We start from the raw sequence: 57671 nt of genomic DNA on the forward strand, positions 1-57671 counted from the left end.
TGAAAACGCCATTGTTGCCAATTCGGCCATCGGGGGCAGCACCAATGCGCCAATCCATCTGAATGCCATCGCGGCGCATCTGGATATCGAGCTGACCAATGACGACTGGCAAAATGTCGGGCATCAAATTCCGCTGTTGTGCAATGTGCAGCCCGCTGGCGACTATCTGGGTGAGGATTTCCATCAGGCTGGCGGCGTACCCGGTGTGATGTCGGAACTGCTGGCCAATGACGCGCTGCCGCATCCCGGTGCAATCACCGTGAGCGGCCAGAGCATGGGCGAGATATATGCCAACGCGTCGGTCAGCAATGCGGACGTGATCAAACCGTTTGGCGCCCCGATGAAAGACGCCGCCGGGTTCATCAACCTGCGTGGCAACCTGTTTGACAGCGCGATCATGAAAACCTCGGTGATTTCGCCGGAATTTCGGGCGCGCTATTTGTCCAATCCCGATGACCCCGAGGCGTTTGAAGGGCGTGCCATCGTATTTGACGGGCCAGAGGATTATCATGATCGCATCGAAGACGATGCGCTGGGGATCGACGAGTCTTGTATTCTGGTGATCCGGGGCGCGGGGCCAATCGGTTATCCTGGCGGTGCCGAAGTGGTCAATATGCAGCCCCCGGCCAGCCTGTTGAAACGCGGGATCAACGAATTGCCTTGCATCGGGGACGGTCGCCAGTCCGGTACGTCCGGCAGCCCGTCGATCCTGAACGCGGCGCCTGAGGCCGCGGCGATGGGGGGACTGGCGCTGTTGGAAACCGGGGACATGGTGCGCATTGATCTGAATTCGGGTCGGGCGGACATACAGGTGGATGACGCGGTGTTGGACGCGCGGCGTGCGGCGCTGGTCGAAGCGGGTGGGTTTGCCTATCCCGAACACCAGACACCGTGGCAGGAAATTCAGCGTGGTATCGTGGATCAGTTCGACAAGGGCATGGTGCTGAAACCGGCGGTCAAATATCAGCGTATCGCCAAGACCAAAGGCATCGCGCGCGACAATCACTAAGCGCGATTGCAGGCTTGCATGAGGGTGGCTATCCGATCAGTTTAGACCGGATAGCCATCGTGGCACGCTCCCGAACGTGCGGCGTGGGCCATGAGTTCAACGATGCTTGTGGATGGCGGCAGGACAGCCGGGTGACACAAATCAAGGGAGCCAGGCATGACCAAACCCCCACAGCCGGAACTGGCCGCGCGCACGCATGACATTTACGAGGAACAGGCAGAGCAATTTGACCGCGAGCGCAGTCGTAAGTTGTTTGAGGCGCGCTGGCTGACCCGGTTCTCGGACGGGTTACCGCGCGGCGCGCGGGTGCTTGATCTGGGCTGTGGCGCGGGTGAACCGATTGCCAGCTGGCTGATTGGCGAAGGGTTTCACTATACCGGCGTTGATATTGCCGAGGCGATGCTGACCATCGCACGCGGGCGTTGGCCGGAGCGGGATTGGCGACAGGGTGATATGCGCGCGTTGGATTTGGGTGAACAGTTTGACGGGATCGTCGCGTGGAACAGCTTTTTCCACCTGACCCGAGATGAGCAGCGGGCCTGTTTGCCGGTGCTGGGGCAACACCTGGCGCCGGGCGGGCATTTGCTGGTCACGGTGGGGCACAGCGACGGCGAAGTCACGGGCCGTGTCGGCAATGCAGTTGTTTATCATTCCAGCCTGTCCCCGGCGGAATATGCCCGGTTGTTAGAAGACCACGGCATGCTGATGACCGGGTTTCTGGCGCAGGACCCGGATTGCAACAAACACAGCGTGTTGCTGGCCCAAAAAATCTAGAACTCATGCGGGCAGATATGTTTGTTGGGCTGGAATTCCGGTGTACAAGCCGCTTTGTTTATCAGTACAATTTTTAGAGCAGGTCAGCGTTTCCTGCCTGACACCTGGTAAAGGGAAGCCACATGACGGATGATGCGAAACGGCGGCGCGTATGGCTGTATGAGCATCTGAACAGAGTGGTTTGGGCCGGGCGTGATTGCGGGGTAAACGCGTGACGGGTGACGTGATCCGCCGACTGCCCCGGCAAACCGGACCGGCGGCGTGGAACGTGATCCTGGGGCCGCAACCCGAACCAGAGCGGCTGGAAACCGACAAAATGGCAGAGTTTGTTGTGATCGGGGCCGGGTTTTCCGGTCTATCCGCAGCAAGGCGTTTGCGACAGCTGCATCCGCATGCGCGCATCGTTGTGCTGGAGGCGGGGCGCGTTGCTGCGGGGGCGTCGGGGCGCAATTCGGGGTTCATGATGGATCTGCCCCACACGCTGACCGCGCGGGACCATATCGGGACCGGCGATGATCCAACACTGATTGCGTTGAACCGACAGGCGCAGGCGTTTGGGCACGCGGCGGTTCAGGCCTATGACATCGCGCCGGATTTCTTTGATCCGGCGGGCAAGGTCATTGGCGCGGCCGGGCCGAAATCGCAGGCGCATAACGAAAGCTATGCGGCCCATTTAGACGGGTTGGGCGAGCCGTATGAGATGTTGGACGCGGCGCATATGCGCGAGCTGACGGGCAGCGATCATTACCTTTCGGGGCTGTATACGCCGGGCACCGTGATGCTGCAGCCCGCTGGATATATCCGTGGGCTGGCGGCCGGATTGCAGCGCGAAGATGTTGAGATTTATGAAAACTCTCCGGTTCTGAGTTTCAGGAAGCAAGGGTTGTCCTGGCGTATTAATACACCGAAAGGGTCGGTTGAGATCGGGCGTGTGATCCTGAGTGTGAATGGCCATCTGGAGAGCTTTGGCTTTGCCCGCAACCGATTGAAGCAGATGGTCCTGTTTGCTGCCATGACACCAGAGCTGAGCCCTGATGAGCTGACCCGGCTGGGGGGGCGGCCGCGCTGGGGGATCACACCGGCAGAGCCGATGGGCACCACGATCCGGCGCATTGATGCGGGGCAGGGTGGGCAGCGGATCGTGACCCAGACCTGCGCGGTTTTGCGGCCGGGGTTGGAAGCTAAGCCGTCGGACCTGAACCGTGCCACAAAGGTAATACAGCGCAAATTTGATCAGCGTTTCCCTCAGCTTGCCGGGATCGATATGGAACATGTCTGGGCCGGGCAAGTGTGTTTGAGCCAGAACAACGTGTCGGTGATGCAAGAGGTCGAGACCGGGATTTATTCGGGCTGTGTGCAGAATGGGCTTGGCACCGCGCGTGGAACGCTGACCGGAATTGGCGCGGCGGAAATGGCTTGTGGTCATGTTTCGGATATCACGGATTATTTCGGGAATCAGGCAGCACCGACGCCGCTTGCGCCGCGCCCGTTTCGTGAAATCGGCGCAAATGCAGCGCTGCGGTTGCGCGAATGGGGCGCGCGCGCCGAGTGAATCGCAAAACATGTGCCGGTTTGGCGTCGTACAGGCATTTGTAATGCGCCGAGCTCGTTTTTTAGGTTGCAGTCCCCCTCTCAATTGATCTTTGATCAGCGCATGTCTGCGCCTACCCTCAAAATGGAAGGTTCCGGTAACGGAGCCGTCCTGCATCTGGCTGGACGGTTTCTCACGCAATCGTTGGGGACCGTGGAAAAGGCGTTTGCGGATGTCAAAGCGGCGCAAGGCGTTTTGCAGATCGATATGGCACAGGTCGAAATCGTGGACACAGGCGGTGCCTGGATGATTTCCGACCTGATAAAGCGCCTTGAGACCGAAGGCGTCAAAGCCGAGCTGGTCAATGCCGCGCCGCAAATTCTGACCCTGATCGACGCGGTCAATCAGGCGATCCCGCACGAACATGGACAGGAAGAACCCGAACGCGGGTTTCGGGCGTGGCTGGAAAACTTTGGTAAGGGCGTTGAACGCTGTTGGATCAGTGGCGTGTCAATCATGAGCTTTTTCGGGCTGACGCTGGCGGCGCTGACGCGCGCGGTGTTTCGTCCGTGGACTTTGCGCTGGGCATCTGTGGTCAGCCACATGGACGATGCCGGGTTCAAGGCGGTGCCGATTGTGGCGCTGATGGGGTTCCTGATCGGGGTGGTTCTGGCCTTTCAGGGGGCAACCCAGCTGCAGCAATTTGGCGCCGAGGTTTTTGTGGTCGAACTGATCGCGATCTCGATCCTGCGCGAGCTGGGTATTCTGCTGACCGCGATCATTGTCGCGGGCCGGTCCGGGTCGGCGTTCACGGCTTCGGTTGGCTCGATGAAAGTGCAGGAAGAAATCGACGCCATGCGCACTCTGGGGCTGGACCCGATTGACGTGCTGGTGTTGCCGCGTGTTCTGGCGCTTTTGATCATGCTGCCGCTTTTGGGGTTTGTCGCGAATATGGCAGGGCTGTTTGGCGGCGCGTTGATGAGCTGGATCGAGCTGGGTGTCAGCCCGGGCATGTTTGTGACCCGGCTGCAGGACACGATTGGCATCTGGCATTTGCTGGTCGGTATGATCAAAGCGCCGTTTTTCGCGCTGGTGATTGGTGTGATCGCCTGTTGGCAGGCGTTTCAGGTTCAGGGATCAGCCGCCAGCGTCGGGCAGCGCACAACATCGTCTGTGGTGCAGGCGATTTTCTGTGTCATTGCCATCGACGCGCTGTTTTCCGTGTTTTTTGCGCAGATGGGGGTCTGATGGACGGTGTCATGCAACCACAATCTGCCCCGGTAGATGATCAGCGCGAGGCGGTGATCAAGGTACGCGGGCTGCGCAATCAGTTTGGCACACAGGTTGTGCACGACAATCTGGACATGGATGTGTGGCGCGGCGAAGTGCTGGGTGTGGTTGGCGGATCAGGCACCGGCAAGTCGGTGATGCTGCGTACAATTGTCGGGCTGAACAAACCCGCCGCAGGCAGCATCGAGGTGCTGGGCGTGGATGTGTTGAACGGGTCCGAGCAAGACCGCAAAAGCGTTGAACAACGCTGGGGCGTGGCGTTTCAGGACGGGGCGCTGTTTTCATCGCTGACGGTTCTGCAAAACGTGATGGCACCGATGCGCGAACATCTCAAGATGAGCCACGGGCTGATGAAGGCACTCGGTGAATTGAAGATCAGCCTTGCCGGATTGCCACCGTTGGCCTGTGGCAAGTTCCCTTCGGAATTGTCGGGCGGCATGCGCAAACGCGCAGCACTTGCGCGGGCTTTGGCGATGGACCCCGAGATTGTATTTCTGGACGAACCCACAGCCGGGCTCGACCCGGTTGGTGCGGCGGCCTATGACGATCTGATTGGGGAATTGCAGCGGTCACTGGGATTGACGGTGTTCATGGTCACGCATGATCTGGACAGCCTGTATGCGATTTGCGACAGGATTGCCGTGCTGGCTGAAAAGCGCGTTTTGGTCGACGGACCCATTGAGATGATGACCGATGTCGATCATCCGTGGGTTCAGGAATACTTCACCGGACCACGTGCCCGCGCGGCGCAGGTCAAGGGATTGGGTAAAGGGTAGGCGGATGGAAACACGTGCAAACTATGCGCTGATCGGCGCCTTTACTCTGGCCGGGATTATCGGGGCTTTCGGGTTCTTGCTGTGGCTGGCCAAGATCGATGTGGAACGCCAGTACACCTATTACGATGTGCTGTTTGAAAACGTTTCGGGGCTGAGCGCGGCAGGTGGTGTGCGCTATAATGGCTTGCCGGTGGGCACGGTTGTGGACCTGAAACTGGATCAGGACGATCCTTCCAAGGTACGGGTGCGTATGGAGCTGGACGCGCGCACGCCGGTCACGGATGACACCATTGCGCAGCTGAACTCAAGCGGCATCACCGGGGTCAGTTTTGTGGCCCTGTCCGGTGGTTCGCCGGATGCCTTACCACTGCCAAAGAACAGCGTAATCCCCAGTAAACCCAGCGCGTTGGAGTCGATATTTGAAGGCGCGCCAGAGCTGTTGGAAAAGGCGATTGTGCTGTTGGAAGACGTGCAAAAGGTGGTCAACGAAGACAACCGTCAGGCTGTTTCTGATTTGCTGGGCAACCTGTCTTCGGCTTCGGGCCGGTTGGACCGTGCGCTGGAGGATTTCGAAACCCTGTCCACAGAGCTTGGCGATGCGGCGACAACCATTGCCGGGTTTACCGGGCGTTTGGGGCAGTTGTCGGATACGGCCGAAGTAACGTTGAGCGAAGCCACTGAAACGCTGGTGACGGTGCGCGGAACGGTTGAAAACGCGTCATCTGCCTTTGTGACGGCGGACGGGTTGATGCAGGGCGAATTGAAAGAGTTCATCGCGCGCGGCGCGGATGCGGCAAGCACATTGGATTCGATGATCACGACGCTGGAGCCTTCGGTGATCTCGGCCTTTCAGACTGCGCAGGAATTGATTGAGCAGCGCATGCCTGCGTTGCTGTCACAAGTGCAGGAAACGGCGCAAGTGTTGGAACAGCAGGTGGCCTCGGTTGGCACAGATGCGTCGTCGTTTATGGCGCGTTACGAAGAGGTCGGCGCAGAGGTGCAGGCCCGCGTGCAACAGGCGGAAACCGCGATCACCGCGTTTGAAGAGGCCACGGTTGCGGCCACGGCCACGCTTGAATCCGTGCGCAAAACGTCTGACACCGCAGGGGTTGTGATCGAAGGCGATATCAAACCGCTGGCCAATGAGGCCACCGAGACGTTGGCATCGGCGCGGGTTTTGACGCAGGATCAATTGCCGGGGTTGATCGATCAGACCAAAGCCACGCTGGCGACGGTCAATCGTGAGGCGCAGGCGCTCTCTGCCGGGGGCAAGGATATGCTGGCCGAGGCCACGGCGCGGCTGGTCGAGGCCAAGGCCACGCTGGCATCGTTTGAGACCGCGCTGACCGAAACCGACCAGATGATGAATTCGCTGGAAGCAACTTCCGACAGCGTTGGAGAGCTGGTGCGCGGCGATGGTGCTGAGCTGATCAAAGACGCTCGTGTTGTCGCCCAGGAGGCGCGCGCGGCGGTTGAGACCATAAATCTGAGCGTTCAGCAGGACTTGCCGGGGCTGTTGGAAGACGTACGCACGGCCACGACGACAGCCAACCGGGTGGTCGATCAGGTGGGCGCAGACCTGCGCACTGCGTCGCAAAACTTTGAGAGCCTGTCCGATGAAAGCGGTGTTGCGCTGGTGGCGGCGACCGAGGCATTCAACAACGCGAATGAAACGCTGGCGGCCATCACTTCGGCGATGGATTCCGCCGAAAGCACACTGGGCACCGCCGAACAAACGTTTGACAGCGTCAACACCGTGATCGACGAAGATCTGGACGTGATCGTGGCTGACATCCGGGTGGCCGTGGACGCATTTACCACAACTGTCACCGGCGTTTCGTCAGACTTTAATCAGGTGTCGGACGAGGTGCTGGCGGCCTCGAAATCCGCCTCCAACCTTGTCGGCACAATCGACAGCATTGTTCAGGACAACCGCTTGCAGGTTTCGGAATTCATGCGGGCCGGGTTGCCGCAATTCATGAGATTTATTGAGGAATCAAGGTTGCTGGTGTCAAATCTGGATCGGCTTACCAGCCGGGTTCAGCGTGATCCGGCGCGCTTCCTTTTGGGAACACAAAATTCGGAGTTCCGTCGATGAGATGGCTTTCACTATTCCTGTCCCTGCTGGCGATCTCGCTGCTGAGTGCCTGCGCCGGGATTGGCTCGCTTAATCGGGCGGCTCAATCAAGCGAGCTTTACTCGCTGACCCCCAAAAGCACGTTTGATTCATCCTTGCCGCGCTTGCGCCAGCAGATTGTGGTTGAGGAGCCCACGGCGACGGCAGCGGTGGACACAGATCAGGTGGCCGTGATGCCCAACGCGCTGCAGGTGCAGTACCTGCCGGGTGTGCGCTGGGTCGATCGGGCGCCTTTGATTGTGCAGTCTTTGCTGATCGAGAGCTTTGAGAACAGCGGCAGAGTGGCAGCTGTGGGGCGGTCGACCGTTGGGCTGCGGCCGGATTATATGATTGTCACGGACATTCGCGAATTTCAGGCAACCTTGGTCAATCGCGAGGATGAAGAGAGCGCGCTTCAGGCTGAGGTTCGGCTGAACATTAAAATCGTGGACGCCTATTCCGATCACATAGTGGGTTCTAGTTCATTTGAGAAAATTCGCGTCTCTGCCAGCGATGAAATGATCGATATTGCCACGGCGTTTGACGGCGCACTTGGGTCTGCCATGCGCGGCGCGGTAGAGTGGAGCATTCGCAAAATCCACACCCATGCCAGCCAGAACCCCAGACCGTTTTAACCCGTGTAATACGTCAGCCCGTAAACCGTACCGCACATAAGCGGCGGGCAGGGCGCGGCGGCTAAGAGGGGGATTTCACTTTGGCCGTCGAATGGTCGCGCTGAAAGACGCAGGCATGGGACTCGGAAAACCGGGCCAAAATGGTCTTGGTTTGAGAGGGACATAACAAATCACATGTTCGTCGGATTAGTGGGGGATGTATTTGGCGAGCCGTGGAGGACTCGAACCCCCGACCTGAGAATTAGAAGTTCCCTGCTCTAATCCAGCTGAGCTAACGGCCCGCTCTACTTTCGGCTGTATCAGCCAAATATCCTGCCCTGTCAACCATGTAGAGCAGTTGGAAAGCTCTCATCAATGGCGTCTGGATCAACCGGTGGTGATCGTCATGAAGAGTTAGCAAATGAGTGGCTCTTTTTGCAGGCGTCCGACCGCTTTGAATATCAACAATCAGTGGTTTTGGAGGATTTTGCGCAGCGTGGCGAACGAGGGTGCAAGCAGATTTTCGGGTATGGCGGCATAGCCCAAAAGAAATCCAGACGCGGCAGGCGCATGCACGCCGTATTTTGACAATGGAACGAGGCTCAGCCCCGATCCAATTGCGTCTTGCGAGGCGCTTGTGTCATCTATTGGCGCTTGGGCTAGACAAGCGATCTGAATACCTGTTCTGCCATCAATGGCCGTCAGTTTGGTTCCCAGAGTTTGTTCCAACATGTGCAAAAAGGTTGTTCTGCGTTCGAAATAAAGTTTGCGCATTCGTTTGAGGTGGCGCGAGAAATGCCCTTCGCGCATGAATTTATTGAGCGCAGATTGCAGCACAAGTGACGGATGTTGGCCGGTCACACCAAGCGCGGTTTCTATTTTTGTTGCCAAATCCGGCGGCGCAACAATGTAGCCTATGCGCAGCGACGGAAACATCACTTTTGAAAAGGTTCCAACGTAAATCACAGGTGCATGATCGGCCAAACCCTGCATAGCGGGAATAGGATCGCCAAAGAAGCTGTATTCTCCGTCATAGTCATCCTCGATGATCCACGCGTTTTTGTCCTTGGCAGCGGTCAGCATTTGCAACCGCTGATCCAATGGCATCGGGATGCCCAGCGGATGCTGACAGGCGGGGGTGAGGTAGATCAACTTTGGATTTGGGCTGGCAACTGCAGGAAGGCTCCAGCCGTTTTCATCAACGGGCATGCTGACAAGTGATGCGCCTGCGCATGCGAAGGCGTTTTTTGCGCCGATAAAGCCCGGGTCCTCCATCCAGACGGTATCTCGCTTGTCGATCAACAGCCGGGCAAGCAGGTCAAGCGCTGCTTGTCCCCCTGTGGTCAGTACAATGTTTTGAGGTGTGCATTTCAGCCCGCGTGAAACTGTCAAATAAGAGGCAAGGGTAGATTTCAGTTCGGCATGACCAGAGATTGAATGATACCCGAGCAGGCTTTCCTGAGACGGCGCCGACAAACGTTTCAAAATGGCGCCCCAGGTTTTATGCGGGAAAGTCGCGGTTTCAGGCAGCCCAGGATGAAAGACGGATGCGTCTGTTGTATTTTGCAACAGCAGCTGCTGGCTCAGCGTTGTACCGTGTCTGGAAAGCGTCGGGCCCGCGGTCGAAGTTGTGCCGCTTTGGGGCGTTTTTGCAAAACCCCTGGTATTTGCGACCCGACAGCCCGATCCTCTCCGGCTGACCAAATAGCCCTCGGCGATGAGCTGGTCATACGCGCTGACAACAGTATTGCGTGAAATCGCCAGTTGCGTCGCAAGGGCACGAATGGCGGGCACTTTTGCTCCGGGGTCTAACCGCTGTTCGTGAATGAGCAATCGAAGCTGGTCACGCAGCTGAAGATGCAGAGCTTGGCCCCGATCCCGTTCAAGCTGAATCGAATCCAGCGGAAATTCTGATTCCATTTTTGAACTCATCAAAATTGTACCCAGCGAAAAGTAAATAAGTGTCTCTATTTTGGGTCCAATTATCGTGAGATGACTCGCTAAATCAAGGTTGTTGGAGAAAACCAAAATGGAAATAAAAATCGGGCTGATTGGCGCAGGCTTTATTGGCCGCAGCCATGCATTGGCCATCAACGCGGTGAACAGGGTGTTTGGGGACGAGCATTTTGTTGCTACACCCCACATGTTGGTCGAAGCGGACGAAAAGACCGCGACCACAATGGCGCAACGTTTTGGGTTTCGGATCGCGACGACCGATTGGCAGCGGGCCGTGGTCGAATGCGACGCGGTTGTTATCGCCGTACCAAGCTATCTGCACAAAGACATCGCCATCGCCGCCGCCAAGCACGGAACGCATGTCCTTTGCGAAAAGCCGGTCGGTCTGTCCAGCGATGAGGCCGCTGAGATTGCCAATGCGGCGCGGGCTGGCAACGTGTCCCATCTTGTTGGTTTCACATATTTGCGGTCGCCCTTGATCCGATACGCGCTTCAAGTGCTGGAAACTGGGGAGCTTGGGAAGCCCCTGCACTTTAAAGGATGGCATTGCGAGGACTACGGTGCCGACGCAACACAGCCGTTCACCTGGCGTCACGATGCAAGCCTTGCGGGCAAATGCGGCGCGTTGGGCGATATGGGGTGGCACGTGTTTGCAATCGCACGCGCGTTATGCGGCCCGGTCACCGACCTCAGAGGGGAGGTCGCAACGTTCCATCAATCACGCTGCCTCGCCTCGGACCCCACCACAAACCGCGCCGTTGAAAATGAAGACTGGTCCAACAGCACGCTCAAGTTTGAAAGTGGGGCTGTGGGTTCTGTCGAAGTCAGCCGGGTCGCCCATGGTCATAAAATGGATATCGGATTTGAGCTGATTTGTGAGCAAGGCACAATTGTCTTTCGCGGCGAGCAGTCCAATCAGATCGAAATCTATCGGGCCGGTGAAGACAATGCCGGCGCAGGATTTCGCACGGTTCACATCAATGCAGAGCACCCGGATTATGGCGCTTTTATCCCTGCGCCGGGCCATGGATTGGGCTTCAACGACCTTAAGACAATCGAGATTCGCGATTTTCTGATGTCCATCTCTAAACAGGAACAACACGGCGCCGATCTGGACGATGCGGTCTGTATTTCGCGCATCTGCAAGGGAATTCTGCGCTCGTCACAAAAGGGCGGCGGCTGGATTGTCGCGCCCGAAACCACCTGAACAACGATCACAACACTGGAAAATAAAATGGCACTAAAATTCGCAACAAATCCAATTGGCTGGACCAATGATGACCTGCCCGATCTGGGCAAGGAAACGACCCTTGAACAATGTCTGAGCGAAGCCCGCGCGGCCGGTTACGAGGGCATCGAAATGGGCGGAAAATTTCCTCAGGACGCCGCCGCCCTGAACACACTTTTGGGCGCACACGATCTGAATTTGGCATCCGGTTGGTGGGAAGGAAAAATCCTTGACCGTGGAGTCGACGCTGAGTTTGAGGCGATGCAGGATTATCTGCAGATGCTCATTACATTGGGGGTCAAACATTTCGTTTACGGCGAAGGGTCCTGCGGTCGGCTTGAAGGCATTTGGAAACCAATTTCTCAGCGCCCTGTATTGGCGGAGACTGAATGGGAATCCTACGCCGCCGCGCTTTCAACATTGGCGGACAGAACAGAGGCGCTTGGAATAAACTTGGCGTTGCACCCCCACATGGGCACAATTGTCGAGACAGATGCCGAGATTGACCGCGTGATGCAATTGGTTGGACCATCAGTAAAGTTGGCCTTTGACACGGGGCATTGCACCTTTGCGGGTGGCGATCCGGTGGCCGTTTGCGCCAAACACGCGGACCGCATTGTGCATCTTCATTGCAAAGACATACGGACAGACAAGCTTAACAAAGCCGTCTCGACGGACATGTCGTTCATGGATGCGATTCTGGATGGCATATTTACTGTACCCGGCGATGGTGGTGTCGATTTCGGGGCCATTCTGAGTTCGTTGCAACAGGCGAATTTTGACGGTTGGCTTGTTGTCGAAGCCGAGCAAAACCCGGAAAAAGCCCCTCCGTTTTTCTATGCAAAACTCGGTTTTGAAAACCTGTCAACTCTCGCGGCAGAGGCAGGGTTTGCCGCCTGACACGCACAGGATCGCCCGCCTTTGCAGCGGGCGGTCTTTCTTGAACCGATTCAGAGGAGACGGACATGTATTTGGTAGGGAATGAAGAAATCGATGCACTCGCAAAGGTCATCCGTGAAGGGACCCTGTTTCGCTATGGCATCGGTCAGGAATGTGATCGCTTTGAAAGCCGATATGCTGACTACCTGAACACACAACATGTTGCCCTGACAGTCAGCGGCACATACGCGCTGACGGCCGCGATGAGAGCGCTTAGTGTGGGGCCGGGTGACGAAGTCCTTGTTCCGGCGCATACATATATGGCCACCGCGACCAGTGTTCTGGCCGTTGGGGCAATCCCTGTGGTGGTCGATATCGACGAGAGCCTGACCATTTCCCCGACCGCCATTGAGGCCGCGGTTGGACCCAGGACAAGGGCTGTGATTGCGGTGCACATGTGGGGCGCGGCCTGCAATATGGATGCGATTACGGAACTGGGCAAACGCCATCAGCTCTGGGTCATCGAGGATGCCTGTCAGGGCGTTGGCGGCGGGTATAAGGGTCAAAAACTTGGCGCGATTGGGGATATCGGCGCGTTCAGTTTCAATTTCTACAAGAACATGACCTGCGGCGAAGGCGGTGCCATTGCAACGTCGGACGCGTCGCTGGCAGGACGCGCGCGCTGTGCGATTGATCCGTGTCACTATTACTGGAACGGACAAGACGAAGGGCTGGACCTTTTTGCTGGAAATGGCGGGCGGGCGTCAGAGCTTCAGGGGGCCATGTTGAATGTGCAGCTTGATCGCATTGACGGCATCGTTAGCGCCATGCGCAAAGAGCGCGAGTATATCCTGCAGGCAACAGAGGGGCTGCGTGACATGGGTCTTACACCCGCTTTGATGCATTCGCCGGACTTCGATTGCGCGGCGCATCTGATGTTTCAACTGCCAACAGCTGAATCCGCAAAGCGGTTTGCAGAAATCATGCCCGTCGTCATCGCAAGTGAAACCGGTCGGCACACCTATACCAAATGGGAACAGGTGCTGCAGCAGAAAGGGGCAGCGCATCCGGCAATGAACCCGTACAACCATCCCGCCAATGCCGACTGCCGGTTGGAAACAAAACCCGATCAATGCGCGCGCTCGCTTAAGATACTGGATCGCATGATCATGGTTCCGATGTCTCCTTTGCGCGATGAGGCCGAAACAGCCGCGATCGCGCGGGACATCACACACACCGCGCGCGCGGTGCTGGGGAACACGTCCAAAAAGACCGTTAAACTTGAGGCAAGCTCTGCCATCGATACGCAGAAGTTCGATATTCAAGGATCATAACTCGCTCGAAACCGGGGTAGAGGCGCTGACTTTGAATGACCTTTGCAAAGCCGCTGGATTCAGGGTTGCCAGGGGATTGCGCGCGATCCCATCCGCGCAATGCAATGGGGTGGGCCTGTGGTCCACCCCATCATTTGAAAACGAAGTTTTGAAGCGCGAGGGCAGGTAGAGAGAAGGAGGCTATGGGATTTTACAAAGCGTTGAGGTCTTCTTTTGGCGTGCCTGCCAACAAAAGCTCGACCGTATCGCGATAACGTCGTGCCTGAATTTCAAGAAACTGGCGGAAGGAAATCAGCTTGGGCATGTCACAGCCTGAGACCAGCGCGAACAGAAACCGGATGTGGTTGTTTTCTCAATCCGGATCGATCTCGTCGTCGGGATGCACCTTTTTACGTTTGCTGAGCACGTAATAAGCCGCGACGAGGCGTTCTTCCCAAAGGTCGTCGCCCTGCGTGACGGATTCACCAATAGCCAGAGCGTCAAAGTTAATACGCAGTTTTGCAATTTCGCGCAGATCGGGTTCGGACACATGGGAAAGCCGGTAGCCCCGGCGTTGCTCGGCCACGACCTGTCGCAGGTGATGAGAACGTCATGCGATATCGCACATATGAACATGCTGGCTCACAATTTGTGGCGGTGCATACGGTTGATGGTTGGCATGAGACGGAATTTGCGTGCCTTGCCGATATGATCTGGTCGGGCAATTTTTGAGACAAGGCATTCAGGACAGGCAAGCCGGTTGTCGAAACCGGCGATCTCAGTCTGTTGTCGCCGATCCCAAAGCCCGGAAAGGTGATTTGTTGGTTTGAATTACCTCGAGCATGCCAAGGAAAGCCCCTAAAAAAAACTGCCCATTTACCCCAGTTTTTCCCGATTTGCCACCAGCCTTGTTGCCCTGGGTGCCCCGATTGTCAGGCCGGAATGCAGCGAACAGCTTGATTATAATGGCGAATTGTTGGTCGTTGTTGGTCGCAGGGCGCGCGCTGTGTCAGAGAATGACGCGCTTGGTTATGTGGCGGGCCACTCGATTTTCAACGAAGCCTCATTGCGCGACATTCGGTTCTTTGGTGAGCAATGGACGCCGGGCAAGAATTCGACCACACCGGCGCGTTTTGCCCGGATTTTGTATCTACGGATGAATTGCCAGAAGGAACAAAATGGCTGCTTCTTGAAGCTTTTCTGAATGGTGACGTGGTGCAATCGGCCAGCACGTCAGACATGTTTTTTCAGTTGCTGAACCGGCGGCCAAGGTCAGCGTATTCGCAACGCTTGAACCGGGCGATACCATCGCAAGGGGCCACCAGCGGGGGGCGGGTCGGCATGGCCCCAGCGAAACTCGCGCAATTTGCGGTGAAAATGGCGCTGGCAAAAGCACATTGGTGCGCTTGATTTCCGGGTTTGCTCACCTGACCAAGGCGAAATCCTGAAAGCCGGAAAACGGACCGATACGCGGCGTGTTTCCGTTGTATTTCCGGAGCCTTCGATAATCCCGCACCTCTCGGTTCTGGACAAGGCACTTCCCGGGCATCCGGATGTGTCGCGGTTTTATCGCAGTTGACGGCATCGCGAAAGCGTGGCCGGGACTTTGGAGCAGCCTGGCCTGTCAGACATCGCGCCGGACCGGCTGGGTCTGGATCTTAAGCAAACCAACGAAAGACCGGACAAACAGCGCGCTTATCCGTGCAAGGGTCGGGCGGGGCATTTGGCCAGGCCACTCACGGGCTGCACCCCACCGCGAGGCCCCGGACGAAGGGTTAACGCACAGGAATTTTGGCGTGCCCTGCCAGCGAGCACCAGCTTCATGGCATTTTTGGCCCGGTGAATTTGACCTGAGCGTCGGTCCAATGTTGACCTTGGGCGGCCTGATAACGCTTGTCGTGGGGCAGGCGGGTCTGCGGTATGGCATTGCTGCCGCCGTTGGCTTTGGCCTAGTCACAGGGACAGGTATTGAAGTCGCGGCCAAACAGATTGGAAGCCGGGATCAGACAAAGGCGACAGATGCGGCGGCGGATGTTGGGTTCACTGAAAGAGGATTTCTGCATGAAGACATGGCTGCCGTGCGCGACCGGTTTGGATTTGCGGATATGCACCGGCTCGTGGATACTAATGGTATTCGTCATTGCGAATTTGAGATGTCGGCGGGGTGCTGGGCCACCGGCGAAAAACGCGCCCGTTCGGGTCCCGAATGCCGTGACCATCCGGAAGCGGGTCATGCCTTGCGCGCACGCAACGTAAAAGTGGCCTGTGAGTTTGGCGCGACCGAGATCGACATTCCACCAATGCATGGCGAATTTCTGGAATGTGTCGCGAGGCACAGACACGTGGCACGCGAATTGCGTTGGAGCCGATGCCGTTTGGAAATGTCTCTCACCATGAGATTGCGTATCAGATTGTTGACGGAGCCGAAGAGTTTGATTCCGAATTGTTGATTGATTGCAGGCACATGCGCCGCACAGGTATTCCAATTCCTGAAGTTGCCAAAGTGCCGCGCCAATTGCTGGTTTCTGTTGAGCTGGATGACGGGGATGTCGATGTCAAAGGCACATTGCTTGAGGATGCCATACACCGCCGGCGGTTCTGCGGCGAAGCGTCGTTTGATTTCTCGCATTTCATCAAAACGTTTCAGGAGATTGGCTTCGACAGCTTTTATTCGATTGAAGTGATGTCCCACGAATTGTGTGCACTTGTCAGTGCGCGAAGGCGCGCGTTGCGCTTATGACACCACAATGCGGCAGCTTGGGCCTGACGCCTGAATGCGCTAACTGATCTGACCCGATCACATTCCAAAATTGTGTTCCAGGTCACATTGTTCCGGCCTTAGAAGAGGCCGGGGTAAGACCCACTCTCCAATCGCAATTGTTATGCTGGCAGCGAGAGAGTCGGGCAAAATCTTGAAGCGGCTTCACTCGATTTATGGCTTCAAAAAAATGATGCAATCCATGTTGATGATTACATCTGATTATCGGATCACGTGGCAATTTGGCGAGCTGTTCACAAGTTGTCGGACGGCGGTTCCTGAAAGTGGGCGCAAATTAAGTCCGGGCAGACCTGTTGGTAGTTCCGCGACTCTCGGCGCAGCGGATTGAAATTAATTAAAAGATGTTTTTTCTGATGGTTATGCAGACAATTCTAATGCGACTTGCTCGCCCTCTACCAAGAGCCCAAGCCTATCATTTCGAAACGGGTATGGGATTTGAGGCCAAGGTATTGCCGCTTGCTGGCTGGGGCGTCTCTGTGTGTTCCACTGTTTGTACCAACCGACCACGCAGGGTGCTTAGCACATCACTATGCAAGTCCGGGGATTGATCGGTGAATATCTGATCAAACGTGGTCAACGGGGCAATGCGGATCGGAGCGTTGCGTTGGAATTTCGAATGGTCGGCCAACAGCCATGATTGCGATGCGCGCGCAATTGCGGTCTGACTGACGCTGACTTCGTCCATGTCAAAGTCAAACGCGTTGCCGTCTTGTGAGATGGCAGAACAGCCCAGAATGGCGATGTCGAACCGGAAATCCGCCAGCATATGCACCGCAACGGGGCCGGTCAGCCCACCATCCTCGGGGCGGGGCTTGCCGCCTGTCAACAACACGGTACAGCGCGGATTGCCGGTCATGATGGTCGCAACATTCAGGTTATTTGTGACCACCATCAACCCGTCATGACCAGACAACGCGCGGGCCAGGGCCTCGGTGCTGGTGCCGATGTTGAGGAAAAGCGCCGAGCCGTCCGGGATTTGCGCCGCGCAGCGTTGCGCCATTGCCTCTTTGGCGTCGGCGTTCACCTGTCGGCGTTCTTCGTAGCGAATATTGCGCACGCCAGATGGCAGAACCGCGCCGCCATGCACCCGTTCTAACCGCCCGGCATTGGCCAGATTGGTCAGGTCGCGGCGAATGGTTTGCACGGTGACATCAAACCGCGCGGCCAGCCCGTCAACGGTCACTTTGCCCGATGTGCGGGCAATTTCGAGGATTTCAAGTTCGCGAAAGCTTTGATTCATGTTCGATATGTTCGATTTTTTGCGCGCAATCACAAGGAAATTCGGTCGAATCATAGATAAATGCGCTCCGCAGCGACAATTTAGGTTGAAAAATATTCGATTTTGGCATCTTTGGAGTTCGCAAATGTTCGAAAGTATTCCAATGGATTCGCAAACCCCAAAAACAGTCGATCTTTTTGTCATCGGCGGCGGCATCAATGGCTGTGGCATCGCGCGTGACGCGGTTGGGCGCGGGCTGAGCGTTGAGCTGGTCGAAATGAATGATCTGGCGTCAGCCACGTCATCGGCGTCGACCAAGCTGTTTCATGGCGGATTGCGCTATCTTGAGTATTTTGAACTGCGCCTTGTGCGCGAGGCATTGATCGAGCGCGAAACGCTGTTGCGGGCGATGCCTCATATCAGCTGGCCAATGCGGTTTGTGCTGCCGTTTCATAAAGACATGCGGTTTGATGCGGAAACCCCGGCCTCGCGGGTTTTGAGCGGTGTGATGCCGTGGCTCAAGGGGCGGCGTCCGGCGTGGATGATCCGTATGGGGCTGTTTCTCTATGACCATCTGGGCGGGCGTAAAATCCTGCCGGCCACGCGGTCACTGGATTTGCGTACCGATCCGGCGGGACAGGTGCTGGATGATCGTTTTGAGAAGGCGTTTGAATATTCTGACTGCTGGGTGCAGGACAGCCGGTTGGTTGTGTTGAACGCGCGCGATGCCGAGGCTCGTGGTGCCACAATCCGCACCCGCACCCGCGCCGTTTCTGCTGAATGCACGAACGGGCTGTGGCAGATTGTGACCGAGGACACGCAGACCGGGGAGCAAACCACCACGCAGGCGCGCGCTCTGGTGAATGCGGCCGGACCATGGGTTGAAAACGTGATCCGCGGTGTGGTGGGCAGCAACGCCAAGGAGGGTGTGCGGTTGGTGCGGGGCAGTCACATCGTGACCAAACGCCTGTTTGACCATGACCGTTGCTATTTTTTCCAGGGTCAGGACGGGCGCATTATTTTTGCCATTCCTTACGAGCGGGATTTCACGCTGATCGGCACCACTGATCAGCAACACGTGTCGCCCGACGAAAAGCCGACCTGCACGGATTCCGAGGCACAGTATTTGTGTGACTTTGCCTCGGGCTATTTCAAAACACCGGTTACAATGGATGATGTGGTCTGGCGGTATTCCGGGGTGCGTCCGCTGTATGATGACGGGGCGTCTTCGGCGACGGCGGCGACACGGGATTATGTGCTGAAGCTGGAAAATCCGGGTGCGCCGGTGCTGAATGTGTTTGGTGGCAAGATCACCACCTATCGGCGTTTGGCGGAATCAGCGATGTCTAAATTGGCGCCATTATTGGGCGCCAGTGAAGAAAACTGGACCGCAGGTGTGGCAATGCCGGGGGGCGATTTTGCTGTCGACGGAGTTGATGCGCTGATTGGCGCGCTGATGCAGACTTATCCGTTTCTTGACCTCAACTGGGCCACACGTTTGGTGCGCACCTATGGCACTGATGCGCGGATCATTTTGGGTGATGCGACAACGGCCCAGGATCTGGGGCAGGGCTTTGGCGCGGCGTTGACAGAGGCCGAAGTGCGCTGGCTGATGCAGCGCGAATATGCGTGTTCAGCCGAAGATGTTGTCTGGCGTCGTACCAAGCTGGGCTTGCATCTGAACGAAGCGCAGATCGTATCGCTGGACGCCTGGATGGCCGGTGCGGTTTAAGGGGCGCGTCAAATTGCTCGGACCATCACCGCCATGTGGAATTGATATTTCGCGCGGCGCCCTTTATAGGGACCCTGTCTTACGTGCTGGCATTGCGCTGGCGCGGGGCACAAGAATTGACGGAACCCGGCTTTGCCGCCGCATATCCCTAGTCGCAAGACATCCCTGACGCTCAAAAAAGGTTGTGAGAAAGATGGCAGATCAAAAGACCGCAGACATACTGTATACCATTGTAGACGAAGCGCCCGAACTGGCGTCAGCGTCCTTCCTGCCAATCATCCGCAAATTCGCTTCGGCGGCGGGTGTAAGCGTTGGAACCAAGGATATTTCGCTGGCTGGCCGCATCATCGCCACCTTCCCTGAGAACCTGACAGACGCACAGCGTCAGTCCGACGATCTGGCGGAATTGGGCGAATTGGTGAAAACACCCGGCGCCAATGTGGTCAAGCTGCCCAATATCTCGGCCTCGGTGCCTCAGTTGTCCGCAGCCATCGAAGAGCTGCAGTCAAAAGGCTATGACGTACCGACTTACCCTGAAGAGCCCAAAGACGACGCCGAAAAAGCGATCCGTGCACGGTATGACGCGATCAAAGGGTCGGCTGTGAACCCGGTTCTGCGCGAAGGCAACTCGGACCGCAGGTCGGCCAAGGCTGTGAAAAACTATGCCCAGAACAACCCGCATTCAATGGGCACATGGGCGTCCGACAGCAAGACCAAAGTGTCCAGCATGCCGGGCAATGATTTTTATGCCAACGAAGTCTCGGCCACAATCTCCGCCGATCAGGCGGGCGATGCCAAGATCGAATTTGTTGCCAAAGACGACAGCGTGACCGTTCTGAAAGACGGCTGGTCGCTGGACGCGGGCACCGTTGCAGATGCGACATTCATGTCCGCCAATGCGCTTGGCGTGTTTCTGGCAGGTGCCATCGAAGACACCAAGGCCGACGGCACAATGTTCTCGTTGCACATGAAAGCAACGATGATGAAGGTCAGCGACCCGATCATCTTTGGTCACGCGGTCAAAGCTTGGCTGGCGCCAGTGTTCGAACAGTTCGCTGCCGAACTGGACGCGCTGGGTGTAAACCCGAATTCAGGCATGGGCGACGTGCTTGAGCGTGTGTCGGGCAATGCAGAAATCATGGCCGCAATTGCCGTGGTCACCGCAGATCGCCCTGACATGTATATGGTCGACAGCGACAAAGGCATCACCAACCTGCATGTTCCATCAGACGTGATCATTGACGCCTCGATGCCTGCCGTGATCCGCGCAGGCGGCAAAGGCTGGGACCAGAACGGTGCCAAGGGTGACACCAATTGTGTAATCCCGGACCGTTGCTATGCCACGATCTATGACGAAAGCATCAATTTCTTCAAAGCCAACGGCGCGCTGGATGTGACCACTTGTGGGTCAGTGGCTAACGTCGGTCTGATGGCGCAAAAAGCCGAAGAATACGGCTCGCACCCCACCACGTTCGAAGCACCAGCAGACGGCACGATCCGCATTGTTCTGGCCAATGGCGAGACACTGCACAGCCACGACGTTGAGGCCGGTGACATCTGGCGGTCCTGCACAGCCAAACAGGCGCCGATTGAAAACTGGATCGAACTGGCACGTGACCGTCAGCGTCTGACCGGGTCCGAGGCGATCTTCTGGCTGGACGCAAACCGCGCCCATGATGCTGAGCTGATCAAATATGTTGAACCCGCGTTGGCTGCCGCCGGTGTGGCCGACAAATTCCAGATCATGGCTCCGCGTGAAGCCACAGCGCAGTCGCTGAAAACCATTACGGCAGGCAATGACAGCATCGCCATCACGGGCAACGTGCTGCGTGATTATCTGACCGACCTGTTCCCAATTCTGGAACTGGGCACATCGGCCAAGATGTTGTCGATTGTGAAACTGATGAATGGCGGCGGACTGTTTGAAACCGGTGCTGGTGGATCGGCGCCTAAGCACGTGCAGCAGCTGGTTGAACAGAACCACTTGCGTTGGGACTCGATGGGTGAATTCTGCGCGCTTGGTGAATCACTGAACTTCCTTGCGGACAGCCAGGGCAACGCCAAGGCCGGTGTTCTGGGGCGCGCGGCCGAGGATGCCACCCAAGGCATTCTGGACCACAATAACTCGCCCAGCCGCAAAGTTGGTGAGCCTGACAACCGCGACAGCCACTATTGGTTTGCCCGCTACTGGGCAGACGCGCTGGCCGCGCAATCGGACGATGCCGATCTGGCCGCCGAATTCGCAGGCGTTGCCAAAGCACTGGCCGACGGCGAAGCGGCAATTCTGTCTGAGCTGGCAGCGGTCCAGGGCCCTGCAGCAGAGATCGGGGGCTATTACCGCCCGTCGATCGAGCTGAAAGCCAAAATCATGCGCCCAAGCGCAACCCTGAACGCGATCATCGACTAAACGTCTGAAAAGATGAACCACAAAGCCCGTCCCGGTTGCCCGGGTCGGGCTTTTTTGTTTCCCTAACCGCGCTCGAATTGTGCGATCTTCCAGGCTCGTCTGTCTCGTTGATGCCGAATGCGCAAGAGCGCGACTGACGTCACTCAGGCTTTTTTAACTGCCACACCTGTTCCACGGGATAGTCTTTGGCCCAGTCCGCAGGAATAGCGGCGCGCGTCCCGTACGCCCATTCGGGTGCATAAAGCTCTTGATATTTTGTGACGTAGAAACCGATCTGGTTGAACAAATCCATCCAGTCTGACAGCGTCAGGTTAAAACACACGCCGGATGGCTCAAACGCCACCTTTGTCCAATCCGCCCCCCACATGCCACGGTACGGGCGGCGCAAGGTCCGCTCGGCAGGTGATCCATCAAGCGGCGAGCAGATTAACGAAAGCGGATGGTTCCCCAGAAACACCAGCCGTCCACCGGGACGCAGCAATCGCCACGCCTCTTGCAGCCACTTGTCGGGCGCGCACCAGATCGATGCGCCATATTCTGAGATCGCGAAATCAAATGCGGCATCTGGCAGGCCGGTGTCTTCGGCGTTTCCTTCGATGAAGGTGATATGCGCGCCGTGTTCATCAGCAATGCTGCGCGCGGTGGCCAGCTGTTCTGAAGAAATATCAATCGCGGTAACTTTCGCGCCGCGCCGGTGCATCCAGCCCGAAACGTATCCTGTGCCACACCCCAGTTCGATTGCATCCGTCTGTGCCATGTCATCGGGAAGCAATTTCAGGCCGTCATCCGGGTTTCCCCAATTTCCCCATGCTGGTGTCTCAAGGCGCCAGCGCGCCTTGGCAAACTCCACGTAATTGGGCGCATCGTCGTTCCAGAGGTCTCTGTTGGTCACCAAATAATCGCGTGTCATCACCGGTCCCTCGTTTGCTTGTGGGCGGGCTTTTAGCACGATGATCTGTCAAAAAAAATACGCAGACGAGGGTTAAGGCCTCATCTCGTTAAGCTTTGCAAGTAACGCAATTAAGTACTTTACGGCTTTTGACGGCAAGTGGGCTTGGTTATCACGTTTGCCGAAATCAGGAGGGCAGGGTGGGTGTTCGTGACCAAAACAAATGCACTGCAAGTGAGTTGATCCGATGCATCGCCTTTCGCGATCTGAGCGGGTCGCAATGCACGCAAACCAAGTTGCTTCACTGGCGAGAGGTGTCAGAGAGCATCAGCCGCTCGCAGGATAGACCTAACTGCAATGCAGCCGTGCCCTAGGGCTCAAAAGGCTCTTAGGCACGGCGACAAGATTTCAGGCGCGCGGCTTGCGCCGCAATACATCCGATACGCGGAACGCACCCGGCGAAAACGCACGAGTACGAGAGCGCAACACAGGTGTGTTGTCTGAAGTGCCGGCAAACGCTTCGCGCGCCACGATATAAAGGCCACTGGAGATAATGATCGCCGCTCCGACCAGCGTCTGAAGATCAGCCGTTTCGCCAAACAAAACGTATCCGAACAGCATGGCCCAGATGATCTGGGAATACTGCATTGGCGCCACAATCGTGGCCTCGCCCAATGTGTAGGCCCCCACCAGACAGGTTGCCGCCAGAAACCCCAGAATTGCAATCGCACCCATTGCGGCAAGATCAACAATCGACATCGGCTCATAAACAAACCCAAGTCCGACCCCCATCACGAGGAACGTGGCTGCCAAAGGAAACAACAGCATCACCACCCGGCGCTCTTCCCGCCCAATTTTTCGGGCGATGACCGACTGCACCGAGGCACTGCACACGGCACCAAAAGCCGCCAGATGTCCGAGACCCATTTCTGCCGATCCGGGACGCACGACAACAATGACACCCGCCAGACCGACGATCACCGCCAGAACCCTGTGAATGCCCACTTTTTCGCCCAACATCGGGATCGCCAGAACCGTGATCGCCAGCGGAACCGTGAAAAAGATCGAATAAGCCTGCGCCAGCGGCAGATTGGACACCGCGTAAAATCCGCAAATCCCGCCCATGGCCATTGTCAGCGACCGCAACGCGATCCACCAAGGATGTACCGGTTGCAAATTGCCGTGGGTCGGGTCACGCACCAACATCAGCGTGACCAGTGGAAATGACATAAGACTAGTGAAAAACAGAATCTGAATGGGTGTAAACGTCGCCCCCAGATACCGCACGATCACGTCATGGGTGGAAAAAAGAGCAAAGGCCGCCAGGCCCAGCAGGATGGCTTTTAAACTCATGGCGGATACCCGTCTTGCACGTGTTAGCGGTATCGCCCATGGACATCAGGCACGTCCAAAAATCAAGAAAAAAGAGGCGCAGTTGCCCGCACCTCTTTGAATTAATCACGCAAGTTGACTGTTTTTCAGGCTGGCGTCCAGCGCAGCCAGAACCGCATCGCCCATTTCGCTGGTCGAAACCGGCGTACCGCCATCGGCCTGCATCAGGTCCGCCGTGCGCACGCCATCGGCAAGTACCTTTTCAACGGCGGCTTCCAGACGGTCGGCCTCTGCGCCCTGATCGAAGGAATAGCGCAGCGCCATTGCAAAGCTCAGGATACAGGCGCTGGGGTTGGCTTTGGCCTGACCGGTGATGTCGGGGGCAGAACCATGTACCGGCTCGTACAGTGCCTTGGGACGACCATTGGCCATTGGGGCACCGAGGCTGGCCGAAGGCAACATGCCAAGGCTACCAGTCAGCATCGCGGCACAATCCGACAGGATGTCGCCAAACAGGTTATCGGTGTAGATCACGTCAAACTGTTTGGGTGCGCGCACAAGCTGCATGGCGCCATTGTCGGCATACATGTGGCTCAGCTCAACTTCGGGGTAATCCTTGGCCACTTCGGTCACAACTTCGCGCCACAGAATACCCGATTCCATCACGTTGGCTTTTTCCATCGAACACAGCTTTTTGTTGCGTCGCATTGCCAACTCAAAGGCCGACCGTGCACCGCGCTCAATCTCGCTCTCGGTGTAACGCTGCGTGTTGATGCCAACCCGTTCGTTGCCCTCTTCAAAGATGCCGCGCGGCTCACCAAAGTATACACCGGCTGTCAATTCGCGCACGATCATGATGTCCAGCCCGGACACCAGTTCGGTTTTCAGCGACGAGAAATCCGCCAGCGCGTCAAAACACTGGGCCGGGCGCAGGTTGGCATACAGGTCCATTTCCTTGCGCAGACGCAACAGGCCGCGTTCCGGCTTTACGCTGAAATCCAGATCGTCGTATTTCGGACCACCTACAGCGCCCAACAGCACCGCGTCAGCCTCTTGCGCTTTGGCCATTGTGTCATCGTGCAACGGCACGCCATGTGCGTCATAGGCGGCACCGCCCACGAGATCCTCGCTGACATCAAATGCCAGATCACGTTTTTCGCCGTACCAGTCAATAATCCGACGCACCTGCGCCATGACTTCGGGGCCAATGCCGTCACCGGCAAGAATGAGAAGCGAGGGGTTGCTCATGGGGCTGTCCGTCCTTGAAAAAACTTGTCGGACCTGCCCTAGCGGGAGATGTCGGAAAGATCAAGAAACGAAGGGGCGTAACCCGGTTTCTAACAACGCCCAGATGCGCGAAATCCGCGGTGTGTGCCGAATGGCTTCATGTGCGGTCAACCAGACCGGCAGAACGGGCATGGGAAAGTCCGGCAGCACCTCTTCGATGCCGGGTGTGGCGCGCGCCACATTAGACTGGCAAAACCCCAGCCCGCACCCCGCCTTGACCAGATTCCAATAGGCGCTTTGATTATCGCACCTTACGGAAAACCAGTCGCGCGATGCCGCGATGCCCATCTGCCGCATTTCACGGATGATATCGTCATTTGCGTCATACCCGATCATGTCGTGGTGGCGCAGATCGCCGGCGCTGCGCGGGCGGCCCTTGCGGTTCAGGTAATCTTGCGTGGCAAACATCCCCAGCGTGATGTCGCCCAGATGTTTTGTCACCATGTCCAGCTGTGCAGGGCGATACATGCGCACGGCAATATCCGCCTCGCGAAACAACAGGTTTTCCGAGGCGTCCGATGGCACAAGGTCAATGCAAATATCCGGTTCGGCGCTGCGCATCATTGCAATAATGTCTGGCATGGCATGATGCGCCATGAACACGCTGGTGGCGATACGCACATCCCCCTTAAGGCGTGTTTCCCCACCGGCCGCGGTCATCGCGATCGACCGCATGGCGCTTTCCATCTGACCTGCATGGGCGCGCATGTCCCGGCCCAGCCCGGTCAGCTCAAATCCACGGGCATGACGATGGAACAGCTCAACATTCAGGCTTTCTTCCAATGTCTTGATATGACGTCCCAACGTGGGTTGCGACACCCCAAGCTTGCGTGCCGCCCCCGAGAGCGAGCCGGTTTCCGCAACGGCGAGAAACGACTGGATCAACGTCCAGTCCCGGGTGTGAAGCGCAGCTTTCATACAAAAATGAATAGCAGGAATTCACTTTTTCGCAATTTATGTTTGTTTTTGAATGGCACATCTTGCTGGCAAGGATCAGTCAAGAGGCAAGCCATGAAACAGACGGTATTAATTTTGGGCGCCAGCGGGCGGTTTGGACGACACGCGGCAACGGCCTTTGGCGATGCGGGCTGGACGGTGCGTCGATTTAATCGCGCCACGGATACCTTGCCTGACGCGGTGCGCGGCGTGCAGGTGATCGTCAACGGCTGGAACCCGCCTTATACGGAATGGGCGGCGACACTACCGGATCTGCATGCCAGCGTTATCGCGGCGGCGAAATCAGTCGACGCGTTGGTGATTGTACCGGGCAACGTCTATGTGTACGGCCCTGCAAACCCGGGGGTCTGGTCGCTGACCACACCGCATGATGCAACCAATCCGCTGGGGCGCATTCGTCAGGACATGGAGCGCGCCTATCGCGACAGCGGCGTCCGTACCATCCTGCTGCGCGGCGGTGATTTCATCGACACGCAAGCTTCGGGTAACTGGTTTGACAAGATCATGGCGCCAAAGGTCGGGCGGGGCGTGTTCACCTATCCCGGCAATCCGGGCATCCCGCACGCATGGGCGTATTTGCCGGATATGGCGCGAGCGGCTGTTTTGCTGGCCGGGATGCCGGACAACCTGAACACATTCGAAGAGGTGCCCTTTCCCGGTTACACGCTGACCGGTCGTGACATTGCGCAACATCTGGGCGAGATCACGGGCCAGCCCATGCGCGTCAAGCGTATGGATTGGCTGCCTTTGCGTCTGCTGACCCCGTTTTGGAAACTGGCGCGTCATTTGCAGGAAATGCGTTACCTGTGGAACACCCCGCATGCGTTGGATGATGCGCGGCTCCGGGCATTATTGCCCGATTTCGAACCAACCCCGGTTGCTCAGGCTCTGGCCCGCGCAATCCCGCAGGACGTCATTGCCCCGACGCGTCGGTCTCAGAACTCCAGATCTGCCCAGACCATCCGGTGACGGCTGGCGGCGATACCGTCATACATCAACAACGCGTCGGCCTTGGCGGGATCACGGGGCCAGACCACACCTGCGTCCGGAACTGTGATGTCGGCGGATGGCAAAACATAATCCACCCGCAAATCCCCGGGCGTCGGATCGCTCCAATCCACGGTTGGGCCCATGCGCGCATGCGGATCCTGCAGCCTTGGATCAGACAGCAAATTGACGATGGCTGCGCGCCGCCCTTCGCCCCGGGTCGGGTCAAGGTTGGCATTGCCCAACACCACAAAAGGCGGGGCAGGTGGCAGACCCAGCCCACCATCCAGCACCACTTGCCACAGCCTGATCTCATCCGCATTGCGCAACCCGTTGCGATCCTCGGGGCCGTCAAACACCGGCGGTCCGGCTGCAAACATCATCAGGTTCAGCTGGCGCCCGTCTGGCAGCATCACCGGCACAATCCAATGGCCGACGGATGACAAACGCTGCGCGGCTTGCGCCTGCTTTGATGGGAATGGCGCGCCGTTCTCAATTGGCAATTGTGCACCATCAAGATCGCGCCACAACAGGCCCGAGAAATCCTGTACCCCGGCGTGATGCACCGGCCAGCGCGACAACAGAACCATGGCGCCATCACCATAAAACCGCCCGTACCCCTGATTGTCGGCAAACCCGTTCAGCCGACCATCGCCATTCAGGTCCAGCCCGCTGCGCAAACCGGCATTGGGGGGCAGGGCAAAAACATGTTCATATCTGGTGCCTGCATCGGTCAAAGCATCGCGCAACGCCTGTGCACCCGTCAGGTTATGATCGAAATCCACACCCTGCAAAAACAGGATATCCGGGGCGACATGGGTCACAATCTGCGCAATCGCGCCAACTTGCGGGTCGTCGCGCGCAATGTCGCGCAGCATTAACCCCGGTCCCTTGCGTGACAATTCCACGTCAAAGGTGGCCACCCGGATGATATCGGAATGCCCGGATTGCGGCGTTGCCAGCAGCAACAACAGGGTGAGGATCAGATAGCTTGCAAAGCGCGCGCCGACGCATAGGCGCGGCGACGGTTGTCGCGGATCATTTCGGCCACACGCGTCATCGCCATGCCCCGCATGATCAGGCTTGCCGGAATAAAGGCCCATGCGCTTATCGTCCAGATCATTGTCATCGGATCGTCCAGATAGATCGGATCAACCAGATCAGACATCATCTGCACAATCGCCGGGATCAAGAATGGCATCAAAAACCCTAATGCAATGTTAAGCCGCCCATCTCGCTGCAGTCGGGCCAGCACATCGCCGCCCGCTGTGGGGTCAAACAAAGGCAGGTTGATCCAGACATTGAACGCACCGTTGCGCGCGGGCCATGCCAGAATGCGGACATAGAAATAGAAGATCGCAAGCGCGATCAGCGATATCAGATAGGAAATGCCGGACGAGGTGCGCACCGATTGCACCAGTTCGGGGGACGCATTGTCGGGCAGCATGATCACCATCAACCGCACAGGTGAATAGGGGAAATCAATGGCGTTGCCGACCACGATCCCAAGCGTATGCAAAAAGGAGGTAAAGGCATTTGGGGCCAACTGCCCCCGTGCGATCACGGACAAAAAGAACACGGCAAAGAAGATCGCAAGAAACCGAAGCCGGTTAAACGGCGGCGCATAGCGGAATTCGATGATCGAGGGGTAGGTCGAATAGTATTCGATAAACACCAGACAGCCCGAAAACAGCGCAAACAACAACACGATTTCAATCGCGTCAGGGCTGACATTGGGCAAAATCAGGGCAGGCGTTGCGAACAACGATGCGACCAGTAATGCGCGCGTCAAAGCGCTGATGATATTTCCTAACACTGCCCATTCCCTTTCAAACTGGATGTCACGATTCAACGCCGCGATCTTGTTCCAACTTGATCCCGCAAAATCACGGGGTGCCTCATTCTTGCCTTTATCTTGTCTATTTTCGCCCCAACGCTCAAGGCTTTGTTTCCGATTGGGTTAAGAACCAGTGGACGCCGATAGCGACTGGTGCGCGATTGCATCAATTTTCTGGGTAAAAAAGCCAGCAAGACCAATGTTCTACAAGATGTAGTGGATCTTGACAGGTCATCCACCATGGCGCCGCACATGTGCCACCCCCCAAAAAAACAGGCCGCCCCATTCAGAGCGGCCTGCCTTATTTCTGCCTTATTTCGGTCTCAGTGCCGAATTCAGGCCCACGGACGGGCGGCATTGGCCTGCGCTTCGAACGTGTCAATTGCGCTGGCTTTTTCCATGGTCAACGCAATGTCATCCAGCCCGTTTAGCAGGCAATGCTTTTTAAACGGGTCTACGTCGAACGAAATCACGTCACCATCCGACGTGGTGATTTCCTGCGTTTCCAGATCAACGGTCATGCGCGCGTTTTCGCCTTTTTCGGCGTCTTTCATCAACAGATCGACCTGCTCTTGTGGCAAAACCACCGGCAGGATGCCGTTTTTAAAGCAGTTGTTGAAAAAGATGTCAGCAAAAGACGTCGAAACAACGCATTTGATGCCGAAATCCGCGATCGCCCACGGGGCGTGTTCGCGGCTGGATCCACAGCCAAAGTTATCACCGGCCACCAGAATTTCCGCCTTGCGGTACTGGGGTTTGTTCAGCACGAAATCCGGGATCTCGGTGCCGTCACGGTTAAACCGCATCTCGTCAAACAGGTTGGCACCAAAACCAGTGCGCGCAATCGACTTCAGGAACACCTTGGGGATGATCATGTCGGTGTCGATATTCACCAGCGGCATAGGGGCCGCAATACCCTGGAGTTTTTCAAACTTATCCATTTTGCAGTCTCCTTATACCAGATCGCGAATGTCGGTCAGCTTGCCGGTCAGGGCAGCCGCGGCGGCCATGGCAGGTGACACAAGATGTGTGCGGCCCTTATAGCCCTGACGACCTTCAAAGTTTCGGTTGGACGTTGCCGCACACCGCTCGCCTTCGCTCAGCTGATCGGGGTTCATCGCCAGACACATGGAACACCCGGCCAGACGCCATTCAAATCCGGCGGCTTCGAAAATCTCGGCCAGACCTTCTTCTTCGGCCTGCGCCCGCACAAGGCCAGAGCCCGGAACGATCATGGCGCGCATGCCTTCCTTGATCTTTTTGCCTTTGACCACTTCGGCCACGGCGCGGAAATCTTCGATGCGCCCATTGGTGCACGATCCGATAAACACGGTGTCGATCTCGATGTCGGTAAGCTTCTGACCCGGTGTCAGACCCATATAGTCCAGCGCCCGCTTGACCGCTTCAACTTTGCCGCCTTCGAAATCGTCCGGGCTCGGCACAACGCTGGTGATCGGCAGTACGTCCTCGGGCGAGGTGCCCCAGGTGACAACCGGCTGGATGTCTTCGCCTTTCAGCGTGACAACCTTGTCAAAATGCGCACCTTCGTCGGTGAACAACGTTTTCCAATACGCAACGGCCTGTTCCCAGGCGGCGCCTTTGGGGGCGTGCGGGCGACCTTTGCAGTATTCATACGTGGTGTCGTCGGGCGCAATCAAACCAGCGCGCGCGCCGCCTTCGATGGCCATGTTACACACGGTCATGCGGCCTTCCATCGACAGATCACGGATCGCTTCACCGCAATATTCGATGACATAGCCGGTCCCACCCGCAGTGCCGGTTTCCCCGATCACCGCCATGGTGATGTCCTTGGCGGTCACACCCGGCTTCAGCTTGCCAGTGATCTCGACCTTCATGTTCTTGGACTTTTTCTGGATCAGCGTTTGCGTGGCCAGAACATGTTCCACTTCAGAGGTGCCGATACCATGCGCCAGCGCACCAAAGGCGCCATGCGTCGCGGTATGCGAATCGCCGCAAACGACAGTCATACCGGGCAGGGTCCAGCCTTGCTCGGGACCGACGATGTGCACGATGCCCTGGCGCACGTCAGAGACCGGATAGTAATGCACACCAAATTCCTTGGCGTTCTGATCCAGCGCGTCCACCTGAATGCGGCTTTCTTCGTTGTCGATACCCTTGGCCCGGTCCAGCGTGGTGGGCACGTTGTGATCCGGCACAGCGATGGTTTTTTCTGGCGCACGCACTTTGCGACCTGACATGCGCAACCCTTCAAAGGCTTGCGGGCTGGTCACTTCGTGGACCAGATGGCGGTCAATATAAAGCAGGCAGGTGCCATCATCGGCTTCGTGCGCGACATGGGCATCCCAGATCTTATCGTAAATGGTCTTGGGGGACATCGGTCCTCTCCGTCTCTTTGGAATTTGGCTGTTATGGCTTCGCAAATCTGGGCGTGCAAAAACACGCCACGCGCTTATAGAGCGGCGATGATTGATTTAGACTGACCGAAAAACCGCCAGGGCAAAAAGGCGCGGTCGTCAATGTCATAGATGCGTTTCATGGCCCCGCCATACACCGGTCCGAGGATTCCTTCAAGCGGATGCTGACACGCGCAAGTTTATTGCCGTGATCACTGACACATGCCATCATACCCCCAATGGAAGAAGAAACGACCACCGAGGCCACGACCGGATCAGAAACAACCGCATCTGAAGCGACGGCACCTGAAACGACGCCGTCCCATGATCAGGTGAACGGGCTGGACCGCATTGCCGGCGCGGAGCGCGAGGTTGACGCGGGTGCGCCCGAGACTGAGACCACCGAAATCGCGCTGAGCATCTGGGATCAGGTGCAACATTTTCTCGAAGGTTTGCTGCGCCCCTGGAATGCCTATCAGGTGGCCATGGCGCTGGTGCTGATCGCGCTGTCCTTTCTGGTCGCGCGTATCCTGCAACCCCGCATGTACAACTGGCTCAAGGCACAGGAAGGCTGGCCGAAATGGCGGTATCGGTACGGGATGATGCTGCACCGGCGGTTGCCGCTGGTTGTGTTTGTGGTTGTTACCTGGATCGCCGTGCTGATCATGCGGGAACTGACATGGCCCAGCCGATCCTATCTTTTGGCCATTCTCGCCAATCTGGGCACGGCGTGGCTGGTAGTTGTGCTGATTGTGCGGCTGGTTCAGAATTCGGCGCTGCGCATGATCCTGCGCTACAGCGCGTGGATCTGGGTGACGCTGGCTATCACCGGCCTGTCTCAGGAAGCCAAACAGCTGATGGACAGCATCGCCATCGAGATAGGCGAAACCCGCCTGACGATGTGGATGGTTATTCAGGGCGCGCTTATTCTGGGCATGACCTTTGCGCTGGTACGGTTCCTGTCGCGTCAGACCGCCAGCCGGATCAAACGCAACGCTGACATTTCGCCGTCCATGCAGGTGCTGTTCGTCAAATTCCTGCAAGTGATGCTCTATGGTGCGGCCTTTTTTATCGGCCTGCGCACCATCGGGTTTGACCTGCGCGGGCTGGCATTCCTGTCTGGCGCGATTGGTGTGGGCATCGGTTTTGGCCTGCAAAAGGTTGTCTCTAACCTCGTGTCCGGTGTGATCATCCTGCTCGACAAATCCATCAAACCCGGCGATGTGATTTCGCTGGGCGAAACCTTTGGCTGGATCAATACCCTCAGTGCCCGCTATGTCAGCGTGGTCACGCGGGATGGGCGCGAATACCTGATCCCCAACGAAGACCTGATCACCGGGCAGGTGGTGAACTGGTCGCATTCCGATACCTATGTGCGGCTCGATATCTACTTTGGCACCGCCTATGACGACGACCCGCATGCGGTGCGCCGTATCGCTGTTGAAGCCGCCAAAAGCGTCGAACGGGTGCTGACTTTCCCCAAAACACCCGTTTGCCACATCGTCGGTTTCGGAGACAGCTCGGTGGATTTCATCCTGCGGTTCTGGATCGAAGACCCCACCGGCGGGCTGACCAATATTCGTGGCAACGTGTATCTTGCCCTGTGGGACGCGTTTCAGGAAAACGGCATTTCCATCCCCTTCCCACAACGCGAAGTGCGGATGCTGGAAGGCGGCGCTCAAGCCGCCCCTGTGACGGACTTGCCGGATTGACCATTGGTGGAATTGCGACGTTCGTCGGGGCTGAGCAGTCGAAATTACCCTTATAAGAGCCCGCTATGCATCACATTCGGCAACATTACGCCCCTCGGGGGTTGCGTTTCATTGAGAAGTCATGTTTCGGGTGCTATCTTGGAATCACGCCTGGCACCGGGGCATTGCGGTGCGTTGCTAGGAGGGCAGATCTCTGTCTTTGAATACTGATGTGGCTGATGCTGCTGAATCTGGTCCGGCCGTGACGGCGGGGCAAGATAGTGCGACAAGCGAGGCACTGCTTGCGCGTATCCTTTCCTCTCTCGAAGAAGACAAGGCCGAAGAGATCGTGCAGATAGACCTGCGCGGCAAATCGGCTATTGGTGACTATATGGTTGTCTGTTCTGGTCGTTCGACCCGACAGGTTGCCGCCCTTTCGGAAAAGCTGGTGCAACGCCTGAAATCCGAATTTGGACGCGCCTGTAAGATCGAAGGCAAAGACACCGGCGACTGGGTGTTGATCGACACCGGTGATGTCATTGTGCATGTCTTCCGTCCCGAGGTGCGCGAGTTTTATCAGCTCGAGAAAATGTGGATGCCTGCGGGCACTGCATAACCTGACACACCGGGCCATTGGCCCGGAGGAGAGAGAATGGCACTGAAGGTGCATATTTGCGCCGTCGGTCGGCTGCGGTCGGGCCCCGAGCGTGACTTGCTTGACGACTATCTGAGCCGGTTTGACCGCACAGGCCGGGCATTGGGGCTGGGTCCCATCAAACTGCACGAGGTCGAAGACCGAAAAGGCGGCGGTATGTCCGCCGAAGCCGGATTATTACAAGGCGTCATCCCCAAAGGGGCGGTGATCTGCGCGCTGGACGAACGCGGCAAACTGATGAGCTCTCCTGATTTTTCAAATATGCTGGCCAACTGGCGCGACGCAGCGCGTGGCGATGTGGCGTTTGTGATTGGCGGGGCTGATGGGATCGATCCGGCGCTGCGGGCACAGGCGGATGCCAAGCTGAGTTTTGGTAAAATGGTTTGGCCGCATATGCTGGCGCGGGTTATGTTGGGCGAACAGCTTTACCGCGCCGCATCCATTCTGTCGGGATCCCCCTACCACCGGGTTTGAGGTGCGTGTTTATCTGAAAATCTGAAACTTGTTCTCAAAGGACTACTGCGCCGCGCGTTTCTGAAACGTTTGCCCAAAGACCCGCGTGTCAAAAACCATGCCGATGCGATACCGACGCAATACCGACAGGATGCCGATCCGTCTGTTTTTCGGAACGGGGCGCGTTCATAACTGCCACTAAATCACACTTGTTCCTGAAGCAGCGCTGTGCGTGACTGAGACGCAAATTCTCTGCGCCAGAGCACAAACAGCGTGATCACCGTCGCGATCAGCAATGCGACACCGCCAAACAACCACGCAGATGCAGCCAGCCCAAAATACACCGATCGCATCGCCCGGTTAAAGCTGCGTGATGCGGTGATATTGATCTCAGAGGCTGTGTCCGCCCTTGGTAAGGTTCTGGAATCATTGGTGTCATTGGGAACGGCGGCCATGACAACCGAACAATAGCCAAATAGCCGGTGCGCCCAGACAAACTTGAGAAATGCGTTGGCGACAAAGATCAGCATTATCATGATCTTGAGCTCCAGAACAATCGGAGACGCCTCGACCAATGTGAACTCAGACGCCACCCCGGCCAGCTGTTCAGCATTGCCAATCAGCGCCAGCCCACCGCCCACCGCGATCATGCTGGTGGATGCAAAAAACGCCGTGCCCTGGCGCAGGTTACCCAATATCTGCGCATCAAAAACCCGCGGATTGCGATCCACGAAATGCCGCATCCACTCTTTTCTGTAATGCGTCATCAGATACGAAACAGACGGGCGGCTCGTTGGGGGATTTTCAATGAAATACCCTATACTTACCCAGCCGATAAACAGCGTGGCGACGGCCGCATAATCAAGCGGAGAAAACAGGGCAAGACGGTCAATCCAAATCATGCCCCAAGACTACCGCGACAGTATGGGACTTGCCATACCTCAAGATTGGTTATAAAAACTGACCAATTAATGTGAGGTCCGCCATGGAAATGCCAATCCCTGACTCTTCCGTGCTGGCGCGCAAGGCCCAGATCGTTGCGCGTTTGCGGCGTGTTCTGCCTGCGGATGCGGTGATCGACGACCCGGTTGAAACCCGCGCATACGAATCTGATGCACTGACTGCCTATCGTTGCCCGCCCTTGGCGGCCGTGTTGCCCTCAACCACCCAACAGGTCTCGGACGTTCTGAAAATCTGTCATGAAGAGCGGGTGCCGGTTGTGCCGCGCGGGGCAGGGACGTCGCTTGCGGGGGGCGCGATGCCGACCAAAGACGCGATTATTCTGGGTGTGGCCCGGATGAGCGAAGTGCTTGAAACCGATTATGAAAATCGCCTGATCCGGGTGCAGACGGGACGCACGAACCTGAGTGTGTCCGGCGCCGTCGAAGAACAGGATTTCTTTTATGCGCCTGACCCGTCCAGCCAGCTGGCCTGTGCCATTGCGGGCAATATCGCGATGAATTCAGGCGGCGCGCATTGTCTGAAATACGGCGTCACCACCAACAATCTAATGGGCGTGACGATGGTGATGATGGACGGAGAGATTGTTGAGATTGGCGGCGGATATCTGGATGCCGCCGGTCTGGACCTGCTGGGTGTGATCTGTGGATCAGAGGGGCAACTGGGTGTCGTGACAGAAGCAACCCTGCGTATCCTGCGCAAACCCGAAGGTGCGCGGCCTGTTTTGATGGGCTTTGACAACAACGAAGTCGCCGGTCAATGCGTCAGCGATATCATCAAATCAGGCATCCTGCCGGTCGCGATTGAGTTCATGGACCGCCCCTGCATCCGCGCAACCGAGGCCTTTGCCGGTGCGGGCTATCCCGACTGCGAAGCGTTGTTGATTGTCGAGGTGGAAGGCAGCGAGCCTGAGATTGCAGACCAGCTTTCCCGCATTATCGCGATTGCCAAAACCCATAACCCCGTTGAATTGCGCGAAAGTGGCAGTGCTGAGGAAAGCGCGCGGATATGGCTGGGGCGCAAATCTGCCTTTGGCGCGATGGGCCAGATCAATGATTACATGTGTCTGGATGGCACCATTCCGGTCAGCCAACTGCCGCTGGTTCTGCGCCGGATCGGTGAGATGTCCAAAGAGTTTGGTCTGGACGTTGGCAATGTCTTCCACGCAGGTGACGGCAATATGCACCCGCTGATCCTGTTTGATGCCAACAAGCCCGGCGATCTGGAAAAATGCGAAGCTTTTGGTGCGGAAATCCTGAAACTATGCGTGCAGGTCGGCGGATGTCTGACCGGGGAACACGGTGTGGGCATCGAGAAAAGGGACTTGATGGTTACCCAATACGACCCGGACGATCTGGATATTCAGATGGCCATTAAGGATGTTTTTGATCCGCACTGGTTGTTGAACCCGGCCAAAGTGTTTCCGCTGGCCTCCAGCACCCCGCGCCGGATCGCGGCAGAATGATCGCACCGCCTTTCGCATCAACAGGACCAGACGAAATGATGAAACCCAAGAGCGAAGCCGAGCTGGCCGAAATGGTTGCGACCGCAAAAGCCCCCCTGCGGATTGTGGGTGGTGGCACGCGAAACATTGCGCCCCATCTTGGCGGCGCGCCGCTTTCGACGGCTGGAATAACCGGTGTTTCCTTATATGAACCCGGCGCGTTGACCCTTGTGGCGGCTGCCGGAACCCCGGTGTCCGAGATTGATGCGGTTCTTGCAAACGAAGGTCAGCGTCTGGCGTTTGAGCCGATGGATCATCGCGGTCTTTTGGGCACCCAGGGCACGCCAACGATTGGCGGTGTTGTCGCGGCAAATGTATCCGGCCCCCGACGCATTCAGGCAGGGGCCGCCCGTGACTCGACGCTGGGTGTGCGCTTTGTAGATGGTGCGGGGCGCAGCCTGAAAAATGGTGGTCGCGTGATGAAGAATGTCACCGGCTATGATCTGGTCAAGCTGATGGCGGGCAGTTGGGGCACGTTGGGAGTGCTTAGCGAAGTATCCTTAAAGGTGCAGGCCATTCCGGAAACCGCTGGCTGTGTCCTGCTCTATGGTCTGTCCGAAATGGACGCGGTGCGCGCCCTGAGCCAGGCGTTGGGATCGCCCTATGATGTTTCCGGCGCGGCCCATGCGCCAGTGGGCATTGACGGTCATCCCGTCACCATGGTGCGCGTGGAAGGGTTAGAGGCGTCGGTGTCCTATCGCACCGAAAAGCTCAAAGATCTGCTGGCTGACACTGGCGCAGAAATCCACATTGAGCGCAGCCCGGACAGGCTCAGGGACGGTTGGGCATGGGTGCGTGATGTCGCGGTGCTTCAGGGGGGTGATAGAAATATTTGGCGGTTTTCTGTCAAACCTTCGGACGCGCCACACCTGGTTGCCGAGCTCAGAGACAAAGCTGCTGACATTAAGGTGATGTATGACTGGGGTGGCGGCTTGGTCTGGATCAGCACGGCCAGAGATCTGGACATGCGCCCGGCGCAGCTGTCCGGGCATGCGACCCTCGTGCGCGCCTCAGACCAGATCAGAGAAACGGTGCCGGTATTTCAACCGGAACAGGCGCCCATTCAGGCGATTTCAAAGGGATTGCGCGCAGAATTTGACCCGCGCGGCATCCTGAACCCCGGATTGATGGGCTAGCAAGATGCAAACCAATTTTACCAAAACCCAGATGCAGGATCCGGGCATTCAGCGTGCCAACGAAATACTGCGCGCCTGTGTGCATTGCGGGTTTTGCACGGCAACCTGTCCGACATATCAGGTTCTGGGTGACGAACTGGACAGCCCGCGTGGCCGGATTTACCAGATCAAGGATATGCTTGAAAACGAGCGCGTGCCCGATCCCAAAACAGTGATGCATATCGACCGGTGCCTGTCCTGCCTGGCCTGCATGACCACATGCCCGTCCGGTGTGCACTATATGCATCTTGTCGATCATGCGCGCGAATACATCGAAAACAGATACAAACGCCCGTTCACCGACCGCTTGTTGCGTTGGATGCTGGCGCAAATACTGCCCTATCCGACCCGGTTTCGTCTGGCCTTGCTGGGGGCGAAAATCGGCCGTCCGTTTGCTTTTCTGATGCCTGACGCCCGCCTTAAGGCGATGCTTGAAATGGCGCCAAAGCAAATCCCACCGGTCAGCCGTAACGACGATCCGCAAAGCTTTGCCCCAAAGGCCCCCCGCAAGATGCGCGTGGCTTTGATGACGGGATGTGCTCAGAAAGCGCTGAACACCGACATAAACGATGCCACCATCCGACTGCTCACGCGGCTGGGCTGTGAAGTTGTGGTGGCCAAGGGGGCGGGCTGTTGCGGCGCGCTGACCCATCACATGGGCAAAACATCCCAAAGCCATGCAAGTGCCGCCCAAAATATTCGGGCTTGGACTGCAGAGATGGACGGTGACGGGCTGGACGCCATCGTAATCAACACCTCCGGCTGCGGCACAACGGTCAAAGATTACGGCCACATGTTCCGCAATGATCCGCTCGCGACAGACGCTAAACGTGTCAGCGACATCGCCATGGACGTGTCAGAAGTGTTGATGAAACTGGAGATGCCGGAAGGCACGAACAAGGATACAATTGTCGCTTATCACGCCGCCTGTTCGCTGCAGCACGGCCAACAGATCAAGACCTTTCCAAAAGACTTGCTGAAACGGGCCGGGTTCAGCGTGGTTGAACCGGCGGACAGCCATTTGTGCTGTGGGTCTGCGGGGACGTACAACCTGATGCAGCCCGAGATTTCCAAACAACTGAAAAGCCGCAAAATCCGCACGTTAGAGGCCAAACAACCAGACATCATTGCCGCCGGAAATATAGGTTGCATGATGCAGATTGGCGGCGGAACCGAGATACCGATTGTGCACACGGTCGAGCTTTTGGATTGGGCCACCGGCGGGCCACAACCCGCAGCATTGACCCAAGGTGGCAAACGCACACCGGATATTCCGAACCTGCGCTGACCTCTGCACAAACCCAATGCGGGTCACGGAGCTGCCTCATTTCCGCCTAGCACGATTGCTAGAGGTCACTCAAAGACCATTGGAGAAATGACCCGTGCCCCGCATTCTGGCTTTGCTGTTTTCATTGATACTGGCTGGCGCTGCGTGGGCGCAGGACACCAATCTACGCATTCTTAACACCGGGGATGATACCAAAGGTTGGGGTGCAGTCGGGCGGCTCGAACTTGAGGGACGCGGATTTTGCACCGGGGCCCTGATTGCGCCTGATCTGGTGCTGACGGCCGCGCATTGCCTGTTTGACCGTCACAGCGGTGAACGTCTCGACACTAGTCAAGTCGAATTTCGCGCAGGCTGGCGCAATGGACGTGCCGAAGCGTACCGCAGCGTGCGCCGCGCCGTTGTGCATCCACAGTATAGTTTTGACGGCACTGCCGGTGCCAGCCGGGTTTTGAATGATCTGGCTTTGCTAAAACTGCACCATCCCATTCAGGGCACCGGGATTGTCCCGTTCGAGATCGCGGGACGCATCAGAAAAGGCACAAAAATTGGCGTTGTGTCTTATGCGGTTGGCCGCGAAGAGGCACCTTCGTATCAGGAAAAGTGCCGTCTGATGGGGCGCCAAAAAGGGGTTTATGTGATGTCCTGTGATGTCGATTTCGGCAGCAGCGGCGCGCCTGTATTTGCCTTTGAAGACGGAGAGGTGCGCATTGCCTCGGTTGTCTCTGCCAAGGCCGATTTTAAGGGTCAGAAAGTGTCACTGGGCATGGGGCTGGACGGGCCAATTGATCAACTGATGGCGGAACTGAACACCGCCCGAATTGCCAGCAAACGCACCGTCGGCGGTGCACGGTTTGTCAAACCATGACATTGCGCCGCTCCCTCCTGCACGCCGCGTGCGCAATGGTATTCTGGGCCACGTCAGCCAATGCCGGAAGCGATCTGACCGCGTTGCGCAGCCGTTCTGATCTGCTGGGCTGGGAGGCGGTCGGGCGGGTCGCCTTGGGCAATGGCTATTGTACGGGTGTGTTGATTGCCGACAATCTGGTGCTGACAGCCGCCCATTGTGTTTTTGACCGATCAACCGGCCGGCGTATTTCTACTGAAGATATTCGCTTTCAGGCGGGCTATGTTGCGGGCAATTCGCTGGCAGATCGCAAGATTGACCGCGTGGTGGTGGACCCGGCCTATAAACCCGGCACCAGCGGGAAGATAGGCGGGGCAATGGTGCCCAATGACGTGGCCATTCTGCGTCTGACACATCATATCTCCTTAAGCGAAGCCAACCCATTTGCAATTTATGCGGACCCGCGTCCGGGCGACAAAGTTTCAGTTCTGAGCTACGGGCAGGGGCGCAGCGAACATTTGTCATGGCAAAGGAGCTGTTCGGTTCTGGACGAACGATACGGCGTGATGTCGTTTGACTGCGATGTGACCTTTGGATCATCCGGTGCGCCGGTGTTTGCGCGATTTGGCAACCGCGTGCGCATATTGTCCCTGATTTCGGCCATTGGGCGGGATTCTGAGGGGGATAAAGTGGCCTTTGGCATGGAGTTGCCTGCCAAAGTGGCCGAGCTGAAGCGTCTGATGCGCAATGGGGCGTTGCCAACCGTGCGCTCCGGAACCGGCGCGCGCCGCATTTCGGTTGGTACACGCAAAACATCCTCGGGTGCGAAATTCATTCGCGTTGACTGACTTCCGACCTCTTGAAATCCTGAAATCCGATCCTCAACTATGTTCTTTCAAGGCGCCGCATGTCGGGCTTTGATGTCACCAGCCTGTCCCGTTGGGAAGGCAACATCTGGTATCGCTCATGAAGGAGGATAACCCATGAGAAGTTTTGATTTTGCGCCACTATACCGTTCATCTGTTGGCTTTGATCAACTGGCAAATATGATGGATCGCGCGCTGACAAGTGATGTCGGCCAATCAAGCTACCCCCCTTACAACATCGAAAAAACCGCCGAGGACGCGTATCGCGTGTCGATTGCTGTGGCTGGATTTTCGGCAGAGGACCTTGGCATTGAGGTCAAGGAAAACGCGCTGATTGTGACAGCCAGGAAAACCGACGATCTGCAAACCAAGTCATTCCTGCACCGTGGCATCGCCACCCGCGCTTTCGAGCGTCGCTTTCATCTGGCCGACCACGTGCGCGTGACCGGCGCGAGCCATGTGGACGGCATGCTGCATATCGATCTGGAACGCGAAATCCCCGAAGCGCTCAAGCCCAGACGCATTGAGATTGCGCGTGGAAATGCGGCTGAGGTCGCCAAGGATGTGGTGGACGCCAAAGCCGTGAACTAACCCCAGAACGAGCCCGAAAATCAGAACACGCTCCGTATCATGCGGCGCGTGTTTTTGTGTTTGAACCGGGCTTGTGATTGGAACGCCCTTCGGTCACAGTCCGCGCAATTCCCTGAACAAGGCAATAACTGGCGTGAATCTGGCCGCACTGACATCTTCGAACTTTCGAACATACGTCGCCGGAAGCATTTTCGGGCTGCTGGCCATTTGGATGCAGCGTGTCACGATTGGCTGGATCGCGTGGGACATGACCCGCTCGCCCAGCTTTGTCGGATCGGTCGCGCTGGTGCAGTTTGCGCCTGCTATTTTTCTGTCGCCGCTGTTTGGTGTTTGGGTGGACCGGCTGGATGTGAAGCGCGCCATCATTGTTGTGCAATCTGTGAATTGCGCCGTGATGTTTGCCTTTTTCGGCTGCTTTGCCCTGGGATGGATGACACCGGTCACAATGATCGTTTTGACGCTGATTTCCGGCATTGCACTGGCTGCCAACCATCCCATGCGCATGTCGCTGACGCCACGATTGGTACCGCGGGAAATGGTGGGCTCGGTTGTGAATATCGTCGCGATCAATTTCAATGTTGCCCGAACGCTTGGCCCGGCAATTGGCGGGGCGCTGATCGGGACAATCGGAGTTCAGGCGACGTTGCTGACGCAGGCCATTTTGTTCCTGCCCTTCATATTTGTCTTGTTCTTGTTGCAGGTCCGACCGCGTCGGGAAACCGGGGCAAAACCCGAACCTTTTTTCAGATCTCTCAAAAACGGAGTGGCGCAGGTTTGGCAAAGCCCGGTTATTCGGCATGCCATGGTTGTTGGCGGCACGCTTGCCACGGTCGGGCGCGGAGCGCTTGAGATTTTACCGCCACTGGCGGACGGCGTTTTTGAGCGCGGCCCCGAAGGGTTGGGCGTTCTGCTGACCGCAACCGGGGTCGGGGCCGTCATTGGCGGGTTCTTCAAAGCAGTTTTGCCGCCTCAAAACCCCGGGCGCGTCCCCAGGGTGACCATTTTCACAATCCTGATTGGCTTGCTCTTGGTATCCGTATTGGGCGCCGCGCCCACATGGCCATTGGCGCTGACCGCTGCAGCGGCGATCGCTTTTGTCACGACCGTGTGCGCCATTTCCATGCAGACCGCCATTCAGCTTGAGCTGGAGGACGACATGCGCGGGCGTGTCATGAGCCTCTGGGCGGTTGTTGTTGCCGGTGGGTCGGCCATCGGCGCGTGGATGCTGGGCGTGTCCGCGGATGTGATTGGGTATCAGGAAACTCTGATTGGGGCCGGTGTTCTGGCGGCGCTGGGTCTGGGGGGCTACCTTTTGCGCACCCGTATCAAATGAGCCTTTCCGGCACTTGCGCGTCGCTTATGGTTAATTCCTGCTGGATGCCGCTGTCGGAAAAAACCGCCCCAAGAAGCGTCGTCAGGCATTTTCGGAGCGTTGTTATGAGTTGGCGTAAATAAACAGCCCGAATAACATGCAACTGTTTTTCACAATACCGGCCGACGCGGAATGCTCAGTTTCTTTCGAAGACGACAAAACGGCGCGCCCTGAAAATGCGTGCGTCTTTGTTGGCATAGACCAGCAGAAACTCTGATGACGCAATCAGAGCACGTTCCAGCTGATCCAAAGCACCCTTTTCGACGGCTCCGATGGTCTCGGCAAACGTTTTCTGGCTGCGGGTTAGCACAATGTAACCATCTTGCCAGGCCGGATTTTCAAACCAACTGGCCAACACCGTTTCTGGGTCGGCGAAGATTTCTGCCTGTGCGGCGGGTAATTCGCGGGAAATCGGCACGTATGTGAAATACTCATAATGCATAAACTGAGAGGGATAGTTGCGCGAGCCCTCCACCAGCAAAGTATCGGGACCGGCCCGGCTATATAGCCAATGGGCTGCTTCCACCTCATCCTTGGAGAACCGGTACTGCCTGTCTTTGCCATTGTTGCCGAACAGGAAGCCAAGCGCCAACAAAGGGATCAGCAGCGTGAAACCGAGCCAGCTTGCCCAACTTATCGGGCGCGCGTGTCCGGGAAAGAATGCTGCGGCGGCAAAGAAAGACAGGAATGGCAGGCAGAAGAAATAAATTCGGAAAAGTGCTTCGCCGCCATAGGATGTCAGGCCAAGCACGAAACCGGGGGCCACAAGGAGCACCAAGAGCGCGCTATCACGTTTGCGGGTCTGCCAACGTCTTACCCAACCTATGATGGCCAGCAACGTCGCCGCTCCGGCAACGGCCCGACCGGCCCACACCACGACGGCCATTTCCGGGGTGACTGTCGAAGTCTTAACCAATCTGTCGGAAATGCTTTCGACCGTGTTGCCCAGTTCGGCGATTTCCTTTGGGATGATGATCGACGTATAGGGCGCTGCGGGATACAGTATCCAGTAAGCCACCGCCAGACCAACCATGAGCGCATAGCCATAGCTCAGGGGCGTCACAACCGCCACCCCGATCAGGGAACACAGCAGTATCAGCGGCGTCAATTGATGGGATGCGACGATACCGGCAATCAACACCAGAACCAGAGGGATCAGCGCAGTTTTGAGCCAGAGTCCGGTCGAACGTTTTTCAGGAGGCGTTGACATAAGTCGTGTGCCGTTGGCCCCTGTTCTTGTAAATGCTGCCTTTTTTGTCACCCCTTGTGGCATCAACGGCCCGAGGCAAAGCCACAGTACCAGCAGGTATAAGGCGTAGGCGAATGCCTGTGGAGAATAGTAATCCTGCCCGATCCAGTTCGCGCACACAAATATCCAAAGACCGGCCCAAATATGTCGAGTGTCATTGGTGAACACGCGAAAAATCGCGCCGATAATTGCGGCAAAGATGATATTGGTCGGTATGGATGTGAAACGAACTGCATTGGCAAGTTCGAGAGGGCCCCATCCGGAGTAGTCGGCCCATTTAGCACTCAACCAGAACAAGGCAGGCCAATTATGATAGGCGGTTAAAAAAGGCAGGGTGCGGTCGACCTCACCGTGGCGCTGAATGAAATCCACCAAACCGATATGCTTCCAGGCCCAGGAATAGCGCAGCGTGTCATAAACAATTGGCGGCGTGGCATGCAACATCACGATTAACATTATCAGGGCCACGGGGCGCAGCTCGGGGCGTGGAAAAGCGTTGGACAGGCTTGCCGAGAACCCCAGGGACAGGATCAAGAGTGCGGCCCAGAATTTCCACGGCAAAATGGCAACCAGTCCGTAGTCGTTAAGGTTGTCCGGTTCGATGAGTGGCAGGCTGAGCCACCAAAGGGCCGCAGCGCAAACAATGGTGAGTGCGACGCCCGCGGCGAAGAGAAAGGTCTTTACTCCGCTTGGTTTGCGCTTGGCGCGCAGGGGCAGTTGCCGGGTGCTTGACATCATGGGCGGCTCGATGATGCGGTGTTCAACGCGGTTTTGAGAACATTGTCGACATTCACCTTTTTCCAGAGACGGTTGTTCGTGTACCGCGATGACGATGATAAGTTTCCGGCGACATGGTGCAGCCAGGTCAGCACAAGAAAGGCCCATCTGAGATCTTGTTCAGCGCGGTTGCCGATGTCACCGTCTGGCCCGTTCTCTTGGAAGAGTTCAACTATTTCGGGCGCCCAGCCTTCACCGCTCAAAAGCAACCGGAGGATTGGGCCGAACTCTTCACCGGTCGCCAGCATTCGAAAAGTCACGGTCATGTGGCAGAGATCTATCGCTTTCGGCGCGTTTGATCGCACTCTGTCCCAATCGATCACAGAGCTGAGTTCGAGCCCGTGCGGATTGTCCGGCGGGCGTGAAAATAAAAGGTTTCCGGGCCAAAGATTACCGTGCCCAAGCCCCAGAGAGATGTCCCGGCCGATCAGGATGCGCCGAAGTTCGTCAGACAGGCTTTTGAAGGCTGCCGTGGTCGTGACGTTCTTCCCTGATGCAGCCACCGATTGGATAATGCCGTTGATTGGGGCTTCGATCCATTCCTGACACCACGCATCATCCAGTTTTTTGACCGCAGCCGTAAGCGTATGTAGTTCTGCAAAGGTCGAAATGCCCAGCTTCAAGGCCGTCGCGCAGGTCTCTGTATCTTTTGAAATCCGGTCGCATGTCGTCGGCTGATCCGGGGTGGGCGACAAAGTGCTGGAGCCGACGGGCTGCTCCAACGGTAGTAAATGCCGGTAGGCATCGAGACGCGGATCATTGGCCAATTCTTGCAAAAACGCCACGCTCTTGTGCCCCTTTTGCTTTGATGCGCCCTGTGCTCGACGGTGATCGTTCTGAACCGGGTCCGTCGATTCTGGTGCCTTCAGTCGTTTAGCACCCGAAATCATGCGGGCCATAGAGGAGGCCAACGCCAATCCCCAATCTTCAAGCGCTTGGTGTCCGCGGGTCATTATACCGAAGGCGATGATGCCGACACATACAAAGGAATGCGCCGCAAGCCATCCATAAGCCACACCAACTGACCCCATCGGATCAAGCAGAGCCGCGCTGACACAGGCAAAGATCAGGAACGTGACGATTTGAACAATCGCGACCGACTGCGTGTTGCCAAGCGCTCTTTTGGCGCCGATGAATACTGTTGTTGCCGACCATGGAATGCATGAGAATGCCAAAACCCGCAAAACCGCGCCGCCTTCGACCGCATAAGCCTGTCCAAACAGCGCCATTATCTGAGACGCGGCGGCGGCCATCACGGCGACGGCGGCAAGGACCAGCAGCAAAGTATGACAAAGTGTGTCTGCGATCAGCTGACCCAGGCGCTCTGGGTTTGAGGCCCCCTCTGCCACAAGAGACACGCTCATTGAGTTGGCGACGAGAAAGACCGAATAGGACAAGGTCCACGCCAAATGGTAGGTGGCGGTGCTCTCTACACCTGCTCCGGCGGTCACAAGCAGCGTTGCAAGCCCGATGGCAGAGGTCGTCGCAAAGGTTCCCAGATAATCCCAGCCCAGAAACCTGATCAGGTTTCGCGGCTCGAACTCGCTATCGACAGTTTCTGACGTCAACTCAGCAGGAAATCTTCGTGATGTCACACCGTTGACGAAGAAGATGATCGGAATCAACGGCAAAACCCACGCCAGATACACGCCTCCGGGTGGGGGAAGCGCGACAAAGGCAAAGAGCACCATCAAAACGATCTTGATGATGGCATAAGCCGAATTTCTTATCGGGACGAGAACCGAGAGTCGCAATCCCGAAAGCGCTGCTTCCTGAAGCGCAAAAACAGACCAGATGACTGAAGAGACGACAAACAGGACCATGGCCGACTTGTGATCGCGCAACACTTCTAGCGGTTCCGCGACCGATCCGACGCCGAAGCCAATCACCAACGCCACGACGGCAGTTGCGCAAGCGGCAACCGAATAGGCTTTCATGATCAGTCGTCGCGGGCTGGTACCCGCCCGGACCTTGGGCAAGTATCGATTCAGAAAAGTGGTCAGGTTCAACTGGGTCAGAACACTGATCGTTGTCATCAACGAGATAAGGGCCGCCGCCAGCCCGACCTGTTCCTGGCTGTAGAGTCTGGTCGCAATCATCCAAAACGCCAGCCCAAGGACGGAGGTCATTCCGACATTGGCCACCAGCGCGTAACCATTGACAAGAAGAGAGGGCGCGGACTTTGCGATTTGCGCGCCAAACCTCATCTAACGCGCCTCATTTTTATGTGTACTGCCCGGTTCATGGCGAGGATCGATTCCATACGCGCACATAGTCTATCAGCATTTCGGCGGGAAACACCGTCGTTTCATCGGGATCGCCTGGCCAGTTTCCCCCAACCGCCAGGTTCAGGAGCAAATACATCGGCTCGTTGGGGATTCGCTGAGCCTCGGAGTAGCGCCACATTTCAACACCATCAAGGTACCACACAATCTTGTCCGACCGCCAGTCGACGCTATAGGTATGCCAACCCTTTGTCAGGTCAACGGTTTCGACCGAATGGCCAATGTTTTTGGGTTCTCCGTCATCGTCGCGGTAATGAAAATTCATCTCCAGAAACTCGGGGCGGCGCCCCAGCACCTCAACGACATCGATTTCGGGTTTTGGTTCTAGGCTGGATGGCAAAAGCCAGAAAGCCGGCCACAACCCTTGACCGGACGGCAGTTTCGCCCGCATCTCGAAGACTCCCCCGATGGCTTCAAAACGAGTCTGCATTGGGTCTTCCAAGTAGTAGCGCCCCGTCGTCACCATGCCCGAAGTATAGGAAAACGGTTTGCCCTCCCAGCCAATCACGTCCTCGGGTATGGCAGTGAAAACGAGATAGCCATTTTCGAGGCGTACGTTGTCGGGCATGTACCACTGAAGCTCGTTATTTCCCAAGTTGGTGCACCCGTTGCGATCCCACCAATAGCACGTTGTCCATTTGCTCAGGTCAAGCGTCGGCTCTTCGAATTCATCAAAGAACACAATTTCGAATTCGCCAGACATCCCCAGGGGCGTGACGTTGGACCCGCTGCTTTCTTCCGCGTGAGCGGGCGAGAACAGGTTTGTCAGCGACAGAAGTGTTGCTGTCCAAAAAGTCTGTGTCAGCATTTTTTCCTCACGCGATGGAACTGGTGAGCTCTGTTCATGATAGGGTTACGCAGCATTCAAGACCAATCCCGCGATACGACTTTGATCAAGCTGGAATAGTGCGCGGGTCAACGACTCTTTTGAACCCCAGTTTTTTCGGACGATGAACACAATATGGTCGCTCAGCTCTGCCAAAATCAGCGCATCAGCAGAATTGTTCACCGACGGGCCGTCTATTAGGATCAAGTCGTAGCGGTCTCTTGCCTCCTCCAGATAGGCACGCATTACCAATGCGCCACCGAGCCCGACATTTCTGCGTCCACCATTCCCGGCAGGCACGACATCGACGCAGCCATAGCCCAGGGCAGCATCGTCGAAATCCCAGTATCCGTCTTTGATCAGCTCGATCAGGCCCCGGCTTTCAGTCATGCCCATCATCGAGCTCAGGCCCGCGTTTGGAAGATCGGCATCGACGAGAAGCACGCTCAACCCTTGAGCAGCAACAGACGCAGCCAGCGCTGATGCGACGCTGGATTTTCCCTCGCCATCCTCCGAGGAAGTCAGTTGCACAACCGACGCCTGAAATGCTGTTTCGTAATCTTCAATCTCGTAACTGAGAGACTCGACCGCCTTGTCGAATTTTGATCCCGGATCGATCTGGGGTATTTCGTGGGTCGTGTGCATTTCCATTTGTTTTTGGTCAAGCAGCGGGATGGTCGACAGCACGGGAAGGCGATACTTTCGTGACAATCGTTTGGCGCTGGTTTTTGGGCTTTGCCGCCGCAATCCGAAAAGCGCGCCCAGCCCGGCTCCGGCGACCAGCCCAATTAGAATTATTACATTCGGTGTTGGGAACAAGGGTTTGGAAGGCCGGGATGCCGGTTCGATGACCTGAACGCCAGCGCCGAAAAGTGCATCAGACACGTTCTCCAGAATGGCGTTGGACAGGTGGGCGGAAAGCAATTCCTGATTGGCACGTGCCGCGCGCTCCAGTTCGGCCAATTCGATCCGGGCCAGCCCTTTCTCCTGCGCGTCGGTCTGGGCATCGGTCAATTGCCTCTGAAGATACCCTTCCCGCTGTTGCAATGCGCGGATTTCACCCTCAATGCCTCCGACAATTCTTGCAATTTCCTTGGAAATACGTTCCTCGATTTCGACAATCGTCTGTTCCCCCGCCCGAATTTCCGCTGCGGGTGCGTTGTCACGGCGCAATCCGTCGATACGAATTCGCCTTTCAAATGCCTCGATCCGAAGTCGGTAAATCAGCTCTGAGGCCTGCACCACAGACAAGCCAAAGACGTCGCCCTTGGCCGCGATGGTTTTAACCACTTCATCGTAGGTCGTGCGCAGCGTGAGGAGGGTCGCTTGAAGCTCCAAGAGTTCATCTCGGATAGAGGACTCAAGCCGGGTCGTTTCCGGTTCGGACGCATCTACGTCGAAAATCCCATGTTCTCGGCGTAAGTTTGAAATAGCCTTATTCGCCTCAAGAATACTTCCGCGCAGCTGTTGTGTCTGTTCATCCAACAAACCTGCAACGCGCTCAGAGCGCGCTAAATAGGTCTCGGTTCTCTCAGAGATGTAAACCTGCGCAAGAGTCGTGGTGATTTTCTGGGCGCGTTCAGGCGTGCCGGCATCCACGGATAGTTCAATAACGCCCGACTGCCCCCTCTGCATGAGCTGAAGGGAGTCACGAAGCTTACGAATTGCCACGTCGACGTCCGTCTCCGCTACATCCGTTGCCATGGCTTCGTCGGCTGGTTGTGCCCTGCCAATCATTACGCGGACGGTTTCGACATGTTTCAGGGCGAGAGCCGTCCATTCCTGCAGCCACGTCTGGGGTTGATCACGGAATTCATACACTTCGGTCAAGCTCTCGGCCTCAACAACGCTACGCAAAGCTTTCGTTGATCGCAGAAGCGCGATCTGACCGTCAACGAAACTGTCGATGGATCCTGTGTCCGCAGTTTTGAGCCCCTTCAGTTTTTCCGGTGGCTCGGCGATTGCCAGAAGCAGGGAGCTCCGATACTTCTCCTGTAGTGTATCCGCGACGGCCAATCCTATCAATCCGCCAACGGTTGCCATCAAGACAATACCCAGCGACACCCGCCACATCTTGGCAGCAAGGCGGCGCAGACGGGATTTCGGCTTGCCGCTGTCTCGAATGCCCAGATTGTCGATTTCAACATAGGCGTGGTGTTTTTTATTGAGAGAAGTCAATGCTCTGCACCGCTGGTACTGTTTACCAGTTGCCTAACACCAAGCGCCAATTGCAATTTCGGGAACTTCATGTAGTAATCCACAGGACGTGTTTTCGCCCTGTTCACGCAGTCGGTCGTGAAAGCGACTGAGTTCTCACAGGCGATCTCCGCACGCCTGTTAGGCCTGTGCGCGCCTTCGGATTTACGTCGCGCTGGCCGGAGCATAATTAACCTCCAAAAGCGAATTTATGTCTAATTTTAGTCAGAAATATGGCAGAAAATCACTTTTGAAGCAATGTTCTAGGGTACTTGGAACCGTAAACACACTGTTTCCCACGGGGCTATTTTGCCGCCGGTAATTTTGCGGGTAGAGCGCGTGTATCACATGGGCAGGAAGCTGATGAACCGCTGCGCGACCATGGCCAGCGCGATCGAAATCGAAACGAATACGCAAAGAGCCAGCCCCCAACGCAGGGTCTTGCTGTTCCAAAGTGGCGTGAGGCGCGCCGCCTCCCGCAAGGCAAGCATTATGATCGCGAAAATGATTAAGGCAGGCGACATCCCTTGTCCCTCGACCCCGGCCGCCTGATCATTGGCGTTGTCGCCCAGATCCACCAAAACGACGAGATGACCGGCAGCGTTCAGCTCGTTTGACAGGCTAATGCTAATCCGGCGAAACATGCCGGACTCTTCGAGAGCGGTATAAAGGGTGTCGAGCGCTGTTTGCGAGAACGGATCGCCACTTTTGAAAGGAACAATACTACGCGCCTCGATGTCGGTCAGCCACACTGAACCGGTAAACCGGACATCCCCGAAAACCATGGCCGCGCCCGGATCAACACGAAGCCTGTATCCGGCAGTGAGCGTCGCGGGCTCTGGTACAATGTCCGTGTGGACCTGCTTAACCCATGCGAAAGAGGCTTCCCGCATTTCATGGATAATTCGATTTTGCAGAGTCCGAAGTGCCTTCCCAGAGGCCACATTGCCCACAAAATTTTCGCTAATATCTTGAAGAGTCTGAAATAGGACGGTCGTCTCATCGCCTGGCAATCCAATCACTTGAACCCAACCAATTCTGTACTGCTGCCCGGGTTTTGGTTCGATTTTGAGAGGGGTATATCCGTTGATTTCTCCGTGAACTTCTACTTGGGCGTCCAGATAGCCATATGATTTCATAAGGTTTTCCAGCTTCCTGACTTCGGCGTCGATTTCTATGCTCAGGTCCTTGTCAGCCAAGCTTGGTGCGTCAAGAAGCATAGGGAGGGTGAAATTCTCTACCAGGATCGACGCCATTTTGGAATCCTGTACCGGTTCAAGCACCACGCCGCTGTCGGACCAGGCCGGAATGGACGAGAGAACCAAGAAGGCAGTCATCTTTGCAAACGTGAGAAACCGGCGCCGCGCAAAGACCCGTTTCGGGAGCTGCAAAATCGTTTTGAAGGATTGTCGGAGACCGGCGTACATGGGTTTTTAGTGCCTCGATTTTGTACCTGACGCAAGCGTCACCACGGCGTCACGGTGGCGAAGACCGAACAATCGGCAAGGTTAATGCTGGTTTTTGGTTGCCTTTAGCGCATCGTCAGCAACGCCGCTACGCCTGCACCGTTTGCAGTTTGCACTGAAACGCCCAATGATCCTGACACATCTGCTCAAGGGTATGACCTGCGCGCCAGTTCAGCAGCTTTTCGGCAAGTTCTGGATTTGCGATGCAAGATGCAGCGTCACCCGGTCTGCGTCCAACGATCTCATGCGGGACTTCAAGGCCGCAGGCATCCGAGAAGGCGGCGAGAACTTCCTTAACGCTGTGACCGTTACCGGTCCCCAGATTGACACGAAGATGGGCGTCCCGCTGGCTGCTATCCGCCAGATAATCAAGCGCCGCGACGTGGCCTCGTGCCAAGTCGACAACGTGGATGTAATCCCGGATGCCAGTTCCGTCTCGCGTATTATAGTCGTCGCCGAAAACGCTGACCTTGTCGCGCAATCCCGCGGCGGTTTGAGCTATGTAGGGAAACAGATTATTGGGCGCCCCAACAGGGTTTTCGCCAATCTTTCCGGAACTGTGGCACCCGACCGGATTGAAATAGCGCAACGAAATAGCGCTTGCGATTTTTCCCGCCGCGACCGCATCTGAAATGATCTCTTCCAGAAAAAGCTTGGTGCGTCCGTAAGGATTGTTCGGGCCGAGTGGAGCTCGTTCATCGAGCAAATCTTGCGAAGTACCATCATAGACCGTTGCTGAAGACGAGAAAATGAGCCGTTCAACGCCCGTGTCGTTCATCGCGCGCAGCAGAGACAGGCCGCCACCGACATTGGCATCATAGTATTGAAACGGGTCTGCGACGGATTCGCCAACTGCCTTTTTACCGGCCAGATGTATGACCTCGTTAACACTGAATTTTGCCAGTGTTTCCGCGACTTTGGACTGGTCGCGAACATCGGCTCGGATGACCGGGATTTCCTTTTTGGTGATTTGGCTGATGCGATCAGGAACGTCGACAGAAGCGTTTTCGAAATTGTCCAAGATTGCCACGGAATAGCCTGCCGAAACAAGCTCAACCACAACATGTGATCCGATGAATCCGGCGCCCCCTGTGATGAGTACACGCTTATTGTTGGGCATAATTTCGTTCCGTCGGCTGTATCGTGTCAGTGTTAGTGAAATTTGACATGTCGGACTCAATTTGTTGCCGGGACTGACCTGAAGCACCGCTGCAAATGCGCTTTGTGTCTTGAAGAAACGCTATCGCAGCGTCACTGGGCTGTCTATAGCGTGCAGTCTGGACACGGGTATCACGCAAATGCAACTTTCCGGAAGCCTTGTTCGCGGGAGGGTGTTTGCGCCATGCAGGTCGTACTCAAAAAGGTGGCCTGCGACACGACAGGCTTCGTATCAAAGCGAGCGCAACAGGTTGTGACGGGCGGCCGGTTTTTTTGGTGAAACAGGTATTGGCCTGAAAAGTTGAACAAACTGTTTCTGATTCGAAACATTGTAATCAGTTGATTAACAAAACGTTAAATGGCAACCTTCTGCCTTTAATATGACTTAGAAATGCCGCATTTCATCCCAAGGGCCCTAAACTGGACGGCGACATTGTCCAAGAGAGGCCAGCTTCAAAAAAGGGGAGCAAAGGAAATCTGACGATCGGGTTGACGGTTTAGCGTGGGGGCGCAACGAATGAATTCAATTAGTACTATGGAGGGGCAACGATTGGTTCGCCCGGCTCCGACAATCGGGCTTGTGGTCCCGGCGATGAACGAAGCTCAAAATCTGCCTTTCGTTCTGAGCAGAATACCCGATCTGGTCGACGAAGTCATACTCGTGGACGGAAACTCATCAGACGATACGATTGCAGTCGCAAAATCGCTTATGCCTAATATCCGCGTTGTAAGCCAAGATCGGAAAGGCAAGGGCGCGGCTCTGCGTAATGGGTTCGAGGCTTGCACATGCGACATCATCATCGCGATCGATGCCGATGGGTCGATGGATCCACGCGAGATTGCAGCCTATGTAGGCGCTCTTTTGGCGGGCGCAGATTTCGTGAAAGGGTCGCGGTTCGTCCAGGGAGGCGGAACCGACGACATGGAGTGGTATCGCCGCTTGGGAAATTGGGGCTTCGTCAAGATGGTGAACTGGCGTTTTGGCGTAAGGTTCAGTGATTTGTGCTATGGGTACTTTGGATTCTGGAAAAAGTCATTGGGAGATATGTCGCTGGCGCGAGATGACGGTTTTGAGATTGAAGCGAGTTTGAAAATTCAGGCTTTGAGGTCCGGGCTCGCGATCCACGAAGTTCCCAGCAAAGAAGCGCAGCGCATCCATGGAGTTAGCAATCTTCGAACTATTCAAGATGGTTGGCGCGTTCTCGTCACCATCCTGCGATTGAGTTTTACGAGGGTGAACTCTGATAATCAGGAACTCGTTTCAAAAGTCTGAAAGAATGGAACGGGAGAAAGAGTGGCCGACATGTTCGATCAATCTCACGCGCAAAAACTGGACGCAAAACCTACTGTCTCAGTGGTGATTTGCGCCTATTCGACTGAACGTCTTGAGATCCTGCGCAAAGCCATCCAGTCTGTGCAATCCCAGATCTACCAGCCGCTCGAAATTGTAGTTGTCATTGATCACAATCCGATTTTGCTGGCGACGCTGGTGACGGAGTTTTCGGATGTGAACTTCGTCGAAAACGAAGGTTCCAAGGGGCTTTCCGACGCCCGAAATACCGGAGTTGGACAGGCTAAGGGGGAGGTCGTTGCATTTCTCGACGACGATGCCATTGCCGAGCAAAACTGGCTTTCGCGACTTGCCGACGCCTATGCAGACCAGACCGTTGCGGCGGTCGGTGGGGGGATCACGCCTGAGTGGCCCTATGCGCGCCCGTTTTGGTTTCCCGAGGAATTTGATTGGGTTATTGGCTGCAGCTACCGCGGCCTACCCACCACCGCTGGACCGGTACGCAACCTGATTGGGTGCAACATGTCGATGCGGCGATCGTTTCTGGAGTCGGCAGGCGGTTTTCGAACTGATTTTGGACGGGTCGGGAATGATGGGGCCGGGTGTGAGGAAACGGAACTCTTCATACGCGGGCACCAAGCCTGTCCAGACGCAAAGGTCTGGTACGATCCCGAAGCTCGCGTACGCCACCAGATCGCGCAGAGCCGCACACGCTGGAATTACTTCAGGTCCCGCTGCCGGGCGGAAGGGCGGGCCAAAGCCAACATGACCCGTTTCGTCGGTAAAAGCAGTGGCCTTTCTACCGAAAAATCTTACGTGCGCAAAATTCTACCGGCGGGGATTCTTCGAGGGATTGGTGATTTTTTTCGAGGGGATTTCGCGGGTCTGGCGCGTTCTGGCGTCATTATCCATGGTTTTGCCGTGACTGCGGGCGCATATGTTGTCGCGGCTTATCGTTCGAACAAAACCGAACCATCGGCGGCCAGCTCCTTCAATCCGATCCGGATCGTTGATACGGATATTACAGAGGAACCTCCTGCTCTTTCTCACGCTGATCCGGTGGAAAACAAAGATTTTGGTGCGGCCTGGTGCCTGGTGCGATCGGATCGCCAACCCGTCAAGATTTTGGAAATTCCGTTTAACGGCGCCGACATAACAGCGCATCAGTTTGAGGAAATCATCGCGGCCGATCCGACCCCTCTACCGCCAGCTCCGCTCCCGCAGGTTTTGGGAAACGAAGCGCCCCACGTTACGATTGTCATTGCCACAAGGGACCGTCCCGACAGCCTTGCGCGGTGCCTTGATGCATTGCTGTTGCAAACTTATGAGAAGATGGATGTCGTGGTGGTCGACAATGCCCCCTCGTCGGACGCCACTGAAAAACTCATATCGGAACACTATGCCCCATCTGGTAATGTGCTTTACGTGAGGGAGAGCATTCCGGGGTTGGCACGGGCGCACAACCGGGGAGTTTCCTGCGCGTTGGGCGAGATAATCGCCTTTACGGATGATGATGTCATCTGCGATCCCGAATGGGTTTCTGCGATTGCAGCCAATTTCGCCGCCTCGGACCAGATTGGGTGCGTCACCGGGCTGATCCTGCCTGCCGAGCTTGAAACGCGGGCGCAATATTGGACCGAGCGCCACGGTGGCTTTGGCAAGGGGTTACACCGCCGTGTGTTTGACCTCGAAGATCACCGGCCAGCCGACCCGCTTTTCCCCTATACGGCAGGCGCATTCGGGTCCGGGGCCAACATGTCGTTTCGACGAGATACATTGGAACGTATGGGCGGGTTTGACGACAGGCTGGGCGCCGGGACGCTTGCGCGCGGTGGCGACGATTTGGCGGCTTTTCTGGCGGCGATTCAAACCGGTGCGCAGATTGCCTATGAACCTGGCGCTATAGTTTGGCACTTTCATCGTCGCAGCGAAGACGGCATGCGACGTCAAGCCTTTGGGTATGGAGTTGGCCTTGGAGCTTATCTGACCAAGCAATTCGTTGAAAACCCCGCATCAATTCTATTCTTCGCCCGTCGCGTTCCTGCGGCTATGGCTCACATGTTCTCTCGCAAGTCCAGCAAGATGGAACGCCTTCCCGACGATTACCCAAACCGTTTTGTTTGGAGTGAAAGATTGGGCATTTTGATGGGCATACCCGGCTACTTCAGAAGCCGTTGGCAAACACGATCCAACCCTTCGATCCCCGCGGGTCCCTGCAAACAAATTTCCCGATAATCCTGGAAAGGAACGGCCCGATTTCTCAGACCATACCCATCCTGCTGTATCACTCGGTATCTGATCAGTTCGATCAGAGATACGGGAGGTGGTGCGTCACACCACGTCGGTTCGAAGAACAGATGTCAGCCTTGGCGGAGGGCGGTTTTCATGCCATCTCGATCAGCGATTTGGCGCAAAAGCTTGCAGTGGGCTTGCCGGTGCCTGATCGCTGTGTTGCCGTGACATTTGATGACGGGTTGAAGGATTTTCAATCTGGGGCGCTTCCGGTGCTCACCAAATTTGGGTTCGCGGCCACACTCTATGTTGTTGCGGGATCGGTTGGTAAGACAAGCGGCTGGCTTGCCGCGCTGGGGGAAGATCGCCGACCGATGCTGCAGCCTGAGGATATGCTCGAGCTGCTCGATGCGGGGATCGAGATAGGTGCGCATTCGATGACGCATCCGGAACTCGACATCCTTGACCGGAAAGCCGCGTGCGAGGAAATCAGAACAAGCCGTATCGTACTTGAAGACGCACTCAGTGCGCCGGTGCAGAGTTTTGCCTACCCTTTTGGCTATGCCTCAACCACAACGCGGGCGCTGGTACGAAAGGCGGGCTTTCGTTCGGCGGTCGTTGTGCGGCATGCGCTGTCGTCTCCAGATGAGGATTTGTTCGGGCTGTCCCGTCTTATCGTGACGGAGCAGCTAAGCGGCTCTGATCTCTTGGAGTTAATCCATGGCAAGGGCGCGAAACCGCCAGCCATCCAGCACAAGATAAAGACGGATATTTGGCGCCTCGTCCGAAGAGTTCGCCGCCTGCATCGTGATGGTTTTTCCGCAGGAAGTCGATCAGAAAGCAAAGACCTCGGACGGATGGTATGAGGCGCTCGACCTGTCTTGGCTTGATTGCGGCGATAACGTTGGCACTCTGGCCACGCCTTGGGCAGGCAGCCGGCAATCTTCACGCAGAGACGCCCAAACCCGGGCTTGGGGATTGTCCCAGTGCCCCATGCCAAGTCATTACGCAATCGTTTGCTTCCGTGTTTCTGGAGCTTGGCGATCTGCATCGAAGCGGCCGCATAGACAAACGCAACGGGGAACTCGCCTACACCTACTATTCGGGCTTGGTTTCTGATGTCAGACCCGTGTTGTCTGTTATCCGCCCAAGTCAGCTGGTGGAAATCCTGTCAGATCCGATCCCACCGGATGCCGCTGCGACACTCCGGGCTTACAGCAAGGCTGCGGAACTCGGGTCTGCTGAGGGCAGCATGCGACTGGCCCGTTTGTATTTCGACGGCGTCTTCGTCGAACAAGACACTGCCAAAGCGTTGAGCTTTGCAAAAAAGGCCAGGTTGTTGGGGCACTCCGAAGCCGAATTCTTGGTCAGTATCGCGAGCATCCGAAATGCCGATACGGAAACAGGCGTCTTGTCCCACATCGCAAATCTGCAAAACCTCGCCGAGATGGGTGACCCGCAGGCACAATATGCATTCGGTCTGATGCTGTTGGATGGGGGGGACG

Annotated in this window: 48 protein-coding genes and 1 tRNA gene (2 of these 49 only partly in view); 30 read left to right on the forward strand and 19 right to left on the reverse strand. The window is 56.6% G+C overall.

What is annotated here, in order from left to right; translation table 11 throughout:
- The 7 genes from ABJI08_RS10240 to ABJI08_RS10270 form a co-directional block, all read left to right on the forward strand.
- Positions 1-1009 carry the 3' portion of an IlvD/Edd family dehydratase gene (locus ABJI08_RS10240; protein WP_348401738.1) on the forward strand. Its footprint begins 773 nt before the window's first position, so only the last 1009 of its 1782 coding nucleotides appear in the window; its start codon lies beyond the left edge, outside the window; its stop codon occupies positions 1007-1009.
- Between the two features lie 156 nt (positions 1010-1165).
- Positions 1166-1783 carry a class I SAM-dependent methyltransferase gene (locus ABJI08_RS10245; RefSeq protein ID WP_348401739.1) on the forward strand — a complete coding sequence of 206 codons (618 nt, stop codon included), beginning with the start codon at positions 1166-1168 and terminating at the stop codon, positions 1781-1783.
- Between the two features lie 196 nt (positions 1784-1979).
- Positions 1980-3335, forward strand: a complete 1356-nt coding sequence (locus ABJI08_RS10250; protein ID WP_348401740.1) for an FAD-binding oxidoreductase — start codon at positions 1980-1982, stop codon at positions 3333-3335.
- A gap of 102 nt (positions 3336-3437) precedes the next feature.
- Positions 3438-4562, forward strand: a complete 1125-nt coding sequence (locus ABJI08_RS10255; RefSeq protein WP_348401741.1) for an MlaE family lipid ABC transporter permease subunit — start codon at positions 3438-3440, stop codon at positions 4560-4562.
- Positions 4563-4573: 11 nt separating this feature from the next.
- Positions 4574-5380: an ATP-binding cassette domain-containing protein gene (locus ABJI08_RS10260; protein WP_348401742.1), complete on the forward strand. Its 807-nt coding sequence runs from the start codon at positions 4574-4576 to the stop codon at positions 5378-5380.
- Between the two features lie 4 nt (positions 5381-5384).
- Positions 5385-7478: an MlaD family protein gene (locus ABJI08_RS10265; protein WP_348401743.1), complete on the forward strand. Its 2094-nt coding sequence runs from the start codon at positions 5385-5387 to the stop codon at positions 7476-7478.
- Positions 7475-8131 (forward strand): ABC-type transport auxiliary lipoprotein family protein, encoded by a 657-nt coding sequence (locus ABJI08_RS10270; protein WP_348401744.1) that lies wholly within the window; start codon positions 7475-7477, stop codon positions 8129-8131. The genes ABJI08_RS10265 and ABJI08_RS10270 overlap by 4 nt, the downstream gene beginning before the upstream one ends.
- A 203-nt stretch (positions 8132-8334) precedes the next feature.
- Here ABJI08_RS10270 and ABJI08_RS10275 read toward each other — a convergent pair.
- Positions 8335-8412: transfer RNA gene (locus tag ABJI08_RS10275), tRNA-Arg, on the reverse strand.
- 166 nt (positions 8413-8578) lie between these two features.
- Positions 8579-10030, reverse strand: a complete 1452-nt coding sequence (locus ABJI08_RS10280; RefSeq protein ID WP_348401745.1) for a PLP-dependent aminotransferase family protein — start codon at positions 10028-10030, stop codon at positions 8579-8581.
- Positions 10031-10139: 109 nt separating this feature from the next.
- Between ABJI08_RS10280 and ABJI08_RS10285 the strand changes: the two genes are divergently transcribed.
- The 3 genes from ABJI08_RS10285 (at position 10140) to ABJI08_RS10295 (ending at position 13507) form a co-directional block, all read left to right on the forward strand.
- Positions 10140-11273: a Gfo/Idh/MocA family oxidoreductase gene (locus tag ABJI08_RS10285; RefSeq protein ID WP_348401746.1), complete on the forward strand. Its 1134-nt coding sequence runs from the start codon at positions 10140-10142 to the stop codon at positions 11271-11273.
- A gap of 27 nt (positions 11274-11300) precedes the next feature.
- Complete coding sequence (gene iolE / locus ABJI08_RS10290) at positions 11301-12194, forward strand: myo-inosose-2 dehydratase (RefSeq protein WP_348401747.1); 894 nt, start codon at positions 11301-11303, stop codon at positions 12192-12194.
- A gap of 65 nt (positions 12195-12259) precedes the next feature.
- On the forward strand, positions 12260-13507 hold the full coding sequence (locus ABJI08_RS10295) for a DegT/DnrJ/EryC1/StrS family aminotransferase (protein ID WP_348401748.1): 1248 nt from the start codon (positions 12260-12262) through the stop codon (positions 13505-13507).
- A 352-nt stretch (positions 13508-13859) separates the two neighbouring features.
- Here ABJI08_RS10295 and ABJI08_RS10300 read toward each other — a convergent pair whose 3' ends face one another.
- Positions 13860-14072, reverse strand: coding sequence for a hypothetical protein (locus tag ABJI08_RS10300; protein ID WP_348401749.1), 213 nt, complete (start codon positions 14070-14072; stop codon positions 13860-13862).
- A gap of 509 nt (positions 14073-14581) precedes the next feature.
- On the opposite strand from ABJI08_RS10300, the gene ABJI08_RS10305 reads away from it, so the two are divergent.
- The 3 genes from ABJI08_RS10305 to ABJI08_RS10315 all read left to right on the forward strand — a co-directional run bounded on the left by ABJI08_RS10305 (position 14582) and on the right by ABJI08_RS10315 (position 16226).
- Positions 14582-14896: a hypothetical protein gene (locus ABJI08_RS10305; RefSeq protein ID WP_348401750.1), complete on the forward strand. Its 315-nt coding sequence runs from the start codon at positions 14582-14584 to the stop codon at positions 14894-14896.
- 455 nt (positions 14897-15351) lie between these two features.
- Positions 15352-15936 carry a hypothetical protein gene (locus tag ABJI08_RS10310; protein ID WP_348401751.1) on the forward strand — a complete coding sequence of 195 codons (585 nt, stop codon included), beginning with the start codon at positions 15352-15354 and terminating at the stop codon, positions 15934-15936.
- Positions 15855-16226, forward strand: a complete 372-nt coding sequence (locus ABJI08_RS10315; protein WP_348401752.1) for a hypothetical protein — start codon at positions 15855-15857, stop codon at positions 16224-16226. The genes ABJI08_RS10310 and ABJI08_RS10315 overlap by 82 nt, the downstream gene beginning before the upstream one ends.
- A gap of 451 nt (positions 16227-16677) precedes the next feature.
- Here ABJI08_RS10315 and ABJI08_RS10320 read toward each other — a convergent pair whose 3' ends face one another.
- Complete coding sequence (locus ABJI08_RS10320; protein ID WP_348401753.1) at positions 16678-17505, reverse strand: DeoR/GlpR family DNA-binding transcription regulator; 828 nt, start codon at positions 17503-17505, stop codon at positions 16678-16680.
- 124 nt (positions 17506-17629) lie between these two features.
- On the opposite strand from ABJI08_RS10320, the gene glpD reads away from it, so the two are divergent.
- Together glpD and ABJI08_RS10330 are read left to right on the forward strand one after the other, a co-directional pair.
- Positions 17630-19216: a glycerol-3-phosphate dehydrogenase gene (gene glpD, locus ABJI08_RS10325; protein ID WP_348401754.1), complete on the forward strand. Its 1587-nt coding sequence runs from the start codon at positions 17630-17632 to the stop codon at positions 19214-19216.
- Between the two features lie 193 nt (positions 19217-19409).
- Positions 19410-21623: an NADP-dependent isocitrate dehydrogenase gene (locus ABJI08_RS10330; protein ID WP_348401755.1), complete on the forward strand. Its 2214-nt coding sequence runs from the start codon at positions 19410-19412 to the stop codon at positions 21621-21623.
- 139 nt (positions 21624-21762) lie between these two features.
- Here ABJI08_RS10330 and ABJI08_RS10335 read toward each other — a convergent pair whose 3' ends face one another.
- From ABJI08_RS10335 to ABJI08_RS10350, 4 genes are all read right to left on the reverse strand, one after another.
- A complete protein-coding gene (locus tag ABJI08_RS10335; RefSeq protein ID WP_348401756.1) occupies positions 21763-22533 on the reverse strand; it encodes a methyltransferase domain-containing protein in 771 nt (256 codons plus the stop codon).
- A 387-nt stretch (positions 22534-22920) separates the two neighbouring features.
- A complete protein-coding gene (locus ABJI08_RS10340) occupies positions 22921-23865 on the reverse strand; it encodes a DMT family transporter (RefSeq protein ID WP_348401757.1) in 945 nt (314 codons plus the stop codon).
- Positions 23866-23970: 105 nt separating this feature from the next.
- Positions 23971-25092 (reverse strand): 3-isopropylmalate dehydrogenase, encoded by a 1122-nt coding sequence (gene leuB / locus ABJI08_RS10345; RefSeq protein WP_348401758.1) that lies wholly within the window; start codon positions 25090-25092, stop codon positions 23971-23973.
- A gap of 60 nt (positions 25093-25152) precedes the next feature.
- Complete coding sequence (locus ABJI08_RS10350; protein ID WP_348401759.1) at positions 25153-26049, reverse strand: LysR family transcriptional regulator; 897 nt, start codon at positions 26047-26049, stop codon at positions 25153-25155.
- A gap of 93 nt (positions 26050-26142) precedes the next feature.
- On the opposite strand from ABJI08_RS10350, the gene ABJI08_RS10355 reads away from it, so the two are divergent.
- Positions 26143-27057: an epimerase gene (locus ABJI08_RS10355; protein ID WP_348401760.1), complete on the forward strand. Its 915-nt coding sequence runs from the start codon at positions 26143-26145 to the stop codon at positions 27055-27057.
- On the opposite strand, the gene ABJI08_RS10360 is transcribed toward ABJI08_RS10355, so the two are convergent.
- From ABJI08_RS10360 to leuC, 4 genes are all read right to left on the reverse strand, one after another.
- Positions 27024-28046 (reverse strand): endonuclease/exonuclease/phosphatase family protein, encoded by a 1023-nt coding sequence (locus ABJI08_RS10360; RefSeq protein WP_348401761.1) that lies wholly within the window; start codon positions 28044-28046, stop codon positions 27024-27026. The two genes, ABJI08_RS10355 and ABJI08_RS10360, sit on opposite strands and share 34 nt — an antisense overlap.
- 11 nt (positions 28047-28057) lie before the next feature.
- A complete protein-coding gene (locus tag ABJI08_RS10365; RefSeq protein WP_348401762.1) occupies positions 28058-28891 on the reverse strand; it encodes a hypothetical protein in 834 nt (277 codons plus the stop codon).
- Positions 28892-29247: 356 nt separating this feature from the next.
- A complete protein-coding gene (leuD, locus tag ABJI08_RS10370; protein WP_348401763.1) occupies positions 29248-29853 on the reverse strand; it encodes a 3-isopropylmalate dehydratase small subunit in 606 nt (201 codons plus the stop codon).
- A gap of 12 nt (positions 29854-29865) precedes the next feature.
- Positions 29866-31269 carry a 3-isopropylmalate dehydratase large subunit gene (leuC, locus tag ABJI08_RS10375; RefSeq protein WP_348401764.1) on the reverse strand — a complete coding sequence of 468 codons (1404 nt, stop codon included), beginning with the start codon at positions 31267-31269 and terminating at the stop codon, positions 29866-29868.
- A gap of 257 nt (positions 31270-31526) precedes the next feature.
- On the opposite strand from leuC, the gene ABJI08_RS10380 reads away from it, so the two are divergent.
- From ABJI08_RS10380 to rlmH, 3 genes are all read left to right on the forward strand, one after another.
- Positions 31527-32999, forward strand: coding sequence for a mechanosensitive ion channel domain-containing protein (locus tag ABJI08_RS10380; protein WP_348401765.1), 1473 nt, complete (start codon positions 31527-31529; stop codon positions 32997-32999).
- 241 nt (positions 33000-33240) lie between these two features.
- Positions 33241-33594: a ribosome silencing factor gene (gene rsfS, locus ABJI08_RS10385; RefSeq protein ID WP_348401843.1), complete on the forward strand. Its 354-nt coding sequence runs from the start codon at positions 33241-33243 to the stop codon at positions 33592-33594.
- A 42-nt stretch (positions 33595-33636) separates the two neighbouring features.
- Complete coding sequence (rlmH, locus tag ABJI08_RS10390) at positions 33637-34107, forward strand: 23S rRNA (pseudouridine(1915)-N(3))-methyltransferase RlmH (RefSeq protein ID WP_348401844.1); 471 nt, start codon at positions 33637-33639, stop codon at positions 34105-34107.
- A 182-nt stretch (positions 34108-34289) separates the two neighbouring features.
- Here rlmH and ABJI08_RS10395 read toward each other — a convergent pair whose 3' ends face one another.
- A complete protein-coding gene (locus tag ABJI08_RS10395; protein WP_348401766.1) occupies positions 34290-34988 on the reverse strand; it encodes a DUF599 domain-containing protein in 699 nt (232 codons plus the stop codon).
- An 83-nt stretch (positions 34989-35071) separates the two neighbouring features.
- Here ABJI08_RS10395 and ABJI08_RS10400 point away from each other — a divergent pair, with 83 nt between their 5' ends.
- The 7 genes from ABJI08_RS10400 to ABJI08_RS10430 all read left to right on the forward strand — a co-directional run bounded on the left by ABJI08_RS10400 (position 35072) and on the right by ABJI08_RS10430 (position 42647).
- Positions 35072-36511: an FAD-linked oxidase C-terminal domain-containing protein gene (locus ABJI08_RS10400; RefSeq protein WP_348401767.1), complete on the forward strand. Its 1440-nt coding sequence runs from the start codon at positions 35072-35074 to the stop codon at positions 36509-36511.
- Positions 36512-36549: 38 nt separating this feature from the next.
- Positions 36550-37686, forward strand: a complete 1137-nt coding sequence (locus ABJI08_RS10405; protein WP_348401845.1) for an FAD-binding protein — start codon at positions 36550-36552, stop codon at positions 37684-37686.
- A 4-nt stretch (positions 37687-37690) separates the two neighbouring features.
- On the forward strand, positions 37691-39013 hold the full coding sequence (gene glcF / locus ABJI08_RS10410) for a glycolate oxidase subunit GlcF (protein ID WP_348401768.1): 1323 nt from the start codon (positions 37691-37693) through the stop codon (positions 39011-39013).
- Positions 39014-39107: 94 nt separating this feature from the next.
- Positions 39108-39878, forward strand: coding sequence for a trypsin-like serine protease (locus tag ABJI08_RS10415; RefSeq protein WP_348401769.1), 771 nt, complete (start codon positions 39108-39110; stop codon positions 39876-39878).
- Positions 39879-39880: 2 nt separating this feature from the next.
- Positions 39881-40705, forward strand: coding sequence for a trypsin-like peptidase domain-containing protein (locus ABJI08_RS10420; RefSeq protein WP_348401770.1), 825 nt, complete (start codon positions 39881-39883; stop codon positions 40703-40705).
- Positions 40706-40840: 135 nt separating this feature from the next.
- Positions 40841-41314 carry an Hsp20 family protein gene (locus tag ABJI08_RS10425; RefSeq protein ID WP_348401771.1) on the forward strand — a complete coding sequence of 158 codons (474 nt, stop codon included), beginning with the start codon at positions 40841-40843 and terminating at the stop codon, positions 41312-41314.
- Between the two features lie 133 nt (positions 41315-41447).
- A complete protein-coding gene (locus tag ABJI08_RS10430; RefSeq protein ID WP_348401772.1) occupies positions 41448-42647 on the forward strand; it encodes an MFS transporter in 1200 nt (399 codons plus the stop codon).
- Positions 42648-42822: 175 nt separating this feature from the next.
- Here ABJI08_RS10430 and ABJI08_RS10435 read toward each other — a convergent pair whose 3' ends face one another.
- The 6 genes from ABJI08_RS10435 to galE form a co-directional block, all read right to left on the reverse strand.
- A complete protein-coding gene (locus ABJI08_RS10435) occupies positions 42823-44670 on the reverse strand; it encodes a hypothetical protein (protein ID WP_348401773.1) in 1848 nt (615 codons plus the stop codon).
- Positions 44670-46919 (reverse strand): hypothetical protein, encoded by a 2250-nt coding sequence (locus ABJI08_RS10440; protein ID WP_348401774.1) that lies wholly within the window; start codon positions 46917-46919, stop codon positions 44670-44672. The genes ABJI08_RS10435 and ABJI08_RS10440 overlap by 1 nt, the downstream gene beginning before the upstream one ends.
- A 34-nt stretch (positions 46920-46953) precedes the next feature.
- Entirely contained in the window at positions 46954-47805 is an 852-nt protein-coding gene (locus ABJI08_RS10445) for a glycoside hydrolase family 16 protein (protein ID WP_348401775.1), read from the reverse strand.
- Between the two features lie 45 nt (positions 47806-47850).
- Positions 47851-50001, reverse strand: coding sequence for a cellulose synthase operon protein YhjQ/BcsQ (locus tag ABJI08_RS10450; RefSeq protein ID WP_348401776.1), 2151 nt, complete (start codon positions 49999-50001; stop codon positions 47851-47853).
- Between the two features lie 362 nt (positions 50002-50363).
- The gene (locus tag ABJI08_RS10455) at positions 50364-51356 is read right to left on the reverse strand and encodes a hypothetical protein (protein ID WP_348401777.1); all 993 of its coding nucleotides are present in this window, start codon (positions 51354-51356) and stop codon (positions 50364-50366) included.
- Positions 51357-51573: 217 nt separating this feature from the next.
- Complete coding sequence (gene galE, locus ABJI08_RS10460) at positions 51574-52605, reverse strand: UDP-glucose 4-epimerase GalE (protein ID WP_348401778.1); 1032 nt, start codon at positions 52603-52605, stop codon at positions 51574-51576.
- 573 nt (positions 52606-53178) lie between these two features.
- On the opposite strand from galE, the gene ABJI08_RS10465 reads away from it, so the two are divergent.
- The 4 genes in view from ABJI08_RS10465 to ABJI08_RS10480 are tightly spaced (at most 30 nt apart) and all read left to right on the forward strand, a layout consistent with a single transcriptional unit that may run on beyond the window.
- Positions 53179-53916 carry a glycosyltransferase family 2 protein gene (locus tag ABJI08_RS10465; protein WP_348401846.1) on the forward strand — a complete coding sequence of 246 codons (738 nt, stop codon included), beginning with the start codon at positions 53179-53181 and terminating at the stop codon, positions 53914-53916.
- 30 nt (positions 53917-53946) lie between these two features.
- On the forward strand, positions 53947-56169 hold the full coding sequence (locus tag ABJI08_RS10470; protein WP_348401779.1) for a glycosyltransferase: 2223 nt from the start codon (positions 53947-53949) through the stop codon (positions 56167-56169).
- Positions 56109-57032, forward strand: a complete 924-nt coding sequence (locus ABJI08_RS10475) for a polysaccharide deacetylase family protein (RefSeq protein WP_348401780.1) — start codon at positions 56109-56111, stop codon at positions 57030-57032. Before ABJI08_RS10470 ends, ABJI08_RS10475 begins: the two co-directional genes overlap by 61 nt.
- Positions 57029-57671 carry the 5' portion of a tetratricopeptide repeat protein gene (locus tag ABJI08_RS10480; protein ID WP_348401781.1) on the forward strand. The gene runs 2162 nt beyond the window's last position, so 643 of the gene's 2805 nt are visible here — the first part of the coding sequence; it begins with the start codon at positions 57029-57031; the stop codon falls past the right edge of the window. The genes ABJI08_RS10475 and ABJI08_RS10480 overlap by 4 nt, the downstream gene beginning before the upstream one ends.

Source organism: Shimia sp. (genome assembly GCF_039969785.1).
GTDB lineage: Bacteria > Pseudomonadota > Alphaproteobacteria > Rhodobacterales > Rhodobacteraceae > Shimia.

Coding starts and splice junctions, on each gene's coding strand:
- leuB (WP_348401758.1), bottom strand. CDS start 25,092: ATGAGCAACCCCTCGCTTCTCATTCTTGCCGGTGACGGCATTGGCCCC.
- ABJI08_RS10470 (WP_348401779.1), top strand. CDS start 53,947: ATGTTCGATCAATCTCACGCGCAAAAACTGGACGCAAAACCTACTGTC.
- ABJI08_RS10380 (WP_348401765.1), top strand. CDS start 31,527: ATGGAAGAAGAAACGACCACCGAGGCCACGACCGGATCAGAAACAACC.
- iolE (WP_348401747.1), top strand. CDS start 11,301: ATGGCACTAAAATTCGCAACAAATCCAATTGGCTGGACCAATGATGAC.
- glcF (WP_348401768.1), top strand. CDS start 37,691: ATGCAAACCAATTTTACCAAAACCCAGATGCAGGATCCGGGCATTCAG.
- ABJI08_RS10455 (WP_348401777.1), bottom strand. CDS start 51,356: ATGACTGCCTTCTTGGTTCTCTCGTCCATTCCGGCCTGGTCCGACAGC.
- ABJI08_RS10255 (WP_348401741.1), top strand. CDS start 3,438: ATGTCTGCGCCTACCCTCAAAATGGAAGGTTCCGGTAACGGAGCCGTC.
- ABJI08_RS10265 (WP_348401743.1), top strand. CDS start 5,385: ATGGAAACACGTGCAAACTATGCGCTGATCGGCGCCTTTACTCTGGCC.
- ABJI08_RS10260 (WP_348401742.1), top strand. CDS start 4,574: ATGCAACCACAATCTGCCCCGGTAGATGATCAGCGCGAGGCGGTGATC.
- ABJI08_RS10270 (WP_348401744.1), top strand. CDS start 7,475: ATGAGATGGCTTTCACTATTCCTGTCCCTGCTGGCGATCTCGCTGCTG.
- leuC (WP_348401764.1), bottom strand. CDS start 31,269: ATGTCCCCCAAGACCATTTACGATAAGATCTGGGATGCCCATGTCGCG.
- ABJI08_RS10340 (WP_348401757.1), bottom strand. CDS start 23,865: ATGAGTTTAAAAGCCATCCTGCTGGGCCTGGCGGCCTTTGCTCTTTTT.
- ABJI08_RS10405 (WP_348401845.1), top strand. CDS start 36,550: ATGAAACCCAAGAGCGAAGCCGAGCTGGCCGAAATGGTTGCGACCGCA.
- ABJI08_RS10315 (WP_348401752.1), top strand. CDS start 15,855: ATGCCGTTTGGAAATGTCTCTCACCATGAGATTGCGTATCAGATTGTT.
- glpD (WP_348401754.1), top strand. CDS start 17,630: ATGTTCGAAAGTATTCCAATGGATTCGCAAACCCCAAAAACAGTCGAT.
- ABJI08_RS10245 (WP_348401739.1), top strand. CDS start 1,166: ATGACCAAACCCCCACAGCCGGAACTGGCCGCGCGCACGCATGACATT.
- ABJI08_RS10400 (WP_348401767.1), top strand. CDS start 35,072: ATGGAAATGCCAATCCCTGACTCTTCCGTGCTGGCGCGCAAGGCCCAG.
- ABJI08_RS10285 (WP_348401746.1), top strand. CDS start 10,140: ATGGAAATAAAAATCGGGCTGATTGGCGCAGGCTTTATTGGCCGCAGC.
- ABJI08_RS10355 (WP_348401760.1), top strand. CDS start 26,143: ATGAAACAGACGGTATTAATTTTGGGCGCCAGCGGGCGGTTTGGACGA.
- ABJI08_RS10465 (WP_348401846.1), top strand. CDS start 53,179: ATGGAGGGGCAACGATTGGTTCGCCCGGCTCCGACAATCGGGCTTGTG.
- ABJI08_RS10310 (WP_348401751.1), top strand. CDS start 15,352: ATGTTGACCTTGGGCGGCCTGATAACGCTTGTCGTGGGGCAGGCGGGT.
- ABJI08_RS10425 (WP_348401771.1), top strand. CDS start 40,841: ATGAGAAGTTTTGATTTTGCGCCACTATACCGTTCATCTGTTGGCTTT.
- ABJI08_RS10435 (WP_348401773.1), bottom strand. CDS start 44,670: ATGTCAAGCACCCGGCAACTGCCCCTGCGCGCCAAGCGCAAACCAAGC.
- ABJI08_RS10440 (WP_348401774.1), bottom strand. CDS start 46,919: ATGAGGTTTGGCGCGCAAATCGCAAAGTCCGCGCCCTCTCTTCTTGTC.
- leuD (WP_348401763.1), bottom strand. CDS start 29,853: ATGGATAAGTTTGAAAAACTCCAGGGTATTGCGGCCCCTATGCCGCTG.
- ABJI08_RS10395 (WP_348401766.1), bottom strand. CDS start 34,988: ATGATTTGGATTGACCGTCTTGCCCTGTTTTCTCCGCTTGATTATGCG.
- ABJI08_RS10280 (WP_348401745.1), bottom strand. CDS start 10,030: ATGGAATCAGAATTTCCGCTGGATTCGATTCAGCTTGAACGGGATCGG.
- ABJI08_RS10305 (WP_348401750.1), top strand. CDS start 14,582: ATGGACGCCGGGCAAGAATTCGACCACACCGGCGCGTTTTGCCCGGAT.
- ABJI08_RS10445 (WP_348401775.1), bottom strand. CDS start 47,805: ATGCTGACACAGACTTTTTGGACAGCAACACTTCTGTCGCTGACAAAC.
- galE (WP_348401778.1), bottom strand. CDS start 52,605: ATGCCCAACAATAAGCGTGTACTCATCACAGGGGGCGCCGGATTCATC.
- ABJI08_RS10295 (WP_348401748.1), top strand. CDS start 12,260: ATGTATTTGGTAGGGAATGAAGAAATCGATGCACTCGCAAAGGTCATC.
- ABJI08_RS10350 (WP_348401759.1), bottom strand. CDS start 26,049: ATGAAAGCTGCGCTTCACACCCGGGACTGGACGTTGATCCAGTCGTTT.
- ABJI08_RS10330 (WP_348401755.1), top strand. CDS start 19,410: ATGGCAGATCAAAAGACCGCAGACATACTGTATACCATTGTAGACGAA.
- ABJI08_RS10335 (WP_348401756.1), bottom strand. CDS start 22,533: ATGACACGCGATTATTTGGTGACCAACAGAGACCTCTGGAACGACGAT.
- ABJI08_RS10320 (WP_348401753.1), bottom strand. CDS start 17,505: ATGAATCAAAGCTTTCGCGAACTTGAAATCCTCGAAATTGCCCGCACA.